At 39.1% G+C, this 53,734-nt stretch carries 45 protein-coding genes, 8 tRNA genes and 2 pseudogenes; 31 read left to right on the top strand and 24 right to left on the bottom strand.

From position 1 onward, the window contains the following. Positions 1 to 47 precede the first annotated feature (47 nt). A complete protein-coding gene (locus P20495_RS04195) occupies positions 48 to 2,390 on the top strand; it encodes a P-loop NTPase fold protein (protein WP_008138287.1) in 2,343 nt (780 codons plus the stop codon). A gap of 70 nt (positions 2,391 to 2,460) precedes the next feature. On the opposite strand, the gene lnt is transcribed toward P20495_RS04195, so the two are convergent. From lnt to miaB, 5 genes are read right to left on the bottom strand one after another with little or no spacing between them, the layout of a single operon-like run. After that, the gene (gene lnt / locus P20495_RS04200; protein ID WP_008138286.1) at positions 2,461 to 4,023 is read right to left on the bottom strand and encodes an apolipoprotein N-acyltransferase; all 1,563 of its coding nucleotides are present in this window, start codon (positions 4,021 to 4,023) and stop codon (positions 2,461 to 2,463) included. Then, positions 4,004 to 4,888 (bottom strand): CNNM family magnesium/cobalt transport protein CorC, encoded by an 885-nt coding sequence (gene corC / locus P20495_RS04205; protein ID WP_007378276.1) that lies wholly within the window; start codon positions 4,886 to 4,888, stop codon positions 4,004 to 4,006. The genes lnt and corC overlap by 20 nt, the downstream gene beginning before the upstream one ends. Positions 4,889 to 4,910: 22 nt before the next feature. After that, complete coding sequence (gene ybeY, locus P20495_RS04210) at positions 4,911 to 5,369, bottom strand: rRNA maturation RNase YbeY (RefSeq protein ID WP_008138284.1); 459 nt, start codon at positions 5,367 to 5,369, stop codon at positions 4,911 to 4,913. Positions 5,370 to 5,373: 4 nt separating this feature from the next. Then, a complete protein-coding gene (locus tag P20495_RS04215; RefSeq protein WP_002958543.1) occupies positions 5,374 to 6,432 on the bottom strand; it encodes a PhoH family protein in 1,059 nt (352 codons plus the stop codon). Positions 6,433 to 6,482: 50 nt separating this feature from the next. Then, positions 6,483 to 7,931, bottom strand: coding sequence for a tRNA (N6-isopentenyl adenosine(37)-C2)-methylthiotransferase MiaB (miaB, locus tag P20495_RS04220; RefSeq protein ID WP_007378278.1), 1,449 nt, complete (start codon positions 7,929 to 7,931; stop codon positions 6,483 to 6,485). Positions 7,932 to 8,175: 244 nt separating this feature from the next. Between miaB and P20495_RS04225 the strand changes: the two genes are divergently transcribed. Then, the gene (locus P20495_RS04225; protein WP_033016250.1) at positions 8,176 to 9,357 is read left to right on the top strand and encodes an FAD-dependent monooxygenase; all 1,182 of its coding nucleotides are present in this window, start codon (positions 8,176 to 8,178) and stop codon (positions 9,355 to 9,357) included. 194 nt (positions 9,358 to 9,551) lie between these two features. Continuing rightward, positions 9,552 to 11,141, top strand: coding sequence for a bifunctional diguanylate cyclase/phosphodiesterase (locus P20495_RS04230; protein ID WP_008138280.1), 1,590 nt, complete (start codon positions 9,552 to 9,554; stop codon positions 11,139 to 11,141). Between the two features lie 5 nt (positions 11,142 to 11,146). Here P20495_RS04230 and P20495_RS04235 read toward each other — a convergent pair. The 14 genes from P20495_RS04235 to lolB form a co-directional block, all read right to left on the bottom strand. Further along, positions 11,147 to 11,221: transfer RNA gene (locus tag P20495_RS04235), tRNA-Gln, on the bottom strand. Between the two features lie 39 nt (positions 11,222 to 11,260). Further along, positions 11,261 to 11,345: transfer RNA gene (locus tag P20495_RS04240), tRNA-Leu, on the bottom strand. 73 nt (positions 11,346 to 11,418) lie between these two features. After that, positions 11,419 to 11,493, bottom strand: a tRNA-Gln gene (locus P20495_RS04245). Positions 11,494 to 11,532: 39 nt separating this feature from the next. Further along, positions 11,533 to 11,617: transfer RNA gene (locus P20495_RS04250), tRNA-Leu, on the bottom strand. Between the two features lie 89 nt (positions 11,618 to 11,706). Next, a tRNA-Met gene (locus P20495_RS04255) sits at positions 11,707 to 11,783 on the bottom strand. 5 nt (positions 11,784 to 11,788) lie between these two features. Next, a tRNA-Gln gene (locus P20495_RS04260) sits at positions 11,789 to 11,863 on the bottom strand. 39 nt (positions 11,864 to 11,902) lie between these two features. Beyond that, positions 11,903 to 11,987: transfer RNA gene (locus tag P20495_RS04265), tRNA-Leu, on the bottom strand. Positions 11,988 to 12,034: 47 nt separating this feature from the next. Beyond that, positions 12,035 to 12,111: transfer RNA gene (locus P20495_RS04270), tRNA-Met, on the bottom strand. A 447-nt stretch (positions 12,112 to 12,558) separates the two neighbouring features. Beyond that, complete coding sequence (gene ychF, locus P20495_RS04275; protein WP_008138278.1) at positions 12,559 to 13,650, bottom strand: redox-regulated ATPase YchF; 1,092 nt, start codon at positions 13,648 to 13,650, stop codon at positions 12,559 to 12,561. Between the two features lie 53 nt (positions 13,651 to 13,703). Then, complete coding sequence (pth, locus tag P20495_RS04280) at positions 13,704 to 14,288, bottom strand: aminoacyl-tRNA hydrolase (protein ID WP_002958548.1); 585 nt, start codon at positions 14,286 to 14,288, stop codon at positions 13,704 to 13,706. A 19-nt stretch (positions 14,289 to 14,307) separates the two neighbouring features. Beyond that, complete coding sequence (locus P20495_RS04285) at positions 14,308 to 14,919, bottom strand: 50S ribosomal protein L25/general stress protein Ctc (RefSeq protein ID WP_008171830.1); 612 nt, start codon at positions 14,917 to 14,919, stop codon at positions 14,308 to 14,310. 148 nt (positions 14,920 to 15,067) lie between these two features. Further along, positions 15,068 to 16,015, bottom strand: coding sequence for a ribose-phosphate pyrophosphokinase (locus P20495_RS04290; protein WP_007378121.1), 948 nt, complete (start codon positions 16,013 to 16,015; stop codon positions 15,068 to 15,070). An 88-nt stretch (positions 16,016 to 16,103) separates the two neighbouring features. Then, positions 16,104 to 16,961 (bottom strand): 4-(cytidine 5'-diphospho)-2-C-methyl-D-erythritol kinase, encoded by an 858-nt coding sequence (ispE, locus tag P20495_RS04295; protein ID WP_007378120.1) that lies wholly within the window; start codon positions 16,959 to 16,961, stop codon positions 16,104 to 16,106. 6 nt (positions 16,962 to 16,967) lie between these two features. Next, positions 16,968 to 17,552: a lipoprotein insertase outer membrane protein LolB gene (gene lolB / locus P20495_RS04300; protein ID WP_008138275.1), complete on the bottom strand. Its 585-nt coding sequence runs from the start codon at positions 17,550 to 17,552 to the stop codon at positions 16,968 to 16,970. Between the two features lie 83 nt (positions 17,553 to 17,635). Here lolB and hemA point away from each other — a divergent pair, with 83 nt between their 5' ends. The 12 genes from hemA (at position 17,636) to rlmM (ending at position 29,087) form a co-directional block, all read left to right on the top strand. Continuing rightward, entirely contained in the window at positions 17,636 to 18,892 is a 1,257-nt protein-coding gene (hemA, locus tag P20495_RS04305; protein ID WP_007378118.1) for a glutamyl-tRNA reductase, read from the top strand. A gap of 7 nt (positions 18,893 to 18,899) precedes the next feature. After that, positions 18,900 to 19,985: a peptide chain release factor 1 gene (gene prfA, locus P20495_RS04310; protein WP_007378117.1), complete on the top strand. Its 1,086-nt coding sequence runs from the start codon at positions 18,900 to 18,902 to the stop codon at positions 19,983 to 19,985. A gap of 2 nt (positions 19,986 to 19,987) precedes the next feature. Continuing rightward, positions 19,988 to 20,827: a peptide chain release factor N(5)-glutamine methyltransferase gene (prmC, locus tag P20495_RS04315; RefSeq protein ID WP_008138272.1), complete on the top strand. Its 840-nt coding sequence runs from the start codon at positions 19,988 to 19,990 to the stop codon at positions 20,825 to 20,827. Positions 20,828 to 20,881: 54 nt separating this feature from the next. Next, positions 20,882 to 22,426, top strand: a complete 1,545-nt coding sequence (locus P20495_RS04320) for a DUF3369 domain-containing protein (RefSeq protein ID WP_008138270.1) — start codon at positions 20,882 to 20,884, stop codon at positions 22,424 to 22,426. 27 nt (positions 22,427 to 22,453) lie between these two features. Beyond that, positions 22,454 to 22,828: a SirB2 family protein gene (locus P20495_RS04325; protein ID WP_007378114.1), complete on the top strand. Its 375-nt coding sequence runs from the start codon at positions 22,454 to 22,456 to the stop codon at positions 22,826 to 22,828. A gap of 149 nt (positions 22,829 to 22,977) precedes the next feature. Continuing rightward, positions 22,978 to 23,805, top strand: coding sequence for a tetratricopeptide repeat protein (locus tag P20495_RS04330; RefSeq protein ID WP_007378113.1), 828 nt, complete (start codon positions 22,978 to 22,980; stop codon positions 23,803 to 23,805). 14 nt (positions 23,806 to 23,819) lie between these two features. Then, positions 23,820 to 25,073, top strand: coding sequence for a DUF819 domain-containing protein (locus P20495_RS04335; RefSeq protein ID WP_007378112.1), 1,254 nt, complete (start codon positions 23,820 to 23,822; stop codon positions 25,071 to 25,073). Between the two features lie 9 nt (positions 25,074 to 25,082). After that, a complete protein-coding gene (gene kdsA, locus P20495_RS04340) occupies positions 25,083 to 25,937 on the top strand; it encodes a 3-deoxy-8-phosphooctulonate synthase (protein ID WP_008138268.1) in 855 nt (284 codons plus the stop codon). Positions 25,938 to 26,070: 133 nt separating this feature from the next. Beyond that, entirely contained in the window at positions 26,071 to 26,967 is an 897-nt protein-coding gene (locus P20495_RS04345; protein ID WP_008138266.1) for a transcriptional regulator GcvA, read from the top strand. Position 26,968: 1 nt separating this feature from the next. Further along, a complete protein-coding gene (locus P20495_RS04350) occupies positions 26,969 to 27,616 on the top strand; it encodes an alpha/beta family hydrolase (RefSeq protein WP_008138264.1) in 648 nt (215 codons plus the stop codon). Further along, complete coding sequence (locus tag P20495_RS04355; RefSeq protein WP_008138262.1) at positions 27,616 to 27,984, top strand: DUF423 domain-containing protein; 369 nt, start codon at positions 27,616 to 27,618, stop codon at positions 27,982 to 27,984. The genes P20495_RS04350 and P20495_RS04355 overlap by 1 nt, the downstream gene beginning before the upstream one ends. Positions 27,985 to 28,001: 17 nt before the next feature. Continuing rightward, positions 28,002 to 29,087, top strand: coding sequence for a 23S rRNA (cytidine(2498)-2'-O)-methyltransferase RlmM (gene rlmM, locus P20495_RS04360; protein ID WP_007378107.1), 1,086 nt, complete (start codon positions 28,002 to 28,004; stop codon positions 29,085 to 29,087). Between the two features lie 48 nt (positions 29,088 to 29,135). On the opposite strand, the pseudogene cysZ reads toward rlmM, so the two are convergent. Beyond that, positions 29,136 to 29,862 (bottom strand): annotated as a pseudogene (cysZ, locus tag P20495_RS20970) (sulfate transporter CysZ). A gap of 554 nt (positions 29,863 to 30,416) precedes the next feature. On the opposite strand from cysZ, the gene P20495_RS04365 reads away from it, so the two are divergent. The 6 genes and pseudogenes from P20495_RS04365 (at position 30,417) to speB (ending at position 36,766) form a co-directional block, all read left to right on the top strand. After that, the gene (locus tag P20495_RS04365; RefSeq protein WP_157847572.1) at positions 30,417 to 31,052 is read left to right on the top strand and encodes a sulfotransferase; all 636 of its coding nucleotides are present in this window, start codon (positions 30,417 to 30,419) and stop codon (positions 31,050 to 31,052) included. 259 nt (positions 31,053 to 31,311) lie between these two features. After that, on the top strand, positions 31,312 to 31,773 hold the full coding sequence (locus P20495_RS04370) for a GNAT family N-acetyltransferase (RefSeq protein WP_007378104.1): 462 nt from the start codon (positions 31,312 to 31,314) through the stop codon (positions 31,771 to 31,773). Positions 31,774 to 32,099: 326 nt separating this feature from the next. Then, the gene (locus P20495_RS04375) at positions 32,100 to 32,969 is read left to right on the top strand and encodes an MYG1 family protein (protein ID WP_008138255.1); all 870 of its coding nucleotides are present in this window, start codon (positions 32,100 to 32,102) and stop codon (positions 32,967 to 32,969) included. A gap of 77 nt (positions 32,970 to 33,046) precedes the next feature. Further along, positions 33,047 to 33,379, top strand: a complete 333-nt coding sequence (locus tag P20495_RS04380; protein ID WP_007378102.1) for a YnfA family protein — start codon at positions 33,047 to 33,049, stop codon at positions 33,377 to 33,379. Between the two features lie 547 nt (positions 33,380 to 33,926). Next, positions 33,927 to 35,839: pseudogene (speA, locus tag P20495_RS20965) on the top strand (biosynthetic arginine decarboxylase). Positions 35,840 to 35,842: 3 nt separating this feature from the next. Next, positions 35,843 to 36,766, top strand: a complete 924-nt coding sequence (gene speB, locus P20495_RS04385; protein WP_008138249.1) for an agmatinase — start codon at positions 35,843 to 35,845, stop codon at positions 36,764 to 36,766. Positions 36,767 to 36,820: 54 nt separating this feature from the next. Here speB and P20495_RS04390 read toward each other — a convergent pair whose 3' ends face one another. Genes P20495_RS04390 through P20495_RS04400 form a run of 3 tightly spaced genes read right to left on the bottom strand, consistent with a single transcriptional unit; the run spans position 36,821 to position 39,347 of the window. Next, positions 36,821 to 37,219: a DoxX-like family protein gene (locus tag P20495_RS04390; protein ID WP_008138248.1), complete on the bottom strand. Its 399-nt coding sequence runs from the start codon at positions 37,217 to 37,219 to the stop codon at positions 36,821 to 36,823. Further along, entirely contained in the window at positions 37,206 to 38,228 is a 1,023-nt protein-coding gene (locus P20495_RS04395) for a M48 family metallopeptidase (protein ID WP_008138246.1), read from the bottom strand. Before P20495_RS04395 ends, P20495_RS04390 begins: the two co-directional genes overlap by 14 nt. A gap of 9 nt (positions 38,229 to 38,237) precedes the next feature. Next, positions 38,238 to 39,347, bottom strand: coding sequence for a YjgN family protein (locus tag P20495_RS04400; RefSeq protein ID WP_008138245.1), 1,110 nt, complete (start codon positions 39,345 to 39,347; stop codon positions 38,238 to 38,240). Between the two features lie 392 nt (positions 39,348 to 39,739). Between P20495_RS04400 and P20495_RS04405 the strand changes: the two genes are divergently transcribed. The 10 genes from P20495_RS04405 (at position 39,740) to msrB (ending at position 51,795) form a co-directional block, all read left to right on the top strand. Further along, entirely contained in the window at positions 39,740 to 39,943 is a 204-nt protein-coding gene (locus P20495_RS04405) for a DUF1656 domain-containing protein (RefSeq protein ID WP_008138243.1), read from the top strand. Between the two features lie 168 nt (positions 39,944 to 40,111). Further along, positions 40,112 to 40,972, top strand: coding sequence for an HlyD family secretion protein (locus P20495_RS04410; RefSeq protein WP_008138241.1), 861 nt, complete (start codon positions 40,112 to 40,114; stop codon positions 40,970 to 40,972). Positions 40,973 to 40,982: 10 nt separating this feature from the next. After that, positions 40,983 to 43,019 carry an FUSC family protein gene (locus P20495_RS04415; protein WP_008138239.1) on the top strand — a complete coding sequence of 679 codons (2,037 nt, stop codon included), beginning with the start codon at positions 40,983 to 40,985 and terminating at the stop codon, positions 43,017 to 43,019. 76 nt (positions 43,020 to 43,095) lie between these two features. Then, on the top strand, positions 43,096 to 43,827 hold the full coding sequence (locus tag P20495_RS04420; RefSeq protein ID WP_008138237.1) for an RNA methyltransferase: 732 nt from the start codon (positions 43,096 to 43,098) through the stop codon (positions 43,825 to 43,827). Positions 43,828 to 43,894: 67 nt separating this feature from the next. Beyond that, positions 43,895 to 47,296: a chromosome segregation SMC family protein gene (locus tag P20495_RS04425; protein WP_008138235.1), complete on the top strand. Its 3,402-nt coding sequence runs from the start codon at positions 43,895 to 43,897 to the stop codon at positions 47,294 to 47,296. Between the two features lie 73 nt (positions 47,297 to 47,369). Continuing rightward, a complete protein-coding gene (zipA, locus tag P20495_RS04430) occupies positions 47,370 to 48,137 on the top strand; it encodes a cell division protein ZipA (protein ID WP_008138233.1) in 768 nt (255 codons plus the stop codon). Positions 48,138 to 48,217: 80 nt separating this feature from the next. Further along, positions 48,218 to 50,236 (top strand): NAD-dependent DNA ligase LigA, encoded by a 2,019-nt coding sequence (gene ligA, locus P20495_RS04435; RefSeq protein WP_008138232.1) that lies wholly within the window; start codon positions 48,218 to 48,220, stop codon positions 50,234 to 50,236. A gap of 10 nt (positions 50,237 to 50,246) precedes the next feature. After that, positions 50,247 to 50,765 carry a DUF2919 domain-containing protein gene (locus tag P20495_RS04440; protein WP_008138231.1) on the top strand — a complete coding sequence of 173 codons (519 nt, stop codon included), beginning with the start codon at positions 50,247 to 50,249 and terminating at the stop codon, positions 50,763 to 50,765. 2 nt (positions 50,766 to 50,767) lie between these two features. Beyond that, a complete protein-coding gene (locus P20495_RS04445) occupies positions 50,768 to 51,208 on the top strand; it encodes a hypothetical protein (protein ID WP_007378088.1) in 441 nt (146 codons plus the stop codon). A 146-nt stretch (positions 51,209 to 51,354) separates the two neighbouring features. Next, a complete protein-coding gene (gene msrB, locus P20495_RS04450) occupies positions 51,355 to 51,795 on the top strand; it encodes a peptide-methionine (R)-S-oxide reductase MsrB (RefSeq protein WP_007378087.1) in 441 nt (146 codons plus the stop codon). Here msrB and P20495_RS04455 read toward each other — a convergent pair. Next, positions 51,792 to 53,429, bottom strand: a complete 1,638-nt coding sequence (locus tag P20495_RS04455; protein ID WP_008138229.1) for a response regulator — start codon at positions 53,427 to 53,429, stop codon at positions 51,792 to 51,794. The two genes, msrB and P20495_RS04455, sit on opposite strands and share 4 nt — an antisense overlap. Positions 53,430 to 53,734: the final 305 nt, after the last annotated feature.

The following is a 53,734-nucleotide window of genomic DNA, read 5'->3' as shown; positions in this document are numbered from 1 at the left end:
GGGCGTGTTAGCATATAAAAAAGTAAATATTGAGTACATGGATGAATATGGTCACTTTTTCTCGTTATACGACATTAATTTTATATGGTGTTATTACCTATATTTTGTTTTTAATTATGTCTTCAGTAACCATTATTCAAGAATTGTTGCTCGCTTGGACTAATCTTCTTCAAAAAACATTTAATACTTCAAATTTCACACCTTTGTATGGTTACGCTACATTATTATTTTTAGCAGGGTTAGCCGTGAACAAAATCGCAGATAGCTTTTCTATTTATAATTCAAAAAGATATTGGCAATTTAATTGGCGATATCCTTCTCTCATGCTATCTATAACATGCACTATTGCTATTTGGTTGTTTTTTGAATCTAAAGCAACTGGCTCTGTGGTTAGTTTAGAGTTAGTACTCTTATACTTACCTCTTATAGTCGGATTAGTAATTTTACCTGTATTAGAGCTTTTTAAAACTCGTACTAAACCTAATAAACCAAAAAATAATGCTTCAACGCAACATATTGCTAAACAAATTGAAAAAACTTTATGCGATGAGAAAAATCCAGCGAAGAGTAAGAGTAAGCGCATTTTAATATGTGGAGCTTTTGGTGTCGGGAAAACAACGGCAATAAATTTAGCTGTTGATGAACTAAAAAATAAAAAAGAATTGCCTAAATTAGTTCACTGTAATATTGACCTATGGGGTGTTGAAGCTGAATCTATTATCCAATATGTATTGGATGAAGTGCTAATAGCACTTAGTAGCGAAATTGATATGTGTAAGTTCCGTTCTTTACCGTCGCACTATATTTCAGCTATGAATGCAGGTAATACGTCTTCTAAAATATTTGCAGCGTTTATGCATAAACCTACATCTCCAGATGCACTTTTAAAAAGCTTAAGTGATGTCATTAATACAGCGAATTTAAGATTATTAGTAACAATTCAAGATCTCGATCGCAATCAAAAGGCGCTAGACAGCCTTCATGCTCTTGCTGGCCTGCTAGATAGATTAGAAGAACTGCAAGGTATTGATTATATTTTTGCAGGTGAAAACCGCCCCGAATTTTCAGATACTTTACTGCGCATTTGCCCAATACGATTTGACTTTTCTATCCCCAACTTTACTGAGGAGATAAAGAAGTTAGAAAATGAGTTAATAAATGCCGATATGCAAATGTATTATCAAAAAGTTCTTTTGAAACAAGATGTAGATAGGTTCCTAATACAGCAACTTATAAATAAGTTGTTGCCATCATTTAGAGCATTGCACACTATTGAAGAACAAATTAAACCTATTTGGCAGACGTTAGGTGGTGAAGTGTTATTTTACGACCTTGTTTTACTTCAGGCATTGAAAAATAATAGCCCAGTTATTTACGATGCACTAATAGTGTTATTAAATAAAAAGTCCTTTAAAAGCCAACCATTAACTAAATTTATTGCAGATAACTTTTCTCCGGACGATAATTTAGATAAAGAACTTATAAAGGCTTGCCTAGAGCACTTTGGCTTAACTTATATTTTTAAAGCTATAGAAGAGAGTAAAGGTAGAGAAACATACGTTTCAAAAGATAACCCGCCGGCTCATGTTTTATCATTTTATAAACACGAGCATATAAGTAGCTCATTAATCGAAGGCAGGCTTACAGCGAAAAAGCTTAAACAAAGGCACGTTTTTAAAACGTTGAATGAAATTTCTAGTGGTGATAGCCGTATTATTAAAAACCAAGCAATTACTGACTTATGTGCCGCTGTGGAAAATGATGAGACTTCTAGCTTTTGGCTTGAGTCAATCAAGCATTATGGTTGGCATATTCTTTACAATGAAATTAAAGATGAAGTGACCGTTAAGCAATTATTTGAAAAAGCGATTAATGTTCGGTCATCAAGGAAATCTTTAGAACTTCTAATATCATTTGCTGTAAGAGGCTATGATGTTGACTCAAGTAGCGCATTTGTTAAATACCTTTTTTCAGAAAGAATAATAAGCGACTTATTTGAGCAACGTACCTCTTTTACATATGGTACTTTGTTTGCGCTATTGAAAATTTATAGTAATTTTAGCTCATTTGGACGTTTTGGTAGTGAACCCAAAAGTTATAAAGTTCCTATAAATAATCTTATTTTACAATTTATTGATGGCAATGATTCTGTCAGCGACGCTAATTTGTTGTATTTGTTTTCAAGTAATGCCGATGATATTCCTGATTTATTACTTGCTCTAAATAAATCGACTCTAAATAAAGTACAGTCTTTGATTAAAAATATTAAATCAGAAAACACCCGTGTGATTTATAGTCAAATAGCTGAAGCGCGAGAAGCAAATGATGATGAATTTGAAGGTATAAGAAGTGATGCATTAAAATTTATATCGCGAATGTTAAAACTTTAGTTTCAATTAATTGAGGCTGCTATTTTGGCTTGAAATTAAAGCGCGATAATTATCTTACCGCGCTTTAATCTTAAGTATTTATTTTATCTTTCAGTTTTACCCCAATCCCTAAAGCACCGAGCAACAACACAAATCCCCATACAAACATGTTGCCGTATTGGCTGTACACGCTGTCGCCTTTTATAAGCTTAATGTTGGCTTTCAATATGGTAGCTTCAAACTGAGGCATGGTTTGTTGTGTGTGGCTTATTGGGTCGTATACGGCGCTTACACCATTGTTAGTAACACGTACTAGAGGGCGTTGTAGTTCGAGCGCCCGCATGCGGGCTATTTGCATATGTTGCAAAGGCCCAATGGAGTCGCCAAACCAGGCATCGTTACTTACTGTAAAGAGTAGGTCGGAATCGCTTTTGTAATTACCGCGTACTAAGTCGGCAAATACTATTTCGTAGCAAATAGCAGGGAGTAAGTTATAGCCATTGGCGCGCAAGTTGTTTTGCACTTTGTCGCCACGGGTAAACGATGACATAGGCAAATCGAATAATGGGGCAATAGGGCGCAAAAAATCTTGAAACGGTACAAATTCGCCAATAGGTAACAGCTGGTGTTTTTGATAGCGGTTTTTATCAAGGTAATGATAATGCCCGTGCTCGTCGCCGCGCTCTTTATTACCGACAACAATTAAGGTGTTAAAGATATTTTTGGTATCACGCTGGTAATCAACAATACCGGTTACAAGGGCGGTTTGATTAAACGAGGCGGCGCTGTCTAAATTGGCTAGGTAGGAATCAGCAAGCATTTCTATTTCAGGCACTGCGGCTTCTGGCCATACTATTAAATCGGCATCCCAATGTGGACGTGTCATGTCTTGGTATTTGCTCATTGTGGTCCAAAACTCACTTGGCTCAAAGCGCAGGTGTTGCTGTATGTTGCCTTGTACGAGCAATACTGACATGTTTTTATCTGTGTAATGAATGCTGCCTGTGGTATTTGCACCTGTAAAAATAAGCGCAACAGCTGTCGCAGTAACCGCCGGGGTTTTAAAATCTTTTTGGGTAAGTCTATATAGTGCAAAGCCAATAGCGACACAGGTAAGAGTTAAGCCAAACTCGCCAATATAAGGGGCGAGCAGCCTTAAAGGTCCGTCGGTTTGTGTGTAGCCAAAGCTTAACCACGGGAAACCGGTAAGTACAGTGCCACGTAAATACTCACTAATTGCAAAGCAGGCAATTAGTGATGCGCCAAAGCTTTTAGGGCCTGTGGCAAAGCGAGTAGTTGCCCAAAAGGCAAGGGCTGGGAATAACGCTAAGTATGAACACAGTAAGGCCATTAACGAGAGCGACGCAATAAGCGGCATGCCGCCAAAGGTGGCAATAGAAACATGTACCCAGCTTATACCTGCACCAAACCAGCCTAGGCCAAATATAAAGCCATACTTAGCGGCGCTTTTTGCGTGTGCTTTACCGGTATTATTTGGGTTGATGCAAAAAATTATGGCTGCAAGGCTAATAAATACGATGGGCCAAATTTCAAAGGGGGCATAGCCAAAAGTTAAAATAAGGCCCGCAACGAGTGCGAGCCATGCTTTTTTATCTTTTGCTAATACGGTAAGCCTAGTTAGCAGTTTCTTCAATGTCGTTATCATCAGCCTTAGGAACGGTGACTTGCAGTTGCAAAATACGACGATTGTCGGCGTTGGTTACTTTAAATTGGTAACCTTCTATATCAATCGTTTCACCACGACTTGGCATATGGCCAAATGCGTGCAGTACAGTCCCGCCAATAGTGTCGGCTTCGTCTGTGCTGTAACCTGTTTTAAAGTGCTCGTTAAAGTCATCTACAGGTGTGAGTGCTTGCACTACGTGAACATGTTTAGCAAGTTGACGAATATCTTGATGTTCTTCTTCTTCGTCGTGCTCATCTTCGATTTCGCCAACAATTATTTCAAGAATATCTTCAATCGTTACTAAGCCCGATACGCCGCCATATTCGTCAATAACAACGGCCATATGGTAGCGTTGCTGACGAAATTCATTTAGCAATGTATCAACACGTTTGCTTTCTGGCACTACCATAGCTGGGCGTAAATAATCGCGTATTGATGGTAAGTGCTCGTCTTTATTTAAGATAAGCGGTAGCAAATCTTTAGCGAGTAAAAAACCTTCTACATGGTCTTTGTCTTCAATCACCACTGGAAAACGTGAGTGAGTTGAATCGACCATCATTGGAATTAGCTCTTCAAGCGGGCTGTCGATCTCAAGAGTGATCATTTGTGAGCGCGGAACCATTATGTCTCGCACTTTAAGCTCAGACACGCCAAGCACACCTTCTATCATCTCTTTTGTTTCTGGATCGATTACGTCTCGTTCTTGCGCATCGGCAATAACTTCGACCAGCTCTTCTCTATTCTGGGGTTCCCCTTGCAACATTTGGGCTATTCTACCCAACCACGTTTTGCCAGAAGAACCCTGGCTAGATTGCGAGTTACCGTCGCTCATTGCGTCTAATTGCTCCGTTAATTTAAATTTCGTCCCGGTATGGGTCTGCTATGTTTAGCTCTGCAAGTAATTGCTTTTCTATGCTTTCCATCTCAAAAGCATCTTCACTCTTTATATGGTCAAATCCAAGCAAATGCAAGCATCCGTGAATAACCATGTGAGCAAAGTGATCATGAAATGACTTTTCTTGCTCAATTGCTTCAGCTAATACAATGGCTGGGCAAATAATTAAATCACCAACCAAAGGAATATCTATTCCGGGTGGTGCTTCAAATTCAAACGACAGTACGTTGGTTGGTTTATTTTTACCGCGATAGTCGTTATTGAGTTGTTGCGATTGCGCTTCGTCGCTAATAACGATGCTGAGTTCTGACTCGTCACGGTATTGGCTAAGGGCTTTGTCGGCCCATAGTGCAAATTGTTCTTCGCTTGGGAGGTTGTCAAACTCACAGGCTATTTGTAAATCAAGTTCGGTTGTCAAAGTATTACTCTTTAGTAGTAGGCTGTTGAAGAGCAGCGAGTGCGTCTTTTGCATTTTGCTTTTCAATGCGCTTAAGTCGCTCGCTTTCGTCGTTACGCTCGTAGGCTTCAACTATGCGTGCTACAACAGGGTGGCGTACTACGTCGTGGGCTTTGAAGTAGTTAAAGCTAATTTCGTTTACGCCATCAAGCACTTCAATTGCATGGCGAAGGCCTGAGCGTGTGCCACGAGGTAAATCGACCTGTGTTATATCGCCTGTAATCACCGCTTTTGAGTTAAACCCTATACGGGTTAAAAACATTTTCATTTGCTCGGCGGTGGTATTTTGGCTTTCATCTAAAATAATAAAGGCATCGTTTAAAGTACGTCCGCGCATGTAAGCAAGCGGTGCGACTTCGATGATATTTTTTTCGATGAGCTTTTCTACTTTTTCAAAACCTAGCATTTCAAAAAGCGCATCGTAAAGAGGGCGCAGGTATGGGTCTATTTTTTGGCTTAAATCGCCTGGTAAAAAACCAAGCTTTTCGCCGGCTTCTACAGCAGGGCGCGTTAATAATATACGGCGTATTTCTTGGCGCTCAAGGGCGTCGACGGCGGCTGCAACTGCAAGGTAGGTTTTACCAGTACCTGCAGGGCCAATACCAAAGGTAATGTCGTGGTTTAAAATATTAGCCACATAAACACCTTGGTTGTCGTTACGTGGTTTAATAACACCACGGCGGGTTTTAATCACCATTTCTTTGCCGTAAGCGCTGCTTGATGCATCTTGCTCTAGGGCTTTTGATTCGGTAATAGCTAAATGAACGGCATCGGGTTCTATTTCGCCTAAAACACCACGCACTGGTTGAGTATCAACATAAAGGTTTTTTAAGATTTCTACAGCGCCGGCGCAGTTGTGTAGCTTACCCGTAACTTTAAAAAAGTTATCGCGGTGAATTATTTCAACAGCCAGGTGGCGCTCAATTTGTTTGATGTTTTCGTCAAACGGGCCACATAAAGAAGAAAGGCGTTTGTTATCGGCAGGTTCTAAATAAATCTCTAACGTTTTTAACTGATTACTCAAAATTGCTTCCTATCGTACTGCGCCAGCGTTAACTGGCGCTAATTGTGTGACTAAGGAACGAAAGTAGCTACGCCAATTTCGTTAACAGTGTCTGGTTTTGGCTCTGCAGCTGCAGCTTTAGTTAAAATAGCTGAAGGAGCGACTTCACGTCGTAAGTTCATTTCTGATTCTGTACGAATTAAGTCACCACGTAAAGAGTTAGGCAGTGCTTCGGTAATACGTACATCAACAAACTGTCCGATCACTGTGTGCGGGCCAACAAAGTTTACTACACGGTTGTTTTCGGTACGGCCACGTAATTCCATTGGGTTCTTCTTAGAAGGACCTTCAACAAGGATACGTTGCTCTGTATCGAACATTTGACGGCTAATTTGCTGCGCCATTTGTGTAATACGGTTTTGTAGTAAGTATAAGCGTTCTTTTTTCTCTTGCTCTGTTACGTCATCTGGCAAATCTGCCGCTGGCGTACCTGGGCGCGCACTGTAAATAAAGCTAAAGCTCATATCAAAACCAATGTCGCTAATAAGCTTCATGGTTGCTTCAAAGTCTTCTTTACTTTCGCCTGGAAAACCAATAATGAAATCTGACGACATGCTTAAGTTAGGGCGAATTTTACGTAACTTACGAATTGTCGATTTGTATTCAATTGCCGTATGGCCACGTTTCATCAGGTTTAATATACGGTCTGAACCACTTTGTACTGGTAAATGTAAGTGATCTACAAGCTCTGGTACATCGGCGTAAACCTCAATGATGTCTGGGGTAAATTCTACCGGGTGCGATGTGGTGTAACGAATACGGTCAATACCATCAATAGCAGCAATAAGACGAATTAAATCAGAGAAGTAACAAATTTCGCCATCGTGCGTGTCTCCGCGGTATGCATTTACGTTTTGGCCTAATAGGTTAACTTCACGTACGTTTTGCTCAGCAAGCTGTGCAATTTCAAGTAATACGTCATCTACTGGGCGACTAACTTCTTCGCCGCGAGTATAAGGTACAACACAAAAAGTACAGTATTTAGAACAGCCTTCCATAATTGATACAAACGCAGATGGGCCATCAGCTTTTGGCTCTGGCAGGCGGTCAAATTTTTCAATCTCTGGGAATGAAATATCAACTACCGATGAGCCTTTGTCGCCTTGCACTTGTTTAATCATTTCTGGTAAACGGTGTAGTGTTTGTGGGCCAAAAATAACATCTACAAATGGCGCACGTTGACGAATAGAGTCACCTTCTTGTGAAGCAACACACCCACCTACACCAATTATTAAATCTGGCTTGTCGTCTTTTAACAACTTCCAACGACCTAACTGGTGAAATACTTTTTCTTGTGCTTTTTCACGAATTGAACAGGTGTTGAGTAAGATTACGTCGGCATCTGTTGCATCTTCAGTTAGCTGGTAGCCGTTAGTGGCATCTAAAAGTTCAGCCATTTTCTGAGAGTCGTATTCGTTCATCTGACAACCCCAGGTTTTAATATGCAGCTTTTTGCTCATTGAAATATTGCCTCGTGTTCAATTCGATAGTGGCACAAAAATGTGCTAGAAACAGGATTAAGGAGCAAGCATGCTCACTTAAAGGACGCGTATTTTAGCTGGATACCCGCCCAGATCCAAGTATAGTTTTCATGTTTGTGATCTCAAATCAATACGAGGCCAGTTTAATGTGCTGTTAGGGATATCCTCTGGTATAAAACAAATTAATTTTGATACAATCAAAACAGACTCAAGTAATAATAAAATGATGAAAAACATGACTAAAAATAATGTGATAGTGGTTGGTGGGGGCATGGTTGGCGCGGCTATGGCGATAAAGCTTGCCCAGCAAGGCTTTGGCGTACGTATAATCGAAAAACACCTAATAGACCCATCGCACATTTTTAGTAGCGATAAGGTGGATATTAGAGTGTCGGCTATTAATCGTTTTTCAGAAAATTTGCTTGATGAATTAGGTGCAATGCCGCTTTTAAGACAAAACCGCATAGCGCCTTATCAACAATTGGAGGCATTTGAGCGCGGTGGTGACAATTTATTATTTGATTGCGCCGATATAAATACCACGCATTTAGGTCATTTGATTGAAAATAATTTAATTCAAGCCTGTTTGTGGCAGCAATTTTCACAATACAATATTGAAGTTATTGAGCAAGCCACACCGATTACTAAAATAGAGCAAACCAGTGATTTAATTACGCTTGTGTATGGAGCTCAAACCTATACAGCTGATTTAGTAATTGCAGCCGATGGCGGGCAGTCGCAATTGCGTGATAAGGCGAATATTGGTATTACGGGGTGGCAGTACCAGCAGCATTGCATGGGGGTGTTAATTAAACTCGATGCGCCGCAACAAATTAAAACCTGGCAGCAGTTTACGCCAAGTGGGCCACTCGCATTTTTGCCAATGCAGGCACCGTACGCTAATTTAATTTGGTATGACGATGCAAATACACTGCAAGCATTTAAAGGGCTAAGCCCAACTCAGTTAAAAACGCACATACTTAATAAATTCCCAGAGCTTGCTGGAGACTTTGAAGTACAAACCCATGCGATATTTCCGCTTACTCGCCAACATGCTAACAACTATTCGCAAGGGCGTTTGGTTTTAGTGGGCGACGCTGCACATACAATTAATCCGCTTGCAGGGCAGGGTGTAAATTTAGGTTTTCAGGACGTAGTGGCACTTGCTGAGGTTTTAGACAATGCAGGAGATATAGGGTGCCCGTTAATGCTTAAAGAATATGAGCGAGCTCGCCGTAAGGCTAATTTGTTAATGATGAGCATGATGGATGCCTGTTACTTTGGCTTTTCTAACCAAGTAGCGCCGCTTAAATGGGCACGTAGCCAGTTTTTAAAAATGGCTAATAATACAGGGCCAATAAAAAACTGGGTGTTAAAATATGCCATTAGCGGAGAGCTAAGTTAGTTTCTAAAAAGATTACCCCCCTAATAAAGCGATTAACAATGCTGTTAATCGCGCCCTTAAAAGTTATAACCTCTTCATAAAACAACAATCATATTTGGTAAGTGGGCTACCCTGAGCTTTTTAATGTATTTTATTTCGTTATTAGATTTATTAGCCATACTAAATGTATAACAAATTGCATTTAAAGAGTGTCTGTGGATAAGCCATTTATTTTTATGATTATAGTAGGGATATTACTGTTAACTGTAAGTATCAAACCAACAATACAAGTATGCAAAAAAACGAATCGGTTTGCATGGAGCTTACTGCTTATTTTAATTGTGCTGTTTATTTTTGGCTACTGTTGGGTACTTTATTATTTTACTTTTTATGGTAGTGAACCGTTTGTAACAACTAGTGTTTCATTTATTTTAGTTGGTGGCGGCACATTTGTGTATTTAGTTGTTAGGTTAAGCCTCAAAAGTATCTTAGAGCTAGAGCGCTCAGCTCAACACCAACAATTTCTAGCTGAACACGATAGTTTAACTAACCTACCTAAACGTAAAAAATTCTTTAATGTACTCAATGAGAACATAGAATATAACCAACCTTTCATTTTGTTTTTAATAGATTTAAATAACTTTAAACGTGTAAACGATACTTATGGAAATAATTTTGGGGATTTGTTGTTGTGTGCATTTTCCAAAACATTAAGCCAACACTTATCCGAGATTGCTAAGTTATATAGGATTGGGGGAGACGAATTTGCATTGCTTTTAAACTCAACCACTCAGGATAAGTATGATTTATGTATTCAATTAATAAATAAGGCAGTACAAAAACCTTTTTTAATTTATGAACAAACTATACGCGTTAAGCTAAGAATTGGAGTGAGCTATTACCCCAAATATAGTATGCAAACTAACGAACTATTCAAACAGGCTGATTTAGCGCTGCATGAAGCAAAAAAGACACAGCAACAGATTGTTATTTATTTTAAGGATTTGAGCATTAGGGCGGATAATTTATTTGATATGTCCTTACTTATAAAGCAAGCATTGAAAAATGAAGAGTTTGAGCTTTATTTACAACCAATATTTTCTTCTAACCTTAATGAAATCCATGGAGCTGAAGCATTAATACGCTGGCCACAAAGTGATGGTTCATTTATTAGCCCTGAGGTGTTTATTAAAACAGCTGAGCAAATGGGGTTAATTTTAAATATTTCTAAGTGGGTGGTGTTAGAAACTATAAATCATTTAAAGTCGTTAAAAGCTTTGGGGTTTATCGGGGCTATTCACGTAAATTTATCAACAAGGGATTTAGAGAGCCAAGATTTTTATGAGCTTATTGAGCAATTAATCAGTGTCGATCCGACGCTGAGTGACTCAATAATTTTTGAAATCACAGAGGGTGCTATGATGACAAATATAGAAGCCGCTCGCACTATGATGTACAAGCTTAACGACCGCGGTTTTGAGTTTAGTGTAGATGATTTTGGGACTGGATTTTCTTCGTTATCATTACTAAGAGAGTTACCAATCAACCAAATAAAAATAGACCGGTCATTTATTAAAGATATGCTAACACAACCCGCTGACTATGCGATTGTAGAATCAACGTTATTTTTAGCTAGCAGACTTAATTGTAAAGTAGTGGCAGAGGGCATTGAAAATAAAGCGCTTAGAAATACACTCACAGCAATGAAATGTGATTATTTACAAGGGTATTATTATAGCAAACCTATTAAAATTAATGATTTTATACTGAAGTACTTAAATGAAGAAATAGATGGGGTAGTTTAACAAATTGGCTGGGATACCAGGATTTGAACCTGGGAATGCCAGGATCAAAACCTGGTGCCTTACCGCTTGGCGATATCCCAACTATAAATTTGCATTAGTTTTAGTTCTTAATAAGAACATGGTGCGGAAGGAGAGACTTGAACTCTCACAACCTAAGTTACTGGAACCTAAATCCAGCGCGTCTACCAATTCCGCCACTCCCGCATCACTAATTTGCTCATTTAAACTCTAAGCGAGAGCTATTCTTTTATGTCCAACTTTCCTTGGTAGAAGAAGTTGGCTGGGATACCAGGATTTGAACCTGGGAATGCCAGGATCAAAACCTGGTGCCTTACCGCTTGGCGATATCCCAACAAAGAATTAATTGATAATTTTATTTCTTATCAAGAAATGGTGCGGAAAGAGAGACTTGAACTCTCACAACCGAAGTTACTGGAACCTAAATCCAGCGCGTCTACCAATTCCGCCACTCCCGCATCGTTTGTGTAATAAAACACAGGTAGTTATTTTAAACTCTTCATTGAGCGCAATTTAACTCTTGCAGAGCCACTTCTAAAATAAGAAATGGTGGCTAAGACGGGATTTGAACCTGTGACCCCATCATTATGAGTGATGTGCTCTAACCAGCTGAGCTACTTAGCCATTGTTGGCTGGGATACCAGGATTTGAACCTGGGAATGCCAGGATCAAAACCTGGTGCCTTACCGCTTGGCGATATCCCAACAATAACAATTGATAGTTTTAATTCTTATCAAGAATTATGGTGCGGAAGGAGAGACTTGAACTCTCACATCCTAAGATACTGGAACCTAAATCCAGCGCGTCTACCAATTCCGCCACTCCCGCACACAAGGTAGTTATTTTAAACTCTTCATTGAGCAACAAAAAAATAATGGTGGCTAAGACGGGATTTGAACCTGTGACCCCATCATTATGAGTGATGTGCTCTAACCAGCTGAGCTACTTAGCCATCTTTTTTTGTTAGCACTTCATCGCTGAGTGCGGGGCGTATTATGCTGATATGACCCAAATTCGTCAACACCTTTTTTGCAAAAAAAACACTTAACAGTGTTTGTTTGCAGGAAAATTAAGCTAAGCGGCTAACTTTTAATAAAAATGATGATTTTTTGACTGCAATTCACATACAAAATTTACCGTCAAATAAAAAAGAGCAAAAGCCTGTAATTTAAAACTGTTTGATAATCAAACAAATTATTGGGAGCTAAGCATTAACTTGTCGATGAGGTATTTTTTATTGAGGTTAAATCTTCGCCGCAGTGTCTTTTTTAGATTAAACGCTGGCTTTTAGCTTGTGATTACATCAATTTTATAAGTTTATAAAGCTGAGGGTACAAAAAAGGCTCGTAAAAACGAGCCTTTAAAAATTATTACCAATCTAAATTGGTTTAATTTGTACTTATACGTTGAACAAGAAGTTCATTACATCGCCATCTTTAACAATGTACTCTTTACCTTCTTGACGCATCTTGCCTGCTTCTTTTGCGCCACTCTCACCTTTAAAGGCAACAAAGTCGTCAAAAGCAATAGTTTGCGCACGAATAAAGCCACGCTCGAAGTCAGTATGGATTTTACCCGCTGCTTGTGGCGCTGTCGCACCTACAGGGATTGTCCATGCACGCACTTCTTTTACGCCAGCTGTGAAATAAGTTTGTAACTGTAGTAATTCATAACCACCACGAATAACAAGGTTAAGACCTGGCTCTTCTAGACCAAGATCAGCCATAAACTCAAGCTTGTCTTCGTCATCTAGCTCTGAAAGTTCAGACTCGATAGCGGCACATACAGGAACAACAATCGCATCTTCAGCTGCAGCAATAGCGCGTACACGATCAAGGTATGGGTTATTTTCAAAACCATCTTCAACAACGTTTGCAATATACATTGTTGGTTTAATCGTTAAGAAGTTAATAGAGCTGATTGCTGCTTTTTCTTCTTTAGTAAGTGCTAGACCACGTAAAGTTAAGCCTTCATCAAGATGTACTTTTACTTTTTCAAGGACAGCATTTTGCTCTTTAGCGTCTTTATCGCCACCTTTTGCTTTTTTTGCATTACGGAAAAGGGCTTTTTCAGCGCTATCCATATCAGCAAGTACTAACTCAGTGTTGATTACGTCAATATCGTCAGCAGGGTCAATAGTACCTGCTACGTGGATGATGTTTTCATCTTCAAAACAGCGAACTACGTGGCCAATTGCATCGGTTTCACGAATATTAGCTAAAAACTGGTTACCAAGGCCTTCACCTTTAGATGCGCCTTTTACTAATCCTGCAATGTCTACAAATTCCATACTAGTAGTAAGAATTCGTTGAGGATTAACAATTTTAGCAAGTTCGTCTAGACGAGGATCTGGCACAGGTACCACACCTGTATTAGGCTCAATGGTACAAAAAGGAAAGTTAGCGGCTTCAATACCCGCTTTAGTTAGTGCATTGAAAAGCGTTGATTTACCAACGTTAGGCAAGCCAACGATGCCACATTTAAAACCCATAGTAAGATACCTTGTTTAGAATTCGTTTAAACGGTGTACTTGGACCCAAGTTACTAGGGTTTAAACGAATGTAGTCTGTTTTGTGCTTTTAACACACCATCTTTTGCAAGTATTTCCATGCAACGAACTGCTTCATCAACAGCAGCATCCATTTTTTCTTGGTCTTCTTTGGCCGCTTTTCCAAGCACCCAACCAGTTACCATTTCACGATGCCCCGGATGACCTACACCAATGCGCAAGCGCATAAAGTCTTTTTGATTTGCCATTTTTGCAATAATGTCTTTTAAACCATTATGACCGCCATGCCCGCCGCCTTTTTTTAATTTGGCAACGCCTGGGTCTAAATCCAATTCGTCATGGGCAACTAAAATGTCCTCGACAGGGATTTTGAAAAAATTAGCTAAACTACTGACCGCTTTACCACTTAAATTCATGTAAGTAGTGGGGATCAATAATTTGAATTCTTGGCCTTGAATTATCACTTTGCCTGTAAGGCCGTGATACTTAGGATCGTGTTTTAGAGTGCAGTTATAGCGTGCAGCGATTTGCTCGATAAACCAAGCACCTGCATTGTGGCGTGTGTTTGCGTATTCGGGGCCTGGATTAGCCAGGCCCACAAGCATTTGAATAGAATTCAAGGTTGCGAGACCTTAAAAATTATTCTGCTGCTGCAGCGTCGTCTTCAACTGGAGCTGCTTTGTTTGCTTTGATAGTCAGGATAGACTGATCATGGCCTTCGCCTTTACCTAAATCTACAGAGCTAACGCCTTTAGGGAAAGTAAGGTCAGAAATATGAACAGAATCGCCAACAACAAACTTAGAAACATCTACTTCAATGAATTCTGGAAGTGCTTTTGGAAGACACGTAATTTCAACTTCAGTTAACTGGTGAACAACAGTTGCGCCAGCTTTAGTTACAATATCTTCACCGATGAAGTGTAGAGGAACTTTAGTTTGAAATTTATGAGTAGCATCTACACGTTGGAAATCAAGGTGAGTAAGCTTAGGCTTGAATGGGTGACGTTGGATATCTTTTAAGATTACTTCAACAGCTTCGCCATCTACGTTAAGCGTAAGGATATGCGTGTAAAAGCCTTCGTCTTCTTGTGCTTTGATCATATCTTTATGAGCAAAAGTAAGTGATAAAGCTTCTTTATCAGCTCCGTAAAGGATTGCTGGAACTTTGTCTTCGCGACGTAGGCGGCGGCTCGCACCAGTACCAGTTTCTACGCGAAGTTCAGCGTTATAAGTGTAAGTTTTGTTAGACATGATGTCTCCAATAATTAAATGTGTAGGGCCTTTGCGACCAAGGACCCCAGCCAAAAGGCGCGCTATCATACCACCACACGATTTTAAAATATACATCGCTTACAAAAAAAGCGCCTAAAGGCGCTTTTATATTCAGAAATGTTTGATTTTAGTGCTCGAACATCGCTGAAATAGATTCCTCGTTACTAATACGACGAATAGTTTCCGCTAACATATCTGCAAGCGTTAATACCTTAATTTTATCAAGGGCTTTAAGTTCTTCAGATAATGGAATTGAGTCAGTTACAATAACTTCATCAATTACTGAGTCACGTAAATTTTCTGCTGCTTTACCTGAAAGAATCGGGTGGGTAGCATAAGCAAATACACGCTTTGCACCATGTTCTTTAAGTGCTTCAGCTGCTTTACACAAGGTACCACCGGTATCAATCATATCATCGACGATAATACAATCACGGCCTTCAACGTCACCAATAATATGCATTACTTGTGAAACGTTTGCTTGTGGGCGGCGTTTATCAATAATAGCTAAATCAGTATCATTTAGTAATTTTGCAATAGCGCGAGCTCGTACAACACCACCAATATCTGGAGATACAATCACAACATCATCAAAATGACGCTCTTTCATATCTTCAAGTAATACAGGGCTGCCGAATACGTTATCCACTGGTACATCAAAGAAGCCTTGGATTTGCTCTGCGTGTAAATCAACCGTAAGAACACGGTCAACACCAACGCTTGATAAGAAATCTGCAACAACTTTAGCAGTAATTGGTACACGGGCAGAACGTACACGACGATCTTGACGGGCATAACCAAAATAAGGAATGACGGCAGTAATACGACCTGCAGATGCACGACGTAGTGCATCAACCATAACGATAAGTTCCATAAGGTTATCGTTTGTAGGGGCACAGGTTGATTGCAATATAAAAACATCCGAGCCACGAACATTTTCATTTATTTGAACACTGATCTCACCGTCGCTAAAACGGCCAACAACAGCATCGCCTAATTCAATATATAAACGTTTTGCAACTTTTTGAGCTAACTCAGGTGTTGCGTTACCAGCGAAGAGCTTCATGTCAGGCACGGTTGGGTTCCTCAGGCACTGAAATTTTGGACTAACGGGCAATGATAAATACCACTGCGAGTTAACTTATTATTACTTGTACGTTACTTCATTGATCGAATATGGCGGCTAACTCCGTATGAGCAGGGGAGATATTAACGCTTGAGGCGATAAATCCCTGCCAAGTATGGGGGAGATTAGCAAGTACATCTTGTGCTTGAACTTGACTCGCAAATTCTACAAAACAACATGAACCTGTTCCGGTCATCTTCGACGGAGCGTATTTTAGCAACCACTGGAGGGTCTTTTCAACCTCGGGACAGAGCTTTTTAACTAAAGGCTCACAATCGTTGGTCAAAGTATGGTGTTTCCAATCGCCTAAAATTTTTGGTGTATCGCGTTTTAAATCCGGATGCGTAAATATTGTAGCTGTACTTACATGTTGATTTGGGTGTACGACGCAGTACCATTTTTGCTCAAGTTCTACTTGGTGTAATTCTTCGCCAATCCCATGTGCTATGGCGCTTTGACCTCGAACAAATACAGGAACATCAGCCCCTAGTTGTAACCCTAAACGTGCTAATTCATCTAAACTACGATCAATTTTCCAGAGTTTATTTAAGGCCAATAACGTGGTCGCAGCATCAGACGAACCACCGCCAACACCGCCACCCATTGGTAAACGTTTTATTAAATTTATTTTTACACCCAGTCGTGTTTTACTCTGAGTTTTTAATAATAAAGCGGCTTTATAGATTAGATTATCGGTTAATGGTATGCCTTTAGTATCACCTGTTATAAAAATGTCGGGTGTATCTATCAGCTCAAAAGTCAGTTCGTCACCAAAATTTAAAAAAGTAAATAACGTTTCTAACTCATGATAGCCATCTTCACGGCGACCATTAATGTGTAAAAATAAGTTGAGTTTTGCCGGAGCAATAAGTGTAAAAGACGTCGTGTTATTCATATTTAATTAAATTGCCAATCGTAGAGTTGTAATTTTGATTTTAATTTTTTGGTGTTTTAATGTTATTTTTGTTGGCAGCCAATATCCTGCACTTTGTATATAGCTGGCATACTCTATTTGCCACTTTTTACCTATGTCATCGAACCACAGTACTTGTGTGGCACGACCAAGTTCATCGACTTTTAAACTTTGCGCGTCAATTGTGCCTTTTAACCAATTTTCAGCATTATTAACTGGGAGAGTAAAACCAGTTAAACGCTTAAGAAGTTGTGCGGCATTTGTGTCGTAATACTTATCGTCATCAAATTCTAGTTCTGCGCCTTCGCTTGTTTGTCTGAGTTGCAAAATACGCGTACCAATAAATGAGGTAAGCACTAAATTGTTATTGTTTTTGGTTTGTTGCCAATTTAAATTTGCAGATTGGCGCTCATCTGGGCTTATAAAAGCCAATTTACCTTTTACATGCCAAGTTTTTTGATCTGCTAGGTGAGCTTTCCAATTGTCATAAAGTATTGTTTTAGATGTTATTTGTTGGGCGCAACCGCCTAAAAATAAAAAAAACATGAGTAAAATAAAATATTGTCGAATCAAATGTTGTTCCTTACTTTCCATATTCCGCTGATTTTTGATAAAATTGCCGCCTTTGAAGTAGGGCTCAGCAATATTTGGCACATATGACCATAATAGCACTCGGTATTAATCACAAAACCGCTTCCGTAGAATTACGTGAGAAAGTGGCTTTTTCGCCTGAGCAAATTTCAGAGGCGTTGCAACAATTAAGTGGCCACGCCGACTTTAATGAAGCTGTAATTGTTTCTACCTGTAATCGAACTGAAGTCTATTGTAGCCTTGCTCAGCAAAATTCCCAAACACTGTTGAGTTGGCTTGCCAGTTTCCATGGTTTGGATGAACTTGAACTGATTAAGAATATATATTGCTATGAAAATAACGAGGCAATAAAGCACTTAATGCGTGTTGCTTGCGGGTTAGACTCTTTAGTTTTGGGTGAACCGCAAATTTTAGGGCAAATTAAGCAAGCCTACAATAGCGCCAAAACGCATGATGCTGTAGGTGTTACATTTGATCGGTTGTTTCAAAAAACATTTTCGGTTGCTAAAGAAGTTCGTACAGAAACCAACATTGGTGCAAGCGCTGTTTCAGTGGCGTTTGCCGCCGTTAACTTGGCAAAACATATTTATGGCAAACTCGACAAAACCAATGTTTTATTAATTGGTGCAGGCGAAACAATTGAACTGGTAGCTAAACACTTATACCAAAATGAGCCGCAAAATATCACCGTTGCCAATAGAACAATTGAACGAGCGCGTAGCTTAGCTGATGAAGTGTCTGCGGATGTTATTGCATTAGCGCAACTGCCTGAACGTTTATATAAAGCGGATATCGTGATTAGTTCTACCGCCAGTACATTACCAATTATTGGTAAAGGGGTTGTTGAGCAAGCGCTTAAACAGCGACGCCATAAACCTATGCTATTTATTGATATTGCGGTTCCGCGCGATATAGAAAGCCAGGTAGGAGAACTTGATGCGGCCTATTTATATTCCGTTGATGACTTACAAACCATTGTAAGCGAGAATATGGCGGCACGAGAACAAGCGGCTGAACAAGCACAAATAATTATTACTGAACGCACCAAAGAATTTGCAATGTGGATGCGCTCACTCGATTCGGTAGATTTAATTCGCCATTATCGAAATGATGTACAAACAATAAAGTCGGAATTAGTAGAAAGAGCCGTTAGTCAGCTTTCTAGTGGTAAAGACGCAGAAAAAGTAATTTTAGAGCTGGCCAATAAATTAACCAATCGCTTAATGCACGCGCCTACCCGTGCAATACAAGATGCAGCGAAAAAAGGTGAAGTGGCGCAGCTAAACCAGTTGAAAAAAATGTTAGGTATTGATCAGGAATAACCGTTAAATGAAAGAGTCTGTTTATAATAAATTAGAAACCTTAGTAGAGCGTTACGAAGAAGTACAAGCGCTGCTAAGCGACCCGTCGGTCATTAGTGATCAAAATCGTTTTCGTGGGCTTTCAAAAGAATACTCCGAGCTTGAAGAGATTGTAAAAACGTTTTTAACTTATAAAGAAACGCAAGACAATTTAGCCAGTGCAGAAGAGATGCTTAAAGATTCTGACCCTGAAATGCGTGAAATGGCGCAAGAAGAATATAAAGAAGCTAAAGCACAAATTTTGGTAATTGAGGATCAAATTCAAGTATTAATGTTGCCAAAAGATCCGCGAGATAACAATAACGTGTTTGTTGAAGTACGCGCTGGAACAGGCGGTGATGAAGCGGCTATTTTTGCTGGCGATTTATTCCGTATGTACAGCCGCTATGCAGAAACTAAAAAATGGAAAGTAGAAGTTGTGAGCACCAATGAAGGTGAGCACGGTGGTTACAAAGAAGTGATTGCGAATATCAGTGGCGAAGGCGTCTACGGTCAATTAAAGTTTGAATCAGGTGTACACCGTGTACAACGTGTGCCAGAAACTGAATCACAAGGGCGAGTGCATACCTCTGCGTGTACTGTTGCGGTAATGGCGGAAGTACCAGAGGCCGAAGCGATACAAATTAATACCGCAGATTTAAAAGTTGATACATTTCGTGCATCAGGCGCAGGTGGTCAGCACGTTAACAAAACCGATTCTGCTATTCGACTTACACATATACCTACCGGTGTTGTGGTTGAGTGTCAGGATCAGCGTTCGCAGCATAAAAACCGCGCTAAAGCGATGTCAGTACTTGCAGCACGTTTGCAACAAGCTGAAGATGAAAAGCGCCATGCGGCAGAAGCATCTGAACGTCGTGACTTAGTTGGTAGTGGCGATCGTTCTGAACGTATCCGTACTTATAACTACCCGCAAGGTCGTATTACTGATCACCGCATTAACTTAACACTTTATCGTTTAAACGAAGTGGTAGCGGGTGATTTAAGCTGCGTTATTGACCCATTAATGCAAGAGTATCAAGCTGACTTATTAGCGGCTATGGGCGACGAGTAATCGTGAGCCAAACTCTTGAACAAGCAATTGCTGCAGGCGCTAATTTATTAGCACCTAGCAGCGAAAGTGCTAAATTAGACGCACAAGTTTTACTTCTACATATTCTTCAAAAACCTCGCAGTTACCTTTTTACTTGGCCAGAGCATGAACTTAACGCTAAGCAACAACAGCAATTTAATACATTTTGCCAACGACGTTTAAACGGTGAACCTGTTGCACATATTACAGGGCAACGTGAGTTTTGGAGTTTATCGCTTGAAGTTAACGCAACAACCTTAATACCTCGCCCTGATACTGAAACATTAGTAGAACAAGCACTTGAAGTGGCTGTTCCTGCTACAGCTAAAGTACTTGATTTAGGCACGGGTACTGGTGCAATTGCGTTGGCACTGGGTAGTGAAATGCCTGATTGGCAAATTATTGCAGTAGATAGAGTAAGCGATGCCGTTGCACTTGCTACACGTAACCAGCAGCGATTGGCAATTAATAACGTGCTCGTTAAACAAAGCAACTGGTTTAGTGAGTTGCACGGTGAAAAGTTTAATCTAATAGTCACAAACCCACCTTACATCGAAAGCAACGATATACATTTAAATCAGGGCGATGTGCGTTTTGAGCCTTTATCGGCATTAGTGGCTGATGATTGCGGAATGTCTGATATTAAACAAATAATTACACAATCACGTGACTATTTGCTATCTAATGGCTATCTTTTAATAGAACACGGTTTTGAGCAAGGTGAAGCTGTTCGTCATTTCTTTGAAAAAATGGCGTTTGTTAATATTAAAACAGTGAAAGACCTTGGTAATAATGACCGTGTAACGCTCGCACAGTGGCCTTAAATAGTAAAAATTGTCTACTTGTGTATTAAAAAATGCTGCGAGGAAATTTTAGCTATGATGGATGATTTCTTATTTTCAGATGAGCCTCAAGAGCCTGTTAGTAAAATAGAACAGGGCACCTGGAAAGTATTAATCGTTGACGATGAACCTGAGGTTCATGCTGTAACAAAATTGGCATTAAGCGATTTTGATTTTCAAAATAAACGATTGGAGTTTGTAAGTGCATACTCTGGTGCAGAAGCGAAAAAGTTAATAGACGAGCACTCTGATGCTGCCATAGTTTTGCTTGATGTAGTAATGGAAACGGATGATGCGGGTTTGCAAGTCGCTAAATACATTCGTGAAACAGCTAAAAACAATCATATTCGAATTATTTTACGAACGGGTCAACCGGGTCAAGCACCTGAAAGACAAGTTATTGTTGATTATGATATTAATGATTATAAATCGAAAACGGAATTAACGGCGCAAAAACTATTCACTGTTATTATGTCTAGTCTTCGTTCATATCGCGATATTATTTCTATTGAACAATCACGCGAAGGGCTAGAGAAAATAATAAAAGCCTCAAGGGATATATTTTCGGCTCATTCAATAGATAGTTTCACTGAGGGCGTAATGCAGCAACTTACCTCGTTATTAGGTATTGCAGATCAAGCAATGTACGCCACTACATTAGTTGCTCAAAATCCAGAAGAAAACAATAACAAAAAGCTTATTGTTCGTTCAGGTACAGGGGACTTTGAACAAAGTGAAGGAAAAGAGTTAGAGCTGGTTCTTAAAAGTGAACAACTTGCAGCGTGTCAACAAGCATTAAGTGACAAAACAATCGTATATAAAGATAATTACCTATTTGCTTACTGCAGTAGTCAATATAATCATAACTCAATGTTATTTATATCAGGTATCCCAAAATTATTAACGGATACGCAACGTCATTTAATTGAGATTTTTTCGCAAAATGTGCAATTAGCATTTGAAAATGTGCAGTTACAATCAGAAATAGAAGCAACTCAGCAGGAATTAGTTTATAGATTGAGTGAAGCGGTAGAGCAGCGCTCAAGTGAAACAGGTAATCATGTTAAGCGTGTGGCTAATATTTGTCATATATTGGCTGAGGGTTATGGCTTATCTAAGCGAGAAGCCGATTTAGTTCGATTAGCATCGCCTTTGCATGATGTTGGAAAAGTAGGTATACCGGATGCTATTTTAAATAAACCAGGAAAGCTCGACGGCCAAGAGTGGGAAGTGATGAAAACCCACACAGATAAAGGTTATAGCATTTTAAAAGATTCACCGAGGGAAATTGTTAGTGCTGGTGCAATTATAGCAAAAGAACACCATGAAAAATGGGATGGCTCTGGCTATCCGAATGGATTGAAAGGTGAAGAAATAAATGTATTTGGCCGAATAGTCTCTCTTGCTGACGTTTATGATGCACTTCGCCATAAACGCTGTTATAAAGAACCTTGGTCACTGCAACGAGTGGTTGATGAAATCAATTCACAAAAAGGATCGCATTTTGAGCCTAAACTTGTTGAAGTGCTTAACGATAAGCTTAATGAAATAGAAATAGTATTAACTCGTTTTCCAGATTAATATCAAAAATATAGAAGTCAGGGGCATATGGATTATTTAGCAGTAAAGCACTCACACATGGCAATTGCTATGCTCAGTGTTATTTTATTTTATGTTCGCTCTTTTTCGCGAATTGGTAGTGGCAAAATAGCTAAGAATAAGTTGGTACTTATTGGTAGTCATAGCATAGATACACTACTGTTGGTTTCTGCTCTTACACTTGTTTTTATGGCTAAAATTAACCCTTTTGAGCAGCTATGGTTGTTAGAAAAGATAATTTTAGTTGTTGTGTATATTGCGATAGGGGTTAAAAGTTCAAAGCAAACTAACACCCTAGCTAAAATTATTTACATTGTAATTAATACCGTTGTTGTTTTAGCGATAGGTTATTTAGCGACGTCTAAATCAGCTTTGTTGTTCTAAAGTAAACCTTAATAATTTGAGCTTTACGGTATTGCTTGTAAAGCTCGTTCTTCCTCCTCGCTGCAAATATTCAAAAACATCACTATATTGGTATATAGCTTTAAAGTTAGGTAAACTACGCCTTCGTTTTCTAAAATGTTGCAGTATTGATGACCACCCTCGGGTTTGATGAACACGATGAATCTTATGTTGATGATGCTTTTGATGAATTTACCCCTGCGGCAATTTATCGTTGTATTAAAGCTGAGTCTAAATGGGATCCTCAATTAGATTTAACAGCAAGTTTTGACATTCTCACCGACTTTGAGCAACAAATAAATGTTTTGTGCTTAAAAGTGAGCGACGATCACGATCGCTTAGAAAAATTATTAGATACTTTTTATAGTACCTGGCTATTTAGTGCCTCAAGCTTAAAAGTGCCTGAGCATAAACTAAATAGTTTAAGTTATACCTTAACCATGCGCAGTGGCTCCCCAACTACATTAGCTATTTTACTGTGCCACTTTTTACAACACGCTAAACTCGATGCTAGCATGAGCTTAAACCAAGGCGATATTGGTGTGCATGTCGCTATTAGCGATGAGGAAGGCTACATAATTGAACCAAGTAGCGGTCAACAAAGTTGGTATATTATCCCTGAAAATGCGGATGAGGATGATGGGCAAGAACAGGAACCACTAGAACTTATTTTTGATGATGAAGTATATAAATTGTTCTTAGCTCAACAAAAATGGTCTTTTATTAGCGAAAATAAATTTGGCCATGCTTTAACGTGTGTAGAAATGTTGATGGAATTAATTGGCGACGACCCGTATGAAAGACGCGACAGAGGCTACTTATTAAATCAACTCGATTGTCCTAAAATGGCACGAGATGATTTACAATTTTTTGTCGATGAATGTCCTGACGATCCTGCTATTGAGATTATTCAACATCAGATAGAAGAATTAGAAGATAATAATAAAACTCACCATTAAGAATAGGAAAAATTATGGTTGAAACTCAAAGTGCATTAATAACCAATGATGCCGTTGTACTTGGTTTACTTGCTGTTATTTTGGGGTTTATATTTAAAACCTCAAACAGTGAACGCCCAGCACTAAAAAGATTTTATAAATACGTACCGGCCTTGTTACTTTGTTACTTTTTACCGTCACTACTGAATACATTTGGTATAGTTGATGGCAATAAGTCCAATGTTTATTACGTAGCTTCGCGCTACTTACTGCCAGCTTGTTTAATACTTCTTACCATTAGTATTGATTTAAGAGCCATACTTAATTTAGGCCCTAAAGCACTTATTATGTTTTTAGTAGGTACCTTGGGTATTGTTATTGGTGGACCTTTGGCTATTTTAGTCGTCAGTGCTGTTGACCCTAGTATTGTTGGTGGCCATGGTCCTGATGCGGTATGGCGCGGTATGACAACTGTTGCGGGTAGCTGGATTGGTGGCGGTGCAAACCAAGCTTCAATGAAAGAGATGTTTGAAGTTGGCGGCGATATATTTTCGGTGATGGTTACTGTTGATGTAATAGTCGCTAATATTTGGATGGCTGTTTTATTGTTAATGGCAGCAAATCATAAGAAAATTGATGCGGCAACAGGTGCCGATACTAGCGCAATTGAAGATTTAAAACGCCGAGTAGAAACATATCACGCAGAACATGCTCGCATGCCTACTCTTAACGACTACATGACATTACTTGCTATTGCATTTGGTATTACTGGTTTAGCACATTTTTGTGCTGATTTTCTAGGTCCTTATTTTGGCACTACTTATGAGTGGGCAAAAGAGTACAGCCTAAACAGCAAATTCTTTTGGTTGATTGTCATATCGACTACGATTGGTATTAGTTTATCTTTTACTAAAGTGAGACAAATAGAGGCGTTTGGTGCTTCAAAAGTGGCCTCTAGCTTTTTATATATTTTAGTTGCATCGATTGGTTTGCATATGAATGTAACCGCCATTTTTGATAATCCCGGCTTGTTTTTAGTGGGTGCTATTTGGATGCTTGTACATGCAAGTTTAATGTTGCTAGTTGCTAAACTAATTAAAGCACCGTTATTTTATATGGCAGTGGGCTCGCAGGCTAATGTGGGCGGTGCAGCGTCTGCACCTGTTGTAGCATCAGCGTTTCATCCGTCATTAGCGCCTGTTGGTGTTCTGTTAGCTGTACTGGGCTATGGTGTGGGTACGTATATGGCTTATATTTGTGGATTAATGATGCAAGCAGTTGCACCGTAAGGAATTTAAATGAAAGACCAAATTATTAAAATTAATGAAATTGAACTAGCAAACAACAAACCGTTTGTATTGTTTGGTGGTATTAACGTATTAGAATCTCGCGATTTAGCTATGCGTGTTGCAGAGCATTACGTAGAAGTAACCACTAAATTAAATATTCCTTATGTATTTAAAGCGTCATTTGATAAAGCTAATCGATCTTCAATCAATTCGTACCGTGGTCCAGGTATGGAAGAAGGTTTAAAAATATTTGAAGAGATTAAAAAAACGTTCAATATTCCGCTTATTACCGATGTACATGAACCACATCAAGCGGCCCCTGTTGCTGAAGTTGTCGATGTTATTCAGTTACCTGCATTTCTAGCACGTCAAACTGATTTAGTGGTTGCTATGGCAAAAACAGGCGCGATCATTAACGTGAAAAAACCACAGTTTTTAGCACCACACGAAATGCGTCACATCATTACTAAATTTAATGAAGCGGGTAATAACAACGTAGCACTTTGTGAACGAGGCTCTAGCTTTGGGTATAATAATCTAGTGGTTGATATGCTTGGCATGGATGACATGAAAGCAATGGCTCCTGTGATTTTTGATGCAACACATGCGCTACAACGTCCAGGCGGTCGTACAGATTCGGCTGATGGTCGTCGTGCACAAGCAGCTGAGCTTGCTCGAAGTGGTATGGCATTGGGTATTGCTGGTTTATTTATAGAAGCGCACCCAAATCCTAACGAAGCGAAATGTGATGGCCCTTGCGCGCTAGCACTTAGCAAGTTAGAAGGTTACTTATCGCAAATGAAAGCGGTAGACGATTTAATTAAAAGCTTTGAACCGCTTGATACAAGTGCAAATGACTTATAATTAAAAGCTTAACAATTAAGTGAAATGTTAGAAAAGCGACTTAGGTCGCTTTTTTTACACCTTAAATATACTCTTTCTCAGCATAGGTATATAATTCACCGCATAAGAAAAACTAATTCTAAGCTTGGTCATCATGTCAAGACGAGTACCTCCATTAAACGCATTAAAAGCTTTTGAAGCCGCTGCGCGCCATTTAAGTTTTACAAAAGCTGCGGAAGAGCTTTATGTAACTCAAGCGGCTGTCAGTCATCAAATAAAAACACTTGAAGAACATTTAGGTTTGAAATTGTTTTTACGTAAAAATCGTTCGTTATTATTAACCGAAGAAGGGCAAGGCTACTTCCTCGATATTAAAGAGATTTTTACGCAACTAATTGATGCAACCGAAAAACTATTAGCGCGTGGTGCTAAGGGCTCATTAACAGTTAGCTTAACACCAAGTTTTGCAATTCAATGGCTTGTACCTCGTTTAAGCTTATTTAATGAGTTACATCCTGAGATTGACGTGCGGATCAAAGCGCAAGACCAAGACGAAAACTCATTAACAGATGATGTTGATGTGGCTATTTATTACGGGCGAGGTCATTGGAGTGGTGTGCAAGCTTATAAATTACATACCGAGTATTTAGTCCCTTTATGTAGCCCGATGTTGTTAAGTGGGATAAAACCGCTTGACCAACCAAGCGATTTAGCACATCACACTTTACTACATGACACTACCCGTAAAAACTGGAAAACATGGATGAAAACGGCTGGTGTGCGCAATATTCAAGTTAACCAAGGTCCTATATTTAGTCATTCATCGATGGTGCTGCAAGCAGCAGTGCATGGCCAAGGTGTGGCAATTGGTAACAGCGTGCTGGCAAAGCCTGACATTGACGCTGGACGCTTAGTGATCCCATTTAATCACAGTCTTGAAAGTAAAAACGCCTATTATTTAGTCCTTAGAGAATCACAAACAGAGCTAGGTAAAATAGTATCCTTTAAAGAGTGGATGTTGAGCTTAGTAGAGCAAGAGCAAGAGTATTAATATGATTGAGTGGGTTAAAAGTAGTCAGCAGCCAGCAATAGCTCAATTTATATTTGCCCATGGAGCTGGTGCCGGTAGTGATTCAGACTTTATGCAGCATGTGGCAAAACTAATCAGTGAACAGGGTGTTGATGTTGGCCTATTTGATTTTGAGTATATGCAAATAGCCAAACAAACGAATAAGCGTAGGCCTCCTGAGCGAGCACCTAAATTACTTAGTTATTACGAGCAAATACTTAACCATACACAGCCAAACGTTCCGCTATTTATTGGCGGGAAATCAATGGGTGGACGAATGGCATCCATGCTTGCTTGTACGACAGAACAACCTGTTTTAGGTGTTCTTGCTTTTGGCTATCCGTTTCATCCACCAGGCAAACCTGAAAAGCTGCGTACCGATCACTTCGCAGATATAGTCTGCCCTTTTTTAGTATTGCAAGGTGAGCGAGATACGTTTGGTACTCGCCAAGAGCTTGCAACAATGGCTATGCCGAAACAGCCACAATACATATGGCTTACAGATGGGGACCACTCACTTAAACCTCGTAAAAAAAGTGGTATGACTGAGCTACAAAATAGAGAAACAGCTGCTTTGGAGGCTGTTAAATTTATTAAAAACTGTGTGGATTTAAATTTAGAGGGTAATTAATGATTAAAGTATTTTTAATGATGGGCAGTATTTTTTGTATGCTTTCGGTCATGTTAGGTGCATTTGCTGCACATGGTTTAAAAAGCCGTTTAACAGATTATTCGCTTGGGGTTTTTAAAACTGCTGCTGAATATCAAATGGTGCATGGACTTGCGCTTATTGCGGTTGCTATTTTAATTAAGTGGGGCATAAATCTGAGCTGGGCTGGTGGTTTTTTCATAACTGGCACACTACTTTTTAGTGGCAGTTTATATTTACTCGCATTAACTGGTATGAAGTGGCTGGGGCCAATAACGCCGCTAGGTGGGCTGTGCTTTATTATTGGTTGGGTAGTTATTTTAGTGCAAGTTGCACGATTTAAGTTTTAAAGAGTTTAAGGGTTAATATGTCTAGTGTTGTGATTTACTGTCGTAGTGGGTTTGAAAACGATGCCGCTGCTGAAATAACGTTTCACGCTGCAGAGCAAGGCTTTGCGGGTTATGTAAAAGCAAAGCCAAATACGGGTTACGTTGTTTATGAATGTTTTGAAGCGCATCACAGCGACGAAATAATCAAAAAAGTTGATTTTAAAAATATGGTGTTTGCACGCCAATGGTTTGCCGGTACATTACTTGAAAACATGCCTGTGGAAGATCGCGTTGGCGCGGTAGTTGAAGCTGCAAAAGAGTTTACATTGTGCTCAGAGCTACGTGTAGAAACCCCTGACACAAATGAAGGAAAAGAGCTTTTAACGTTTTGTAAAAAAATATCAACACCACTTAAAAAAGCCCTCGAAAAACAAAATACAGTATTGCGCGAACCCAAAGCAAACCGTCCTGTAATGCATGTCATGTTTTTAACAAACAACACAGCTTATGTAGGTTACTCATATAGTTTTAATAATTCTCCATTTTTTATGGGTATTTTACGTCTTCGCATGCCAAGCGATGCACCGAGTCGATCAACATTAAAGCTTGATGAGGCGTTTAATGTATTTATTCCTGAACAACAGCGCGAATCTCGTGTTGCAGCAGGTATGCGCAGTGTCGATTTAGGCGCTTGCCCTGGGGGCTGGACATATCAGCTTGTTCGCCGTGGTATGTTTGTAAGTGCAATTGACAATGGTCCGATGAATGATGATTTGATGGAAACAGGCCAGGTTAAACATTTTAGAGCTGACGGTTTTAAATATCGCCCTGAAAAAAGAAATGTTACCTGGTTAGTATGTGATATGGTGGAAAAACCCACTAAAGTGACGACCTTAATGATTGATTGGGCTGTGAGTGCCTACGCTAAAGAGTTTATATTTAACTTAAAGCTTCCAATGAAAAAACGTTTTGACAGTGTCTACGAATGCCTTTCGATGATTAGAAAAGAGCTAGATAAACAAGGTATTAACTACGAGTTGCAAGCTAAGCATTTGTATCATGATCGTGAGGAAATAACCGTTCATTTAAACGTTACTAAGGTGCCACAAAATCTATACAGCTAAGTTTTATTAGTAATAAAAAATGGGTCTGATGACCCATTTTTTGTATATTTAACTTCGATATTTGGGCCTGTAATTATCAACCCATAAACGCGTAGCCCCACACACAGCGACAGGCATTACTATTAAGTTTATAAATGGTATTGCTGTTAATAGCATAACGGCAAAGCCAAACCCATACGATAGACCTTGTTTACTTTTTAAATCGTCTTTCATCTGTTTAAACCCAATTTTATGGTTATCGAACGCATAGTCTTCGTATTGCACTGCGAACATCCAACAGGTAAATAGGACCCATAATATTTGACCAATGACGGGGAGTATCCAAAGCAGTATAAAAAACCTATAGCGCGAGGAAGGTAATAGCATAACTTTGTCCACTCGCGGGCTAGCATACGAGGTATGTCTTTTACTAATTCAGCAAAGCCATCATCGTTAATCTTTTGGCCTGTTAAATAAAGTTCTACTTTTTCGCTTAACAAAGCGTTGAAGGGGGCTGCGATAAAATTAGTGATCACTGTAAAGAGCATACTGTAGCTAAATAAAACCATTAATATAGCAATTGGCCACATTAGCCATTCAAGCCAACTTAACCATTGTGGCAACATATCATTGATGTAGCTAAAACTGTCACTTAGCCAACCGAATAAGAAAAATAGCGAGCTACCAAAAAGTAAAATATTAATTAATAATGGAATAAAAACAAAACGTTTTAACCCCTTTTGAGTAATTAATTTAAAACCTGAAAAAAATATTCCATACCTTGTACTATCTGCACAGTAACCTCAATAAATGTTTACCACTGTAGCTAGTATAAATAGCTGAATTTTTTTGAACAGCGTTTTTAGGTAACAAAGTGTTTAAATACTAGGCTAGTTTATCTTTCGAGGTTAAGTTTTCAGCAGTGTGCTTGGTATTTAGGCAAAGCAGAGCCTATGTAGTTTGGTTATTCTCCATAAATAGGCGATAACGTAGAATAAATGCCAAGCATGCGCTGCCCGCGGAAGCTTGGTTCGGTTTTTACTTATTCTTACATGGATGTAAGCCAGTAGAGTAAGCCAGTAGAGTAAGCCAGTAGAGTAATACAGGAGCAGTTACCGAGCCCACTAGGTTACAAACCTCACGCCGCGATTAAATAGCCCATAGATTGAATGAATTTTAATTCTGAAAGGTCAACAGGCACTAATAATGCTATAAAGTGGCTTAACTTAATGGTGATTTATCTATGGCAGGGAATTAAGTTACTTTTTTATAGAGAGCTTAGGCTGATTCTGTTCAGCTCCCTAACGCATGCAGTTTTAGTGACATTATTTTAAAAGCGAGTAATTATAGATGGCTAAGATCTTTGTGATTGGGTTGCCCAGAACTGGCACTACTAGCATAAGTGTTGCGCTACTAGAAATGGGCTTTTCGGTGGCGCATACCGCTTTTACAAAGCAAGCATTTGAAATGTCTGATGCAATATCTGACGCACCTTGCTTTAGTGACTACATGCATTTAGACGAGTTATTCCCAAATGCTAAATTTATATACTTAAGTCGAGAGCTAAACAAATGGGTGCCTTCAATTACTATGTTGCTCGAAAAAATGGCGCCTCATTTAGATTTAAATACAGGTAAGTTTAATCCTATTTTAAAGCGTAGTTTTCATCGTACGTTCTCTGATGTATTACCCTTATCATCGACAGCGCTAGCTGGTTGTTATTTAAAGCATGAACAAGCTGTTTTTTCGTATTTCAAAAATAGTGACAATTTTTTAGCAATAAATATTAGTGAGCCTGATAGTTTGTTAAAACTAAAACAGTTTTTAGGCGTGGAGATACAAGGAAATACCTGTTTTCCTAAATTAAATATAGGACGTCAAGTCGCCAACTGGAAAGAATATAAACACCCAAATAAAATTAACTCTAATTTGGCTGGAAAAGAACATAGAAAATACTTTGACTATTCGCTGACCCCATTAAAGTGAATACGAAATATGACTTTTCTGTTATTAAAATTTTTTGCATCGACCAAATTAAATAAAATAATTGAGCTGGTAGCATGTGCTATTTTTAGAGGCCTACACTGAATTTAGCAAGTAATTGCATTTAATCATGAGGGCATTCTTTATTCGCGTAAATTACTGGGTTTATTTAAACGTTTAAATAAGTAGAACGAGGTTGTTCATTTTTTACAATTCGGTATAGTTTGCCAACACATATTTTTAATATAAATTGAGATGTTCTATGCAGTTAGTTGATTTAAAACCGAATGACCAGGATGTGATTAATGTTTTTTCTGATATCGACCGACTAATAAACTCTCTATATCCAGTTGCCACTGCACAGTCTCTTACGTTAAATGAACTAAATGAGCCAAGTGTGTATGCGATTGGTTTAAAGAATGATGATGGTATTATTGCGTGTGGCGCTATTGTAAAGCAGTTTGATAAAACGCCCTATGGTGAAATTAGACGGCTTTATGTAAGCCCTAGTTATCGTGGTAAAGGGTTATCTAGGCGTATTATGCAGATACTTTTACATCACGCAGGTGAGGAGAAAATCCCACTGATCAGGCTAGAAACAGGGCCAAAGCAAATTCAATCGATTAAGCTATATGAAAATCTTGGTTTCAAACGATGTGCTAGTTTTGGGCCTTACCTCGAGAATCCACAAAGTGTATTTATGGAGTTAGGCCTAAGCCAGTAACAAAGCGCATAAAGGTTAACAGCTTCACTCTAAGTGACCACACTAAATTATTTAAGTAGCGATTAATTATAGTTTTTTATAGTGTATAAATTAAACTATAATGAATTGCTACTTTCAAATATACCCAAAGTTCATTAGTACTATTATATATTGTCTGTTAAAGATCATTTCAAAAATGCCCTCTTAAAATTAACAAAAGCAGAATACTGTTTTTGTTGGCTATAATCGTATAAAATCCGTCATTTACTATGCTCCTTAAAATACTTCAAACCATAACGTTTAAATAGCGAGACTTTCTTATCCTTTCTAAAAATGACACTAAACCAATGACAGACATAACAGTAGTAACCCATAATGGTAATTTTCATGCGGATGACGTTTTTAGTATTGCAGTACTTAAACACGTGTTGCCAGCGTTTAAACTGGTACGTACTCGCGATAAAGCGCTTATAGAAAATGCCGACTTTGTAATTGATGTAGGTGGCGAATACGACCCTGAAACGAACCGCTTTGATCATCACCAGCGTGGTGGTGCAGGCGAGCGAGAAAATGGCATTCCTTTTTCGTCGTTTGGTTTAATATGGAAAAAATACGGCTTAGCGTTGTGTGATGATAACCAAGCCGTTGCTGATAGAGTGGATTCAGGCTTAGTTTCAACTATTGACGCCATCGATTGTGGTCATGTTGAAGGGGTATCAAAAGGGATAAGCTTGAGCCAAACAATCTCAATGTTTAACCCTACGTGGGAAGAAGAAAGTAACTTTGATACTTGTTTTGATGAAGCCGTTGAATTTGCAGCTCGCATGCTTATTCGTTTTATCGCTTCAGCTCACGGTAGTGTAAATGCAAAAGAGATTGTCGCCAAAGCAATTGAAAATGCTGAAGATGCCAGAGTAATCGTACTTGAAAAATACACACCGTGGAAAAAAACGGTGCATATTTTATCAAGCGATGCGCTATACATGGTTTACCCATCGCATTCTGGACAATGGATATTACAAACTGTACCCGTTGAGCCAGGTTCGTTTGAAGATAGAAAATCGCTGCCTAAAGCATGGTCTGGTTTATCTGACCAAGCGTTTGTAGATGAAACAGGTATTGACGACGCTGTGTTCTGTCACAATGGTTTATTTATAGCGGGCACTAAGTCGTTTGAAAGCACAATGAAACTTGCCACTATGGCGCTTAGCGAATAACAACTCAGATTCATAACGAATACTAAGCATAACAATTTATATAGATTGTTATGCTTGTTATCTTAGCGCGGAGCATTATGTTTGAATTAAAAACAATCGCACTTTTTACTATTACAGCCTTAGCAGAAATAGTGGGTTGCTATTTGCCCTACCTTTGGCTTAAGCAAGATAAAAGCATTTTACTTTTAATTCCAGCGGCTTTAAGTTTGGCACTATTTGCATGGTTGCTCTCTTTACATCCTACTGCTGCCGGGCGTGTGTATGCAGCTTATGGCGGCGTATATATTTGCGTTGCGCTATTATGGTTATGGGTTGTTGATGGCGTAAAGCTTACTATGTGGGATATTATCGGTGGTTTAGTTGCACTGCTGGGTATGGCAATAATTATGTTCGCCCCAAAAAGTGCATAGCTAGCTTATACTCAATTAATCGAATTCGCCTGCACACTACTGCAATTTCCTACTTTCAATGCCACAGGCAATACCTAACGCTACATATGCGCCAAGTAATGATTTAAGCTGGTGGATGTTATCCATCGCGTTTTAGACGTGTAGTTTTTATTCATGTTGCAGAATACATAGGTATTACTTGGTCACAACACGTTGGCTAAATAGCAGTAATTTGAGGCGTTGAGAACACCTTACTCTAATCCATCAAAAGTAAATTCAATAAGCAAAGTAACTCAAGATTAATTTTAGTGAATGAGCTAACTCATTTTGCTAATAAAATTTATAATGAGTCATTTAAAAACAGCCATTTTTTACAACTTTTCTTATCTTTAATAATCATCAAAGTCCTATTTTATATACGCTAGCGAGCAATACGTGATTGGTTGTTTTATCAACATTAAAAATCACTCGTTACGAGTAAAAATACTTGTTGGACTTAAATCTCTATTTTTCTTTTAATGCGCGGCACTAGCCGAGTCGGCATTAATTAAATAAAAGAGAAAGATAAATGAAAGAAACAACATCACTAGAACAAGCTCGTACGAGCTACAATGTTCGTCATTGGAGCCAAGGTTTTTTTGGTATTAATGATCAAGGTGATGTGTATGTTGCACCCAAGGCTCATGCACCAGAGCAAACCATTGCATTAACAGATATCGCAAAGCAACTACAAGATAAAGGTTTAAGCTTACCTGCTTTAGTTCGTTTTCCGCAAATTTTACACCATCGTGTACACAGCTTATGCGGCGCATTTAATACTGCGATTGAAAACTATGGTTACCCTAAAGACTACCTATTAGTTTACCCAATAAAAGTAAACCAACAACGTGAAGTGGTTGAAGAAATAGTAGCAAGCCAAGCACAAGTAGAAAAAAAGCAACTTGGTTTAGAGGCAGGCAGCAAGCCTGAACTACTCACAGTATTAGCATTAGCTGAAAAAACCAGCGCTGTTATTGTATGTAATGGCTACAAAGATAAAGAATACGTACGTTTAGCACTTATTGGCGAAAAGCTAGGTCATAAAGTGTATATCGTACTTGAAAAGCTTTCTGAGCTAGACATGGTACTTAGCCAAGCAAAAGAGCTTAACGTAAAACCACGCATTGGTATTCGTGTACGTTTAGCGTCGCAAGGTAAAGGTAAATGGCAAGCGAGTGGCGGCGAAAAATCAAAATTTGGTTTATCTGCATCGCAAGTTTTGCATGTAGTTAATCGTTTAAAAGACGCAAACCAGCTTGATTTGCTTCAGCTAGTACATTTTCACTTAGGGTCACAAATGGCGAACATTCGTGACGTACGTTTAGGTGTAAGCGAAGCGGCGCGTTTTTACTGTGAGCTACGTAAATTAGGCGCAGAAATTGATTGCCTTGATGTAGGCGGTGGTTTAGCTGTTGATTACGACGGCACGCGTAGCCAATCGCATAACTCTATGAATTACAGCTTAGCTGAATATGCAAATAACATCGTGTACACCATTGGTGATACATGTAAGCAATATGAGCAACCAATGCCGACTATTATTTCTGAGTCGGGTCGTGCGCTTACGGCGCATCATGCTGTGCTTATTTCTAATGTTATTGGTACTGAAAGCTATACGCCAGAAGAGTTAGTAGCGCCAGCGGCAGATGCACCCCTGTTATTAAAAAACATGTGGGCATCGTTTGTACAGTTAACTGATTTAACGGATGACCGTGCATTAATTGAAATTTATCACGACAGCCAAGGTGATTTAGCTGAAGCGCATAATCAATTTGCACTCGGTTTATTAGACTTATCGCAGCGTGCGTGGGCTGAGCAAATTAATATTCGTATTTGTTATGAACTTAACAAGCACATGGATAATAAAACCGTTTTCATCGTCCTATTATTGACGAGTTAAACGTTCGTTTAGCCGATAAGTTTTTTGTAAACTTTTCGTTATTTCAATCGCTTCCAGATGCATGGGGCATTGATCAAGTGTTTCCGGTATTGCCATTAAGTGGCTTAACGCAAGCACCAAAAAAACGTGCCGTATTACTTGATATAACCTGTGATTCAGACGGCGCACTTGAGCATTACGTAGATGGACAAGGCATTGAAAGCACATTACCTGTACCAGAGTTTAGTGCTGATAAACCTTATTTAATGGGCTTTTTCTTGGTGGGTGCTTATCAAGAGATTTTAGGTGATATGCATAACTTGTTTGGTGATACGCACAGCGCAATTGTTAATATGGATGAGCAAGGCGTTGCAAGTATTACCGAGATAAACCAAGGTGACACTGTTGCCGATATGATGCGCTATGTACATTTAGATGTTGAAAGTTTTCAGCAATCATACGAGCAGTTAGTAAGCACTAAAATTGAAAAACACGAACAGCAAAGCGTTTTAGACGAGTTGCAAAGCGGCCTTGATGGCTACACTTATTTAGAAGAGTTATAAGCAATGTCAACTTTGTTTGGTCACGCAGATCACTCATTGTACTCAAATGGGATGACGTTTTTACGTCGTCCTATGGTGCAAAATATTAATGCAATTGATGCAGACGTAGTCGTTTTAGGCTTACCGTTTGATTTAGCGACATCGGGTCGCCCTGGTGCGCGCTTAGGCCCTGATGCAATTCGTCGTGCATCGGTTCATTTAGCATGGGAAGACACTAAATACCCGTGGACGTTCCCGTTGTTTGAGCGCCTAAAAGTGGCAGACGCAGGGGACTTTACTTACCCTGTCGGGGATCCTGAGTATTTTACTGCGCAACTTGAAATGGCTGCTGATCAAATACTCCGTCAAGGTAAAACGCTATTAGGTTTAGGGGGCGATCACTTTGTGACGCTTCCGCTATTACGTGCTCATGCAAAAATACATGGCAAAATGGCGTTAGTGCACTTTGATGCGCACACCGATACTTATAGCAATGGCTCGCGATTTGATCACGGCACTATGTTTTATCATGCACCAATGGAAGGGCTGATTGATGTTGAGCACAGTATACAAATAGGTATTCGTACCGACTTTGATCAAAGTAAACATGAGTTTGCTGTGATTGATGCAATGCAAGCCAACGATTTACATGCAAATGAAATTGCAGCGCAAATACTTGAGCGAGTAGGTGACCTACCTGTTTACTTAACGTTTGATATAGATTGTTTAGACCCTGCGTTTGCGCCTGGGACAGGCACCCCTGTGTGCGGTGGTTTAACGTCAGATAAAGTACTTAAAGTACTGCGTGCGCTAAAAGGTATAAACATGGTAGGTATGGATGTGGTAGAAGTATCACCTTCGTACGACCAAAGTGAGCTTACCGCTATTGCCGCAGCAACCATTGCGAGCGAATTACTGCATTTGTGGACGCATAAAAACAAGTACTAATTATATAACTTAAGTACTACAAAAAAGGGTATGCGCAGGCATACCCTTTTTTATTTAGAGGTATCGATTATTCAGCAGCTTAATTTCCTTTAACCAAATAACGCTTAGCCCAATAAGAGGCAGGTTAGTAGTAACAGGGTTAAATGCTTCAATAAGTAATTGTGGCTGCATTGCAACTACAGCGAGTAAAAGGCCAATTAATGCTAAAATATTTAAAATTACTAGGTGTTTATTTTTATAAAACACAAATAAACACAATCCAAATATAATTTCGCCAACACCCGCCGAACGTGTAATTAAGTCAGACACTTCTGCTGAAAAAGCAGCACTGCCAGTCATTAATTTTTCAAGTGGTGCAATATGATAAAGCTTTGGAAAAAAGCCATGATATATCCAACTTAAACTCACTATGTAGCGAGCAAGTTGAATATAACCGCGATTATTTCCTAGCATTGTCAATACGCTCTTGTGCACTTGGGTGGCTAGACAAGTACTCTAAAAAGTCATTTACTTTTTCGAGGTGCTCGTTTTTGCTGGTATGGCTTTCTTGTAGGGCCTCTATTGCATCAGCAAAGTCATTACTCGAATACCCAAGCGACTCTAATTGAATGAGTGCAAAGGTATCTGCCTCGCGTTCCATATCTCGTGAAAACCCTTGCTGAGCAAACGATGCACCCGTACCTAATGCAACCTCTGCAACCCCTTCTAAATCACCAAATACAACCGCTAGCACAATCGTACTTGCGGCAGATTGTGCTGTAATGCGTACGCTATGCTGGTGCACTACATGGCCCATTTCGTGTAGCAATACCGCTTTTAGTGCATTGGGTTTATCGGCAAGTAAATTTGCTAAATCATCGGTGACCACGATACGGCCATGGGGGAGTGCAAACGCGTTAGCACCAAAGCTGTCTGATTTATAAAACGATAATCTATAAACCGATTGATCAAGCGATAACGCATTAAGCATACTTGTAAAATGTGCTTGTACTTTAGCTTGCTGCTCTGCGGGCAGCTCACTTGGGTCAAGCGCAATCTTTTTAATTAGTGTAAAGCTTTGCTCCCCCATTTGTTCCACAACATTACGTGGCAGAGTATCAACACTGTAAACAGCAATGGCGGGTACCGCTTTATAAAGTACTAACCACATGAAAAGTGGTGTAAATATGACTGCGGCTAAAATTGCCCATTTACTTTTTTCAAGGCGCTCCATTATGTGATGGTTATTTTCTTTAAATGGCCACCTGTAACTTACATCTTGAGGAATAAAACGACTGCCATCTTCAAAGTTTAGTTCGTCGGCAAGTCCTGCCATTCCCGAACTTAATTTTAGACTTGAGATTGCGTGGCGAGCTATAACGTGTTCATCGTTAATAACGTCAATGTGTGTGTCGCTAATAGTTGCAACACACACTTGATAGTTACTCGATGCGATGGGGAAAAAATGTCCCTTTACATGCATAGTGAGCTCTTAAGTTAGAGAAAGGTCAATATCAAATACGTTTGCAGCTTCTTCAGCAAATGATGATTGCTGTTCTTGCGCGGTATCGATTAGGTTTAATGCACCAGGATAAATAGTGACGTTAGTTACATCAGCGAGCATTTTTGATGTACGTACTTTTGTCCATGGGTATGCAAGGCCTAGCGAAAATACGATAGCCAACATATTAGTTAATAGTAAAACAGCGAAAGGAATTGGTTTTAGCTCTGATTTAAATGTAGCAACGCCTTCAAAATGGCTGTTATCAAAAATGTGATTTCTAATAGCGGCGTGCCATACAGCAGAAACAATGGCAATCATTAGTACATAGGCAATCATCATAAAGATAGGAAGCATAACCATAGCAGCGGAGTTTTCTAAATTTTGTTGATTTTCAACATCTATTAAGTTGAGGCCAAATAACCCTAAAATTCCCATAAAGAGCACCATGGTGATAGAGCTCACTACAAAACAAATAAGCGCTGTTAGGTAATAGGTTTCGCCTTTTAGGTTTACAGTAAGTGGTTTGTCACCGTAACTAATATTGCTATGGATATAGCTATCAATACGTTTTATAACATAAGGCATTAATAAATAAAGCGTAAATATGCTGGCGATAGGCAAAAGTATAAAGTTAATAAAGGCTTCGCCGTAATTGCCTTTAAAAGTAAAACGAACATTACGATGGCGCGTCATACGCAGATTAAAACGTAAACCTTGATTAATAATCCATGGCATTAAAAAGATAAAACCAAGAGCAATAAACAGCCCCAAAATAGGCAAAAAGCTAATAGAGAATGTGTAAATAAAAAATACAACAACCGCTAAAATCCGACCTTTTAAAATTTGTATTGGTGTTGCTAGGTAGTCAAAGCTATGACCATCTATACGAGTGTGGCCGTAAAAATAGCGATGCGTACGTACTTTAGCCCACGCTGAATATATGCCAAGCGTAATAACGCTAAGTAATATATTTACAATCCAAATTCCAAAAAACTCACCGCCTTTACCACTAAATTGCACTTTTCCGCTAAAAATTGGTTCAGCAGGCTCATTTATTGGTGGGCTTGTTTCAGAGAGGGTAGGGTGTATTGATTCCATTAAAATTATGTCCATATTTTTTTTGTTAATTTACCTATTTTTAGTGCAAAATTCAATGTTTATAATTATCTCACCCTTCTGTAAACAGCTATAAATAGGCGTTTTAAGTATTGAGTTAAATACTCTAATACTTTTTTATAAATAAACCTCGCTGGTTTTATTTATTTGGCTGGTAACTGGGAACTTTAGCTTTTTAATATGCGATTTAGCTACTATACATAGTTAATGCTGCTTAAATGTAATGGCATTAATTATGTATTAAGCACACCTACGTACAATAAACGCAATTGATTTATATGCCAAAATAATAGACTGTAATAGTAGTGGGGATGTAAATTTATTTAGGTTTTACAGCTTTTATCACCGCTTTAAATAACATTAGGATATTTATTATGTTTCAAGCAGTCGTGTTAGGGGGATTAGAATTTAGTCCGCTGATTGTTTACTTCCCAATTGCATTTATTTTAACGGCGTTGACTCGTTTTGTTTTGCATCAATTAGATTGGCACGATCGTATTTGGAAAGTGGCTTGGTTTGAAGTATCACTATTTGTTTGTTACTTGGCACTGACCGTCTATTTATACCAATTTGCTTAATTAAGTGAGCTATTTTGTGGTAAGAAAACCGTGTCGATAACAAGGCAAAACTTTCGTTATTTAGTTGTTCTATATCAGAAATTTTTAACACAGTTAGCGTCTGGTTTAAGCCCTCAAATTGCTCAAGTATTATTGCGGATTGGTATTACTAAGTGGAAGATAAATTGAATGATTAAATATCTGCGTATTACTTTTACTATCTTGGTTGTTATAGCTGCCGTGTTTGCTGGGCGTTGGGTGTGGACTGACTACATGCATACGCCTTGGACGCGTGATGGACGTATTCGAGCCGATATTGTTACGGTTGCTCCAGACGTATCGGGTTGGGTAACTGCTTTAAATATTAAAGATGGTCAAAACGTACAAAAAGGCGAAGTACTTTTTAATGTTGATCAAAAGCGTTATCAAGCAGCGCTTGATAAAAGTAAAGCAAACACAGAAAACGCATTGTATACATGGGAACTTGCCAAGCACAAATACGAAAGACGTGTTGAGCTAAACACTCAACAGGCAATTAGTGAAGAAACGCTAGAATCAACGCGCATTAATACTAAAATTGCTGAGGCAAATTATAACTTAGCCAAGACAGAGCAAACAATTGCGCAGTTAAATGTTGATAGAACTAAAATTGTTGCGCCTGCATCAGGGCAAATAATTAATTTGAATTTACGCCAAGGTAACTATGTAGCTCAAGGCACACCTGTTTTTGCTATTGTTCAGTCAGATTCATTTTATGTAACGGGTTACTTTGAAGAGAGTAAAATACCGCTTATTTATCCTGATCAAAAAGCTAAAATAGCCCTTTTAAGTGGTGGTAAGCAATTAACAGGGCATGTAGTGAGTGTAGGCAAAGCAATTGCAAATACGAATACACAAAGTAACGGTCAGCTTTTACCACAAGTACAACAAACATTTAATTGGGTGCGTTTATCGCAACGTATTCCTGTTGATATTAAGTTAGATTCATTGCCCGAAAATACACAGCTTAGCGCAGGAATGACCGCCACTATACATCTCGCTACACGTTAAGGGGAATTCAGTGGGCGTTGTATTACAAAATTTGTTTTTTCCAAAAAAACAGGCAATTATTTTTGCGACTAAGGGCGTTATAGCCATGGTGATGGCGCTCACTATTGCTATGTCGCTTAATCTTGAAAGGCCTTATTGGGCGTTGGTCTCGGCTATATTTTTACAATTACGCCCGCAAAGCGGATTGGTTATTGAAAAAGCAATTTGCCAAATAATAGGCACCATAGTGGGAGGTTTATTTGGCATATTGCTTTTAACTCAGTTAATTCTCTACCCTTATTTAGCACTCGGTGCACTGGCATTATGGTTGGGGGTGAACTCTGCGTTATCGGCAATGGTACGCCAAGCAAACTTTGTGTATGCGTTTGCTATGGCCGGTGTAACAGCCGCCATTATTGTACTTTTAGTCATGGTTACTCCGGCAATGGTGAGCAGCCAAAGTATATTTGATATTGCACAAGCGCGAGTAAGCGAAATAACAATAGGCTCTGTATGTGCTGGGCTTGTGAGTCATCTATTTTGGCCTGTAAAGGTTAAACATTTACTGCAAGTACAAGCACGGTCAGTTATAAATCAAACGTTACATTATTTAGTTATTGAGCTTGATTCTAAGGGCTCTCACGAAAATCGCCATCAACAAATAGATGGCATTATGGCAACGTTAGGATCTATAAACGAAGACTCCAGCGCAGTAAGGTACGAAGGACCAAAAGGTCCAGGGCGCTCACGTGCTGCAAATCAATTGTCGCAAAAAGTGCTTTCTTTACTGGCTTCAATTCAAATAATTGGTCGCCTGCAACGAAACCACGCAGACCTTATTACTCCCACATTAGATAAATTAATAACTCAACTTAAGCACGTATTTGCGCAAATTAAAGAGTCTGACGATTTTGATTACTGCGCCGAACAAGTTAAAACGCTGCGTAAAGAGCTAACCGACTATAGAGCAAATACGGTGTGTGATTCGCCATTTGAATCTCACATGCTCAATGTGAGCTTAGAAGTAGCAGCCGACTTAACAATTTTACTACGCGCATACAGAGCGTTAGAAGAGCGTGATAAAACATTATTAAATGCACCCAGTATGCTTACATATCGCGACCCATTAGCTGGCATTATTGTTGGATTTAGAACTGCTTTGGTGTTTTCTATCGGTGCATTTATTTGGATTAATACAGGCTCTTCTGCTGCATTATTAATTATGATTTTACCGGTCATATTTTCGATAATGCTGGCGCGAATACCGTTAGCTATTTTGCAGGTTGTAATAAAGCGTTTATTGGTAGGTGTGGTGGTTGCTGCTATTGTAACTATTTTTTACGCACTCAATTTATTATCACAAAGTGGTGGGCAATTAGAAATATTACTACTTGTGTTAGCAGGGCCTTATTTTCTGGGTTTACTACTGCTAGCTGATCAACAAACATTGCCATATGGCTTGGGGTTTTGTATCCCATTTACGATTTTGGTAAGACCCAGTACCGATATGAGCCTTGCGTTTTCAATCGATTACACACTTAGCTCTGCAATGGCAATTTTCGCGGGGGTAAGTATTTTATTTTGGATTTTTCAGTTATTCACAGGTCCGAGTGTACAATTACTTGTTCATCGTGTTTTTAAGGCTACTTATAAAGATTTACTCGAAATAAATAACCATCCAACCCCAAGTATTTGGTATAACCGCCGCATGGCCGATAGGTTAATACGCTTAACTAATTACGATCAAGGTTCACACTCACGCGTTATTACAGACCTTGCACTAACCGCTCTAAACTTAGGGCATGCGTCGGTTCGATTAAACTCAATTTGTGAAAATTTGGCTGGTAATACAAAGCTAAAGTATTTAAATGAGTGGCAGCGTACATTAGCCGATGCATTTATGTTGGCAACCAAGGGCAAGTTTAATAATAAGTTTAAGCAAGCGTCAGATAATCTTTATGAGGAATTGGCTCAGACGGTTGACGATTCAAATCAATTAGAGGCAATAAAAGGCATGTTTATTCGCATTAATCTGACCTTCGAAAGAAGTGCGAGTAAGATAAATTAGCCCCATTCGCTGCTTTTCGAGTTCAGATGTTATAACGAAATCTGTTATACTTGCTGGATAATTTTATGGGGCTGTTATGATTTCAAAAAACCAACTCAAACTTATTCGCCAACTTGGCCAAAAAAAGTACCGAAAGCAATATAATCAATACCTTGTACAGGGTGAGAAAAACGTACTTGAGTTATTAAACAGCCCATTAAATGTGGTTAATATTTTTGCTACAAACGAATTTATAAATGCGTACCAAGGTAAGTATCCGCACGCTAATTTTATTGAAGCGGATGAAGAAGCCCTCACCAAAGCCAGCACGCTAGTTAGCAATAATGCAGCCATTGCTATTGTTGATATGCCAACGGCGGCTTTACCACACGCAAATGGCTTAATACTCGCGCTTGATGGCGTATCAGACCCTGGTAATTTAGGCACAATAATAAGAGTGGCAGACTGGTATGGTATTAAACATATAGTAACTAGCACCGACAGCGCTGACGCTTACAACCCTAAAACAATTAGCGCCACGATGGGCTCATTTGTAAGGGTATCGGTAAGCCAAGTAGATTTACCTGATTACCTACAGTCTTTAAATTTACCTGTGTACGGTGCTTTTTTAGATGGGCAAAGCGTGCATAAAACCCAATTTACGGGCTCAGGCGTTTTACTAATGGGCAGTGAGTCGCATGGAATACGCGAGACATGTGCAAAGTTAGTAACTAATAAAATCACCATCCCCGCTTTTGGTGGTGCAGAATCGCTTAACGTTGCAATGGCGACCGGTATTATTTTAGATAATTTTAAACGACAAGCTTAACAATTTAACTGTTAATGAGTTAAATTGTTTGTAATCAATAACAATAATAATCGGTAATAACAATAAGATGCGCTTAAGCACTATTAAATTAGCGGGCTTTAAATCGTTTGTAGAGCCCACTAAAATTCCATTTCCTGATCAAATGACGTGTGTTGTTGGCCCCAATGGCTGTGGCAAATCTAACGTTATTGATGCAGTACGATGGGTGCTTGGTGAAAGCTCTGCTAAAAACCTGCGTGGCGACGCCATGACCGACGTTATTTTTAATGGCTCAACTAATCGTAAAGCCATATCGCAAGCTTCTGTAGAGCTTGTTTTTGATAACGATAAAGGAAGTCCTTCAAACACGTTTGCCGATCGAAACCAAATTGCTATTAAGCGTTTAGTAACGCGCGACGGACAGTCACTGTATTTTCTAAATGGCAGTAAATGCCGTAAACGTGATATTACCGATATATTTTTAGGCACTGGCCTTGGTCCGCGTAGCTACGCAATTATTGAACAAGGGATGATCTCGCGTTTAATAGAGAGTAAACCACAAGAGCTGCGCGTATTTTTAGAAGAAGCCGCTGGTGTTTCTAAATACAAAGAGCGCCGCCGCGAAACACAAACACGCATTAAAAGCACCCGCGAAAACCTTGAACGTTTGTTAGATGTGCGTAAAGAGCTGCAAAGCCAGTTAGATAAATTGGCTGTGCAGTCGGTTGATGCAAAAAAATACCGCGAGTTAAAAGCACAAGAACGCACGCTAAAAGGCCAAATTGCGGTTTTAAAATGGCAAAAGTTACATCAGCAGCAACTTGAAAAAAGTGCCCAAATTAAAAAACTTAATGATCAAATTTCGTTTTTTAAAACCGCTAACTCAGGGCATGACGATGTACTTGCAAGCCTAGAAGGGCAAGTACAAGCCCAGCAAGATAAACTAAGCGATGCCCAGCATCAACAACATGTAATACACACCGAGCTTACTCGCGCTGAGCAACAACAAATAAACGTAAAACAACAAACTCAAACGCTTAAGCAAAATTTAATTAAATTACAGCAACGCCAAACACATAGCCTTGAAGTTAAAGCGCAGCAGCAAATTGTGTGCGAGCAACTCAACGAAGCCCTGCAAGAGGCAAGTGAAAATGCCTTAATATGTGAAGAGCAAGTTAGTGGGTTAACGCATGAACTTGAGGAATTATTAGCACTTAAGCAGCGCCACCATACTCATTGGCAAGCTTTGTGTGAGCAACAACAACAACTTAATAATAATGTGCAACTACATGGTAGTCACATTAAACAAACTCAGCAGCAAATTGATCATGTTAACGAGCAAATTGATCAGTTAACTGTTCAGCTTAGCGAGCTACAAAGTAGTGATGTAGAGCAGCAATTAACGCAGCAAAAACAGCAAACACAAACCTTAACTCAAGAACTTGCCGCTAAACAAACAGCACATACGAAGTGCACTGCTAAGCTTGAAATGCAAAATGAGCTTGTTAATAACTCACAAACACAATATTCGACGCTCACTCAAACAATAAACGAGTTAAAAGCCAGTATAACGGGGCTTAAAAGTACATTAGGGCTTGATGAAAAAAGTGAACGTACTAATGGTTTGTTTAATCAGCTAAGTGTTAAAGAGGGCTTTGAGCTTCTAATAGAGCAAGCACTTAAATCTTTAGAGCATTTAAATGTAAGTGAGCAGCAAGCTGATAACAGTGTGTGGCCAAATAGTGATAAAAGCATGCCAACAAATAGCTTAGCTACATATATAACAAGCGGTGTTTATCCAGAGCATTTAGCACGTATTGCTTATAGTGAAAGCGGTGATTTAGAAATACTAAAAGATAGTTTTTATACAGCCGTTATGGATAAAAACGGTGCTCTATATGGTCGTAATTGGCATGTAAGTGCCGAATGTAATGCAGAAAACTCATTACTGTTAAAGCATAAGCAATTGCAAGATAAAGCTCAGCAGTTAACTAATACTGAGGGCGAGTTACAACAAGTAACACACACTCGTGACGAATATACAGCTGAGCAAATAAAGTTAGTTAACGAGCAAAGCGAGCTAAAAGAAGCCATACATGAGCTTGCGCAAAATATAGCGGTAGCCAGTACGCGCAGCGACATGCTTGTGCAGCAAGTAGCACAATTTAAGTTACAACTAGAAAAGCTACAACAACAAAAACAGCAATTAACCACTGCGCTTTTACAATTAAATACCGTGCTTGGTGAGCAAACAGAGCAATTTGAAGTGTTAAATGAGCAGCAACTCAAGTTAGCGGATGAAGTAGACGCTGCAAATAGCTTGCGCTCACAAAGTGATAAAAGTTATAGCGAAGCATTAAGCATGCTTGAGCAATATAAAACACAAGCACATAAGGCAACGCTATCAGAGCAAAAGGCACGCAGTGAATGGCAGTTAAGCCAAACCAAATTGAGCCATGCAGAGCAAGAGCACGTTAGTGCATCAGAAGGTGCGCAAGAACTACTTAGTGAAATAGAAGAGCTGCTGATACCAGAGCAAGAACTTAGCGATAAAATTACGCAGCTCTTAGCACAGCATCAAAAAGGTGAGCAGGCATTAGTATTGCTACAAAAAGAATTAGCTCAGGCCAAAGAAAGCTTAAACACTAAGCAAGTAAGCCTTAAAAATTCACAAGGTGAGCTGGTGGGCTTGCAACAGCAGCACCAAAAGCTAACAATTGAAGAGCAAAGCTTACTGATAAAAGCACAAGCTGCGCTTGAACCATTAGAAGAATTAAAACAAAGCTTAAAAGCGATACTTGATGAATTACCAGATTCATTAAATTTGAGCGCAGCGCAAAATCAGTTAACCGGATTTACTAATCAGTTAGATAAATTAGGTGCAGTAAACTTAGCGGCAATAGAAGAGTTTGATTTAGCCAAAGCTCGTAGTGATTATCTTGATAATCAATTAGATGATTTAACAAAAGCGTTAAATACCCTTGAAGGTGCTATTCGTAAAATTGATATTGAGACCAAAACACGCTTTAAAGCGACGTTCGATCAAGTTAACGAAGACTTTGCTGAGCTATTTCCTAAAGTTTTTGGTGGTGGCAGTGCGTATTTAGAATTAACCAGTGACGATTTACTCGAAAGTGGTGTTAGTATAATGGCACGACCACCGGGTAAGAAAAATTCAACAATTCACTTGTTAAGTGGTGGAGAAAAAGCGCTGACCGCATTATCATTAGTGTTTTCTATATTCAGGCTCAATCCAGCCCCATTTTGTATGCTGGACGAAGTAGATGCACCATTAGATGATGCTAATGTTGTTCGCTTTTGCCGTTTGGTTGAAGAAATGTCACAATCAGTACAGTTTATTTATATTAGCCATAATAAGATTGCGATGGAAATGGCGGGTAGATTAACAGGTGTAACTATGGCAGAACCTGGCGTATCGCGTATGGTTGCTGTAGATATAGAACAAGCAGTGCAACTTGCACATGTATAAATTTTTATAACAAGTATATTAGTTTCAATTAATATACAGGCTTTAGGCATATCAAATAAGAAAAGGTGAGGGGATGGCCGAACAATTAAGATGGGTTTTAATCATTATCAGTGTAGTTGTCATTGGTGGTTTATTAATACATGGATTGTGGTCTGTTAGAAAAAAAGACCGCCCAGAAGTGTTAAATAACGAACGGGTTGAACCATTGCAAGAAAGTGCACCAGCTTCATCTAAATCATTTCCTACAGAGGCAGAGCTAAAAGAGCCTGTGGTAGAAGAACGTGATGAACCACAATTCGGTGAGCTTAACTTTGATGAGAATGAGCCACAAATTGATACAAGCGTACCAGCAGTGCCCATTGAAGATGACCTAGAAGTAGTTGATGATCTAGAAGCAAAAGAGCAAAATGATGAAAAATCATCTGCGCAAATGCCTGACTTTGTTATTGTGCATATTCAAATGCCAGAAGGGCTTAGCATGCAGGGCAGTAAATTATTACCAGCCGTTAACACGTTAGGTTTTAAATATTCTGAGGAAGGCTTTTTTAATCGCCACTTAGATCCGGCAGGCCAAGGCCCTGTATTATTTAGATTAGTAAATATGTACAACCCAGGTACGTTTGATATTGATAATATGGAACAGTTTAGTACCGCAGGGGTTAGCTTATTTATGACATTGCCGTGCGACGGTGACGGCCTAGCTGCATTTAACATGTTGCACAGTGCAGCTAAAAAGTTAGCTGACGAGTTTGGTGCGCAAATTTTAGATGCAGAGCGAAATGAAATGACCGTAGAACGCGTCAGGCAGTATGTTGAGCAGGTCCGTTCTTTTTCAGCGTAAATAGCGCACATATTATATTTTTATAAGCCACTGGATGATTATTCATCAAAGTGGCTTTTTTTATGTTTATTGAGGTTTAAATGTCTAGCAGCATTAGTGAGCAAGTTAATCATCTTCGTACTACATTAGAGCAACACAATTATAACTATTATGTGCTTGATACCCCCAGTATTCCTGACTCTGAATACGATAGGTTATTACGCGAACTAAGCGCACTAGAAACCGATCACCCTGAATTTTTAACCGCCGACTCCCCAACACAAAAAGTAGGCGGTGCAGCACTGAGTAAATTTGAGCAAGTAGCGCACCAAGTACCCATGCTTTCACTTGATAACGCCTTTAGTGAAGAAGAGTTCACTGCGTTTAATCGCCGTATAAAAGAGCGTTTAATGAGTACCGATGAGCTTACTTTTTGTTGTGAGCCAAAACTTGATGGTTTAGCTGTATCAATTATTTATCGTGATGGTGTACTTGTACAAGCGGCTACGCGAGGTGATGGTTTTACCGGTGAAAACATTACTCAGAATGTAAAAACAATTCGTAATGTACCACTTAAGTTACGTGGCGATTACCCAAAAGAGCTTGAAGTGCGCGGCGAAGTATTTATGAACAGCGCCGGCTTTGACAAACTAAATTCGGAAGCGCAAAAACGTGGAGACAAAGTATTCGTTAATCCGCGTAACGCAGCGGCAGGTAGCTTACGCCAACTCGACTCTAAAATTACCGCTAAACGCCCATTGATGTTTTATGCTTACAGTACTGGACTTGTTGCTGATGGCAGCATTCCAGAGGATCACTATCAGCAACTAGAAAAGCTGACTGACTGGGGGTTGCCACTGTGCCCAGAAACAAAATTAGTTGAAGGTCCAAAAGCCGCGCTTGAGTACTACAGCGATATTTTAACGCGCCGTAGCGAGCTTAAATATGAAATTGATGGCGTAGTAATCAAAATAAACCAAAAGGCCTTACAAGAGCGTTTAGGCTTTGTAGCACGTGCTCCTCGTTGGGCTATTGCTTATAAGTTTCCGGCGCAAGAAGAAATAACTCAATTACTTGATGTTGATTTTCAAGTAGGGCGCACAGGGGCAATTACGCCAGTTGCGCGTTTAGAGCCTGTTTTTGTCGGTGGTGTAACCGTATCAAATGCAACACTTCATAATAGCGATGAAATTGCACGTTTAGGTGTAAAAGTAGGCGACACGGTTATTATTCGTCGCGCAGGAGATGTAATCCCGCAAATAACACAAGTTGTACTTGAACGCCGTCCTGATGATGCTAGAGATATTGAATTTCCAGTGACTTGTCCGATTTGTGATTCGCATATTGAAAAAGTGGAAGGTGAAGCTGTAGCCCGTTGTACTGGCGGGCTTGTGTGTCCTGCACAACGCAAACAAGCGATAAAACACTTTGCTTCACGAAAAGCGCTAGACATAGATGGCCTTGGCGATAAGATTGTTGATCAACTTGTAGATAGAGAGCTTATAAAAACGCCCGCTGATTTATTCGTTTTAAAACAAGGGCATTTTGAATCACTTGAACGTATGGGACCTAAGTCAGCTAAAAACTTAGTAACAGCACTTGATGAAGCTAAAGGCACTACGCTCGCTAAGTTTTTATACTCACTAGGTATTCGTGAAGCGGGGGAAGCGACAGCACAAAATTTAGCTAATCACTTTTTAACCCTTGAAAATGTAATTAATGCCAGCATTGATAGTTTAACGCAGGTAAGTGATGTCGGTGAAATAGTTGCAGCGCATGTTCGCGGTTTTTTTGCTGAAGAGCATAATTTAGCGGTAGTAAACGCATTAATAGAGCAAGGCGTAAATTGGCCAGCGTTAAGTGCGCCTTCTGAGGAAGAGCAACCACTCGCAGGACTTACATATGTACTTACCGGCACGCTTAATACACTTAACCGTAATGATGCTAAAGCTCGCTTGCAGCAATTAGGTGCTAAAGTCTCGGGTAGCGTATCGGCTAAAACAGATGCGTTAGTCGCAGGTGAAAAAGCAGGTTCAAAACTAACTAAAGCGCAAGATTTAGGTATCGACATACTCACGGAAGATGAATTAATTGAGCTGCTTAAAAAGCATAATGGCTAGGAAAACCACAATGAGCCGATATGGGCCAGAATACTGGGATAAGTACGGAAGTTACCGTACACCTATAGCATTTCATTTAAGTTTGCTGGTGCTTTTACGTGGCTATTTTATTTGGGTTATTGCGGCTTTAAGCCGCAGGCCTGAACTGGATTTAATGTCGTTATTTTTTAAAAATAAAAATGATTTTTTTATCGCAATAGCAATTGGAAGTATTGCAATAATACCGACTATTTTATTTTGTTTACGTCGGCCGCGAGACTCCCACAGTGCGAGCGACAGGTTAGCAAAAGTATGGCGACATATGCGCTGGCCTCTTATTTTATGTGCTGTTGTTGATTTAACATGGTTAAGTATTCAAGCCGCGCATAGCCATTATCGATTTTCATCATTTTTAGCAGTACAAATGATGATTGTTTTATGGGTATTGTGGTATTTGGTGAAAAGCCGTTATTTAACCGTTTTTTTTAATGATTGGCCTGAGCCGACAGAAAAAGCATCAGAAGAAAAAAAGCGACTTAAAAGGGATTAGTTGTGGACGCTGTAAATAAAAAAATAGCGATAGCTATATCGTTAATAGGGTTAGTGCTTATTATTTTAATGATTAGCACTGAGCTTTTAGAATTTATGTGGTTTAAAGCGTTATTTGGTTTATGGGTATTTGTTTTTTGCTCAAGCGTTTATAGGCTAACGCCTCTATTTAAATCAAGAAACCGATTAGAGGATTTTATTCAGCGAGACGCCCAACACTTATTACTTTTTAGTTTAATGGGTTTTTTTGATAAAAAGCACGGTCCAGATTGGTTAGTAATTGAGAGTATTGAACGCATAACGACAAAGGATGACGAGCTAATAATTTACAGTAATAACGAGCGCCAAATGAGTGTTAGCTTACCTGCAAAAAAAGCAGAACTAGATAGTTTTATTAAACGAATATTTACCGACTCAGAAAAACAAAATATTACCTTTAGCTAGGAAAATCACCTTAAAACTGAACAAGTTTTAGTTTTAAACGGTCAACACTCTTTAGCTGATCTTTAGTGTATTCAATAACGTAATAACTAACCGTACTTTTTATAATTTTATTAAGTACGGTTAATTAACTATTCAATGAGGTTATCATGTTGAAGTGGAATGATGTTATTAACTTTGCCACCAACGGCAATCCTACTCCAAGTAAAAAAGTAGTCAAAACGGACGAGCAGTGGCGGATGCAACTATCAGAAGATGAGTATTACATAACACGTAAAAAGGGAACCGAACGTCCAAGTAGTTCTGGTAGTTGCACATTATTGGAACCTGGTAAGTATGTGTGTATTTGCTGCGATAATTTATTGTTTGATGCAGATGAAAAGTTCGATAGTGGCACTGGTTGGCCGTCATTTACACAACCGGCGACAATTGAAGCAATTGGCTACGTAAGTGATACAAGTCATGGTATGGAGCGCATAGAGGTGGTTTGCAACGTGTGTGATTCACATTTAGGCCATATTTTCCCTGATGGTCCATTACCGACCGGTCTACGCTATTGCGTTAATGCGGCATCAATGAAAAAGCTTTAACTTCCAATATCTAAATTCATTTCTTTTGCTATGTGCAAAATTTTATCTAACCGCTGCGTCTGATCTGCTGGTAATTGAGTTTTAGTAAGTAAGGCGTAGCATTTTTTAGCAAGTTCATGGTTAAATGAGCCATTGTGTTGCTTAGTGGAATCAAATAAACACTGCAATAAATTAAGCGCAATACTCTGATTACGAGGCATAACCCTAAATGCTTGCGTAAAAGCTTCAAGTGCAATGTTTAACTGTCCTCTATTAAATTGAGTAACAGCATGGTTGTTGAGCTCCTTTGGCCCCATTTTAATATCGCGTCGCTCACTTTGCTGTTGCTGGATATAACGTAAGTAAGTTGTGTCGCTAACACTTGGATGGCGTTCACAGTGTCCAATAATTTGAGTGAAGAGAGTTTGCGCTTTTTGATGAAAGCCCAGCTCATGGAACGCTTTCGCTTTATCAAGTGCACCATCGACAGAGCGAATATGTGTATCATCATCTTCGAGTTGCTCAATGAGTTTTTTCGCTTTTTTATGCTCATCTTTTAAATAATGAAGCCGTGCGTTAAGCACATCAATTTGAGCTTGATTGGCATTGTTAGGAAACTGCTTTTTTAAATCGCTTATATATTGATTAGTTTGTCTAGATATTCTCTGTATTTGATCTGTTTGATCTGTTGTTAATGCAAAGTCGATACCGGCACGTGCAGCATTTAAATACACATCGGGGTGGTCATGTATTGAGTGCTTTGCAAAACTTGCAATGTCTTTTTGAGTTAAGTAGCTTTTTTCGTAGTCGTGATTAATTAATGACACATTACTTAGTGATTTTTGGCGTGAAATATTTCGCGGTGCAATGTCGGCTGCTTGGCTTAAAAAACTTTGCGCTAGTTCAAACTGATTAAGTTTTATTTCTAAACGGCCGAGTAAATCAAGCGCAACTAATCGAGTTTCTTGTCGTTCAAGCATCGTTTTTAGCATACGCTGAGCTAAAATATGTTCATTATTTGCTATAAGTGCTTCTACTAAACCTACTTTTGCCCAAGCAAATTTTTGTATATCGAGAACAGATTTAAAAAAGTCTTTTGCATTTTCGCTGCGATTTAAACGAAGAAGAGCATCACCTTTTAAACGCAGTAAGATAGGGCTATAACTATTGTTTTTTTTATTTAGAACGGTGTCGATGTATTTAATTGCTTTTGAATCGTTACCATCATCAATTAGAGTATAAACCGTTTGCAAATCGTGTTTGCGTCTTAAAATACGCTCAATACGTACTTGTAGTTCCTGAACGGTAAAAGGTTTCACTAAAAAATCATCAGGTTGTAACTCAAGAACACTATGAACTAGCGAGCCATTTGTTTCAGCAGATATAAAAATGAAGCCTGTAGAGCTTTTTATGAGGTGCTTAACACGTAACTCTTCGTAAAGTTGGTAGCCGTCTTGTTGTTTGCTTAAATTAAATGAACAAACGATCAAATCAAATTCTTCACTTAAACACTGCTCTTTTGCTGAGTTTGCATGATCAGCGAAGTGCAATTGCTGAAAGCCAAGCCTTTCTAACGATTGTTTCATATAGCTTTGAGCAAGTGGTTGCTCCTCGACTATAAGTATTTTTGCTTTTGAATAAATCTTAGTTGGCATTGGCTTAACAGTTATTATGTTTAGTACTGACTATAATCAACACTTTAGCTGCTTACAAGAAAATTCAAATGATAGCAGTATTTATTAGGTATTTAACTTTTCCTAATACGTTTTTGCTAACTATGAAAGCAAGGATCTAAATAACATAATTAAAAATAATGTAAGTAAAATGGACAACGCTAGATTTGATGAGTGTTTTGATATGAAAATTTATATTTTAGAGAAACTATCGAATGGTATTTATGTGTGATGGTTGATTACTTGGCTTGATACCTGTGACCCTCGCCATTATTTGTAAAGGGTGG

This window comes from Pseudoalteromonas sp. BSi20495, from assembly GCF_000241185.1.
Taxonomy (GTDB): Bacteria; Pseudomonadota; Gammaproteobacteria; order Enterobacterales; family Alteromonadaceae; genus Pseudoalteromonas; species Pseudoalteromonas fuliginea.
The sequence above is the reverse complement of the archived record's forward strand: the minus strand, read 5'-3'. Positions and strand labels throughout refer to the sequence as shown.

Bases quoted from the DNA above. Each gene is read 5' to 3' on its own strand.
- P20495_RS04195 (WP_008138287.1), top strand. From the start codon at position 48: ATGGTCACTTTTTCTCGTTATACGACATTAATTTTATATGGTGTTATT.
- corC (WP_007378276.1), bottom strand. From the start codon at position 4,888: ATGAGCGACGGTAACTCGCAATCTAGCCAGGGTTCTTCTGGCAAAACG.
- miaB (WP_007378278.1), bottom strand. From the start codon at position 7,931: ATGAGCAAAAAGCTGCATATTAAAACCTGGGGTTGTCAGATGAACGAA.
- P20495_RS04225 (WP_033016250.1), top strand. From the start codon at position 8,176: ATGATGAAAAACATGACTAAAAATAATGTGATAGTGGTTGGTGGGGGC.
- ychF (WP_008138278.1), bottom strand. From the start codon at position 13,650: ATGGGTTTTAAATGTGGCATCGTTGGCTTGCCTAACGTTGGTAAATCA.
- P20495_RS04285 (WP_008171830.1), bottom strand. From the start codon at position 14,919: ATGTCTAACAAAACTTACACTTATAACGCTGAACTTCGCGTAGAAACT.
- ispE (WP_007378120.1), bottom strand. From the start codon at position 16,961: ATGAATAACACGACGTCTTTTACACTTATTGCTCCGGCAAAACTCAAC.
- hemA (WP_007378118.1), top strand. From the start codon at position 17,636: ATGACCATAATAGCACTCGGTATTAATCACAAAACCGCTTCCGTAGAA.
- prfA (WP_007378117.1), top strand. From the start codon at position 18,900: ATGAAAGAGTCTGTTTATAATAAATTAGAAACCTTAGTAGAGCGTTAC.
- P20495_RS04320 (WP_008138270.1), top strand. From the start codon at position 20,882: ATGATGGATGATTTCTTATTTTCAGATGAGCCTCAAGAGCCTGTTAGT.
- P20495_RS04325 (WP_007378114.1), top strand. From the start codon at position 22,454: ATGGATTATTTAGCAGTAAAGCACTCACACATGGCAATTGCTATGCTC.
- P20495_RS04330 (WP_007378113.1), top strand. From the start codon at position 22,978: ATGACCACCCTCGGGTTTGATGAACACGATGAATCTTATGTTGATGAT.
- P20495_RS04335 (WP_007378112.1), top strand. From the start codon at position 23,820: ATGGTTGAAACTCAAAGTGCATTAATAACCAATGATGCCGTTGTACTT.
- kdsA (WP_008138268.1), top strand. From the start codon at position 25,083: ATGAAAGACCAAATTATTAAAATTAATGAAATTGAACTAGCAAACAAC.
- P20495_RS04345 (WP_008138266.1), top strand. From the start codon at position 26,071: ATGTCAAGACGAGTACCTCCATTAAACGCATTAAAAGCTTTTGAAGCC.
- P20495_RS04350 (WP_008138264.1), top strand. From the start codon at position 26,969: ATGATTGAGTGGGTTAAAAGTAGTCAGCAGCCAGCAATAGCTCAATTT.
- P20495_RS04355 (WP_008138262.1), top strand. From the start codon at position 27,616: ATGATTAAAGTATTTTTAATGATGGGCAGTATTTTTTGTATGCTTTCG.
- rlmM (WP_007378107.1), top strand. From the start codon at position 28,002: ATGTCTAGTGTTGTGATTTACTGTCGTAGTGGGTTTGAAAACGATGCC.
- P20495_RS04365 (WP_157847572.1), top strand. From the start codon at position 30,417: ATGGCTAAGATCTTTGTGATTGGGTTGCCCAGAACTGGCACTACTAGC.
- P20495_RS04370 (WP_007378104.1), top strand. From the start codon at position 31,312: ATGCAGTTAGTTGATTTAAAACCGAATGACCAGGATGTGATTAATGTT.
- P20495_RS04375 (WP_008138255.1), top strand. From the start codon at position 32,100: ATGACAGACATAACAGTAGTAACCCATAATGGTAATTTTCATGCGGAT.
- P20495_RS04380 (WP_007378102.1), top strand. From the start codon at position 33,047: ATGTTTGAATTAAAAACAATCGCACTTTTTACTATTACAGCCTTAGCA.
- speB (WP_008138249.1), top strand. From the start codon at position 35,843: ATGTCAACTTTGTTTGGTCACGCAGATCACTCATTGTACTCAAATGGG.
- P20495_RS04390 (WP_008138248.1), bottom strand. From the start codon at position 37,219: ATGCTAGGAAATAATCGCGGTTATATTCAACTTGCTCGCTACATAGTG.
- P20495_RS04395 (WP_008138246.1), bottom strand. From the start codon at position 38,228: ATGCATGTAAAGGGACATTTTTTCCCCATCGCATCGAGTAACTATCAA.
- P20495_RS04400 (WP_008138245.1), bottom strand. From the start codon at position 39,347: ATGGAATCAATACACCCTACCCTCTCTGAAACAAGCCCACCAATAAAT.
- P20495_RS04405 (WP_008138243.1), top strand. From the start codon at position 39,740: ATGTTTCAAGCAGTCGTGTTAGGGGGATTAGAATTTAGTCCGCTGATT.
- P20495_RS04410 (WP_008138241.1), top strand. From the start codon at position 40,112: ATGATTAAATATCTGCGTATTACTTTTACTATCTTGGTTGTTATAGCT.
- P20495_RS04420 (WP_008138237.1), top strand. From the start codon at position 43,096: ATGATTTCAAAAAACCAACTCAAACTTATTCGCCAACTTGGCCAAAAA.
- P20495_RS04425 (WP_008138235.1), top strand. From the start codon at position 43,895: ATGCGCTTAAGCACTATTAAATTAGCGGGCTTTAAATCGTTTGTAGAG.
- zipA (WP_008138233.1), top strand. From the start codon at position 47,370: ATGGCCGAACAATTAAGATGGGTTTTAATCATTATCAGTGTAGTTGTC.
- ligA (WP_008138232.1), top strand. From the start codon at position 48,218: ATGTCTAGCAGCATTAGTGAGCAAGTTAATCATCTTCGTACTACATTA.
- P20495_RS04440 (WP_008138231.1), top strand. From the start codon at position 50,247: ATGAGCCGATATGGGCCAGAATACTGGGATAAGTACGGAAGTTACCGT.
- msrB (WP_007378087.1), top strand. From the start codon at position 51,355: ATGTTGAAGTGGAATGATGTTATTAACTTTGCCACCAACGGCAATCCT.
- P20495_RS04455 (WP_008138229.1), bottom strand. From the start codon at position 53,429: ATGCCAACTAAGATTTATTCAAAAGCAAAAATACTTATAGTCGAGGAG.